Here is a 43,592-nt window from a genome sequence, read left to right as displayed (position 1 = left end):
AATCCCGTACGGTTTTTTTATTGTCCGAACTTTGACGACGTTAAAAGCCAAGGATATCAGTCCACTCGGACTTAAAAAGGAGGGCCTGAAATGGCAGAAGAAGTAAAAGAAGATGTATTGGAAATCGAAAAGGAAACAGTCGACAATTCTGAAACGGTTGAAGATGCACCGAAAACATTCACGCAAAGCGAAGTTGATGAGCTAATCAAAAAACGCTTAGCTAAGCAAGAAAAGTCATTCGATAAACGAATGCAAGAAAAACTTGATGAAGCCGAAAAGCTACGTGCGATGAACGAAAGCCAAAAAGCAGAGTATGAACAAGAAAAACAAAGAGCATACATTGCTGAACTTGAAGCTAAAATCAATCGTAGTGGACTAGAGCGAGAAGCCTCAAAAATGCTTTCTGGGGGCGGTATTGTTGTAGATGATAAAATCCTAGGTCTTGTTGTCAAAGATACCGCAGAGAAAACGCAAGAGGCTGTAGAGAGCTTTGTAGCCTTGGTGAATGACTTAGCCGATAAGAAAGTCGGTGAGAAACTAAAAGGTAAGACACCGAAGAAGATGGAAGACACTTCGGCTGGTGAGATTACCAAAGAACAATTCAACAAAATGGGGTATCAAAGTAGAAATGAATTACTGCAAAATAACCCCGAACTATACCATAAATTGAAAGGATAATAGATAAATGACACAAACTAAAATTGAACAATTAGTAAACCCTGAAGTTATGGCTGACATGGTTTCAGCTAAATTACCAAAAATGATTAAATTTACACCGCTTGCTTACGTTGAGCGTGAGCTTGTTGGACAACCAGGAAACACTGTTACAGTTCCAAAGTGGGTATACTCTGGAGACGCTAAAGATATTGCGGAAGGCGAAGCAATCACCCCTGACCAATTAACTACTGATAAGTCTACAATGACTATTAAAAAAGCGGGTAAAGGTATTGAATTAACAGACGAGGCGGTTCTTTCTGGTTACGGAGACCCAATCGGTCAAGCTACTCATCAAATCGCTTTAGCTATTGCGAATAAAGTAGACAATGACTTAGTTGAAGCGGTATAATAGTGTCGAACAAGCAATGTCTGAATTGAATTCCCCATTAGTATCGTATGTCAAGGAACAATTGAAACATGACTATAATTATCTTTATAGCATTAGCGATAATGCAGCTATTGCATTTTACAACAATAACATCAATGAGCTGGTTGCTGAAGTCGGGGTATTGGGAGATAAGGTTACAGACACAAATCTGTTAAATAAAGTCAAGGAGGTTCTATCATGGAAGTAATGGCTATGCCTGGTAAAGAAGTTTTGATTTTTACAAAACAAATCCGCCACTGGATTGTTGGCGATAAAACTATTTCAGGAAAGAAACAGTTTATCTTCCGTGAAGATACTCCTCCTGAAATTTTAAAACTTTATCAAGATATAAAACCAAAACTTGAATTTGCTTATTAACAATCAAAAGCACCTAGAGAAATCTAAGTGCTTTTTTAGTGCTCAAAAACTTTAAAAATAGAAACCTAACCGTTTATTTTTTTAAAAGTGTTGACAATATAGCACAAAAGTGCTATTCTATAAATTGTAAGGGAGATACCCTTAACAATAAAGAAAGGAGAAAAATATGAGATCAAAAAAGGTAAAGAAAAAACCACTCAAAAAGAAGAAAACAAAAGTAACGCTTAAAATCAACTTAGTATTCTTCACAATCGAGTGGGAAATCGAGTGGGGCGAATAGCCTCACTCCTTTACCAAAATTGTATCATATAGTAATAGAAAATGAAAGTGAATTTCAAAATAACTAAACACGCATTTGACTGGAAAGCATTTGTCGCATGGCTTATCTTTATTGGCTTAATAGTATGGTTTATATTTAAGTAGGTGATTATATGAAAGTAGATACGGATAAAATTGAATGGCTCCTTAGTAATGTCACTCAATATCGAATTAATAAAGATACTGGAGTGAATTTATCTATTTTAGGAAGACTAGTCAGAGGTGAGCGTAAAATCGAAAATCTGACTATAAAAACAGGATGCTTGTTAACCGAGTATGCTGATCAGCTTCAAAAACAGGACAATTGAAGACTAAAAAAAGCGGGCTAGTAATAGCTCGCTTTATTTGTACTCTTTTTGTACTCAATTTTATACTATTGTTCGGTTTGGTATGAAACGTAAATATTGATTTCACAACGTTTTGCAACGATAGGAAACGTCATGAAACGTTAAAAAACGTCGCCTAGGGGAGTCGAACCCCTGTTATGAGAACCGGAATCTCATGTGATATCCACTACACTAAGGCGACATTCTTTCCTAAGTGTATCTAATTTTAGAAAACTGTGCAAGTTTTGGAAAAGGTCAGAGTATAAAGGAGAAATCGTTTAACTCGTTTATTTTTAAAAGAGAGCAAAAAAGTATAAGAAGAGAGCAACATTACCATATATGGTAATTACCAAATATGGTAATGTTTAAGTGGGAGGGAAAATTATGGGAGAATTTGAAATTAGTTCAGAGTATTTTGAATTGGTAAAGATGAAGCCATATAGGGAGAAGGTAAAAATCCTTGCTGTATTAAAGTTGCTAGATAAAGAGGGGTTTTCTCCAGCAATTCTTGAAATGTGGGGGAACAAATCAAAGACTCAATTGTCAATTCCAATTGTGAGCACTAAAGAGGAGGCAATAAAAAATGGATCAGAATCTGAAGAAATTTATTATAGACTTGGAATCCCAATACGAAAACTTAGAAAAGGACATCGATACAGAGCTCGTGTTAAGGGAGGTAGGATTAAGGTTTACAGAGTTGAGACTGATTTCCGGACTCTCACGTACCGAGTTTGCAGAAAAGGTTGGGATAAAGCCGGGACATCTTTCAAGGTTGGTTACAGGTAACCATAATCCTTCAATTCTATATTTGGAAAAGATAGCTCAAAAAGTTGGAGCTCATGTAGAAATTTCTTTTGTGATGGATGATGGAGAAACTTGCCGTGAAAAGGCTAGTAAGCTAACAGGGACGGAATGGGTCCCTATAATTCGTAAATCTTAACCAATTTATAATCTGAGCACGGTTGCATTTCTGCTGTTTTATGTTAAAATATAAATGTGTTCAGAAATATGGATTCAAAGATACTGAAAACAAGCGGGACGAATTACGACCCTATCTGGAGATGATTGGAGGAAGGTTTCGATGAATTATCTTAATCTATCTCATCTATTGGTTCCAGAAAGCAGAGTCGCCCTTCAAACGCGATTCCGTATTTTACAAGCCATCGCAACGTATCAACCGATTGGACGAAGAGCTCTTGCAAAAGTGGTTCAGATGTCCGAACGCACACTTCGTAAAGAATGTGAGGATATGAAAGCATTAGACCTCATTGAAGTACAAGGTGCGGGGATGAGACTCACAGAAGTTGGTGAATTTATATTAGAACGTTCGGATGATTTAAAAAACAACTTTATCCAGATGAGTCTGGTTGAACATGAAGTGGCAAAAGCACTCGGAGTTCAATATGTGAAAGTAGTTGAGAATCCGACAAAAACATCTAAGTTGGTTCAAGAGATTATGGATATTCTTTTACCGCTTGGAACTTCCATTATCGCCATCACTGGGGGCCAAACGATGGTCCGTGTCAGCGAAGGGTTCACGAAAGAGATTTCAGTGAACCGAGACCTTACGATTGTTCCTGCAAGAGGAGGAATGTTTGGGTCGATGCTGATTCAGGCAAATAATGTCAGTGAGAAAATGGCGACGGGAATTGGCGCCCATCATGAAGCGCTCTTTGTTCCAGAACATGTCCAACAGGCGACATATGCACCGCTAATGCAAGAACCTTCAGTCGCAAAGACGATAGGTCTCATGAAAAAGGCGGAGTGTTTGTTATATAGCGTTGGAAGTGCTATTATAATGGGAGAGAGACGTGGCCTAACTGAAGAACAAATGGCTACGCTAAAAGAGAAGAAAGCAATTGGCGAAGCGTTCGGTTGTTTCTTCGATGCAGAAGGAAATGTGGTATTAAAAATCCCACGAGTAGGGCTGCATCTTAGTGATTTATCTACGATTCCACATTCAATTGCCGTTGTGGAAGGCGCAGAGAAGGCACATGCTTTAAAAGCATATGCCAAATTAGCTCCAGTGGATCGCACTTGGTTTGTGATTGACAAGGAGACATCAGAGTTGGTTTTGAACGGGGCAACCCGCAAAAAATAAAAATAAAAAATTCCTAGGAGGAAAAACTATATGACAGTTAAAGTTGGTATTAACGGTTTCGGACGTATCGGTCGTTTAGCATTCCGTCGTATTCAAGATGTGGAAGGATTAGAAGTTGTTGCAATCAATGACTTAACAGACGCTAAGCAATTAGCTCACTTGTTAAAATATGATTCAACTCAAGGACGTTTCAACGGTGAAGTTGAAGTGTTAGATGGAGCTTTCCGCGTTAACGGTAAAGAAGTTAAAGTACTTGCTAACCGTAATCCTGAAGAATTACCATGGGGTGAACTAGGCGTTGATATCGTATTAGAATGTACTGGTTTCTTCACTTCTAAAGAAAAAGCTGAATTACACTTAAAAGGTGGCGCTAAACGCGTTGTTATCTCTGCTCCTGGTGGAAATGACGTTCCTACAGTTGTATTCAACACAAACCACAACATTTTAACAGGTAAAGAAACTGTTATCTCTGGTGCTTCATGTACTACAAACTGCTTAGCTCCAATGGCTAAAGCATTAAACGATAAATTCGGTATCGTTGAAGGTTTAATGACAACAATCCACGGTTACACAGGTGACCAAAACACATTAGACGCACCTCACGCTAAAGGTGACTTACGTCGTGCTCGCGCTGCAGCAGTTAACATCGTTCCTAACACAACTGGTGCTGCTAAAGCTATCGGATTAGTAATCCCAGAATTAAACGGAAAATTAGACGGAGCTGCACAACGTGTTCCTGTTCCAACAGGTTCATTAACTGAATTAGTAACAGTTTTAGAAAAACCAGTTACTGCTGAAGAAATCAACGCAGCTATGAAAGAATTAGCTAACGAATCTTACGGATACACTGAAGATCCAATCGTATCTTCTGATATCGTAGGTATCACTTATGGTTCATTATTCGATGCAACTCAAACTAAAGTAATGACTGTAGGCGACAAACAATTAGTTAAAACTGTTGCTTGGTACGATAACGAAATGTCATACACTGCACAATTAGTTCGTACTTTACAATACTTCGCAAAACTATAATTTAAACTATAGATTTAGCTAATCGTATCTATTTTCTCAGGGCGATGGAAGCATTCGCTTCCTCGCCCTGTTTTCATAATGTGAGTAATGCACTCGCTCCAAATAAAAATGTAGGAGGCTATTTTATGGCTAAAAAAATCGTTACAGACTTACAAGTTGAAGGAAAGAAAGTTTTAGTTCGTGTGGACTTTAACGTTCCTTTGAAAGATGGCGTGATTACAGACGATAACCGTATCGTTCAAGCATTGCCAACAATCAAATACTTAATCGATCACAACGCTAAAGTGATCTTATTCTCTCACTTAGGTAAAGTGAAATCTGAAGAAGACAAAGCTAAATTGAGCTTACGTCCAGTTGCAGAACGTTTATCTGAGTTGTTAGAAAAACCAGTGACTTTCGTTCCAGAAACTCGTGGAGAAAAGTTAGAAGCTGCTATTAATGCACTTAACGAAGGCGATGTTTTATTATTCGAAAATACTCGTTTCGAAGATTTAGATGGTAAGAAAGAATCTAAAAACGACCCTGAATTAGGTAAATATTGGGCTTCTTTAGGCGACTTATTCGTTAACGATGCATTCGGTACAGCTCACCGTGCGCATGCTTCAAACGTTGGTATTGCTAGCCAATTAGAATCAGCTGCTGGATTCTTGATGGAAAAAGAAATCAAGTTCATCGGTGGTGCAGTAGATAACCCAGAACGTCCATTCGTGGCAATCTTAGGGGGAGCGAAAGTTTCAGATAAGATTGGTGTTATCAACAGCTTATTAGACAAAGCTGATAAAGTTCTTATCGGTGGAGGAATGGCTTACACGTTCTTCAAAGCAATGGGACGTGAAGTTGGTCTTTCATTATTAGAATTAGACCGCGTTGAATTAGCGAAAGAAATTATGGAAAAAGCTGGCGACAAATTAGTATTACCAATCGATAACGTTGTTGCTAAAGAATTCTCTAACGATGCTGTAGCTACAATCGTTGATTCAGATGCTATCCCAGCAGACCAAGAAGGTTTAGATATCGGACCTAAGACAGTTGAATTATTTGCAAGCTACTTAAAAGATGCAAAAACTGTTGTATGGAATGGACCAATGGGTGTATTCGAATTACCAAACTTTGCTAAAGGAACTATCGGTGTATGTGAAGCTATCGCTAACCTAGAAGGCGCAACTACAATCATCGGTGGTGGGGACTCAGCTGCTGCTGCAATCTCACTAGGCTACGCTGACAAATTCACTCACATTTCAACAGGTGGTGGAGCTTCTCTAGAATATCTAGAAGGTAAAGAACTACCAGGTGTTGCTGCTATCAGTGATAAATAATTTTAAACATTTAAAAGGAGATGTTGTGTATATGCGTAAACCAATTATTGCCGGAAACTGGAAAATGAACAAAAACCCAAAAGAAACTCAAGCTTTTGTGGAAGCTGTTGTTGGTAAATTACCTTCAGGCGAATGCGTAGAAAGTGCTATTGCTGCTCCTGCAGTTAACTTAGTAACTTTATTAGAATATGCGAAAGGATCAGAATTAAAAGTAGCTGCTGAAAACTGCTACTTTGAAGATGCTGGTGCTTTCACTGGTGAAACTTCACCTAAAGTTTTAGCTGAAATGGGCGTGCACTACGTAGTTATCGGCCACTCAGAACGTCGTGAATATTTCCACGAAACTGACGAAGATATCAACAAAAAAGCACATGCTATTTTCAGAAACGGCTTAACACCAATCATTTGTTGTGGTGAAACTTTAGAAACTTACGAAGCAGGAAAAGCTTCTGAATTCGTAGGCGGACAAGTTTCTGCAGCATTGAAAGGTTTATCAAACGAGCAAGTATCATCATTAGTGATTGCTTATGAACCAATCTGGGCTATCGGAACTGGTAAATCAGCATCTCAAGATGACGCTCAAAAAATGTGTAAAGTTGTTCGTGACGTTGTAGCAGCTGACTTCGGTCAAGAAGTTGCTGACAAAGTTCGCGTTCAATACGGTGGATCTGTAAAACCAGAAAACATTGCTGAATACATGGCTTGTCCAGATGTGGACGGAGCTCTTGTAGGTGGAGCAAGCTTACAACCAGATTCATTCTTAGCTTTATTGGAGGCAGTAAAATAATGGCAAAATCACCAGTTGCAATCATTATCTTAGATGGTTTCGGATGGAGACCAGAAGTTGAAGGTAATGCTGTTGCACAAGCAAAAAAACCAAATTTTGATCGTTATTATAACGAATTCCCTCATACAACATTAAAAGCTTCTGGATTAGATGTAGGTCTACCAGATGGCCAAATGGGGAACTCAGAAGTAGGTCATACAAACATCGGTGCTGGACGTATCGTTTACCAAAGCTTAACTCGTATCGATAAAGCGATTTTAGATGGTGAATTCGAATCAAACCCAGCATTAAACGGTGCATTTAACCACGTAAAAGAAAATGGCTCTGCATTACACTTATTCGGATTATTATCTGATGGTGGAGTACACAGCCACATCAACCATTTATTAGCATTAGTGGAAACAGCTAAAGCAAAAGGAATCGACAAAGTGTACATTCATGCATTCATGGATGGACGTGACGTAGACCCTAAAGCTGGTCCTTCTTACATCAAAACTTTAGAAGACAAATTAGCTGAAGTAGGCGTTGGAGAAATCGCAACAGTGTCAGGTCGTTACTATGCAATGGACCGTGACAAACGTTGGGAACGTGTGAAATTAGCTTATGATGCAATCGCTCATAGCGAAGGCCCTCAATTCGAAAGCGCACAAGCTGTTATCGAAGATAGCTATGCTAAAGACGTTACAGACGAATTCGTAATTCCATCAGTAATCGTTAAAGATGGCAAACCAGTGGCAAAAGTAGAAGACAACGATGCAATCATCTTCTTCAACTTCCGTCCTGACCGTGCAATCCAATTATCAAATGCGTTCACAGATAAAGAGTGGACAAGCTTTGACCGTGGTGCACGTGCTACAAACGTTAAATTTGTGACAATGACTTTATATAACCCAAGCGTGGATGCAGAAGTTGCATTCCCACCAATCCCAATGACAAACGTTCTTGGTGAAGTGTTATCTAAAGCAGGCCTTGCACAATTACGTATTGCCGAAACTGAAAAATATCCACACGTAACATTCTTCATGAATGGTGGACGTAACGAAGAATTCCCTGGCGAAAACCGTATTTTAATTCCTTCTCCAAAGGTTGCAACTTACGACTTGAAACCAGAAATGAGTGCTTACGAAGTAGGAGATGCATTATACAACTCAATCATCAATGATGAAAATGATGCCATCATCTTAAACTTCGCAAACCCAGACATGGTTGGACACTCAGGAATGTTAGAACCAACAATCAAAGCGATTGAAGCAGTGGACGAAAACTTAGGTAAAGTTGTCGACGCCATCCTTGAAAAAGGCGGTAGCGCAATTATCTTTGCTGACCACGGTAACTCAGAAACAATGATTACACCAGAAGGAACACCACATACTGCACATACAACAGTGCCAGTACCAGTGATTGTTACGAAGAAAGGTGTAACATTACGCGAGGGTGGACGTTTAGCAGACGTTGCTCCAACGATGCTTGATTTACTAAATGTTGAAAAACCAGAAGAAATGACTGGTGAATCATTAATCGAAAAATAAAGAATCCCTTTCCAAAGGTTGAAACTCTGATGATTTTCGATTAAAATAATAACGTACAAAATAAATATTAAAGGAGTTAATAAATCATGCCATTTATTACAGATGTATTAGCAAGAGAAGTACTAGACTCACGTGGGAACCCAACTATCGAAGTTGAAGTTTACACAGAAAGCGGAGCGTTCGGACGCGGTATGGTTCCTTCAGGAGCTTCAACTGGTGAATACGAAGCAGTTGAATTACGTGACGGCGACAAATCTCGTTACTCAGGAAAAGGAGTTCAAAAAGCAGTTGACAATGTTAACAACATTATCGCTGAAGCTATCTTAGGTTATGATGTTCGTGAGCAAATGGCGATCGACAAATTAATGATCGAATTAGATGGTACTCCAAACAAAGGTAAATTAGGAGCTAACGCAATCTTAGGCGTATCTATCGCTGTAGCACGCGCAGCTGCTGACTACTTAGATCAACCTTTATACCAATACTTAGGCGGATTCAACACTAAAGTATTACCAACACCAATGATGAACATCGTTAACGGTGGATCTCACTCAGATGCTCCAATCGCATTCCAAGAGTTCATGATCTTACCTGTTGGTGCTCCTTCATTCAAAGAAGCTTTACGTTGGGGTGCTGAAGTATTCCACGCATTGAAAGGTATCTTACACGACCGCGGTTTAGTAACTGCAGTAGGTGACGAAGGTGGTTTCGCTCCAACATTCGAAGGAACTGAAGATGCTGTAGAAACAATCTTAGCAGCAATCAGAAAAGTAGGTCTAGAACCTGGTAAAGATGTTTACTTAGGATTTGACTGTGCTTCATCTGAATTCTTCAAAGATGGCGTATATGACTACACAATCTTCGAAGGTGAAAAAGGTGCTAAACGTACTCCAGCTGAACAAGTTGAATACTTAGCAGAATTAGTTGAAAAATACCCAATCATCACAATCGAAGATGGCTGTGACGAAAACGACTGGGATGGATGGAAATTATTAACTGAACGCTTAGGCGGTAAAGTTCAATTAGTTGGTGACGACTTATTCGTAACTAACACAGAAATCTTATCTCGTGGTATCGAACAAGGTATTGCAAACTCAATCTTAATCAAAGTTAACCAAATCGGTACTTTAACTGAAACATTCAACGCAATCGAAATGGCTCAAAAAGCTGGTTACACTGCAGTTGTTTCACACCGTTCTGGTGAAACTGAAGATGCTACAATTGCTGACATCGCAGTTGCAACAAACGCTGGACAAATCAAGACTGGTTCATTAAGCCGTACAGACCGTATTGCTAAATACAACCAATTATTACGTATCGAAGATCAATTAGGTGACTTAGCTGTTTACCAAGGTCTATCAGCGTTCTACAACTTGAAAAACAAATAATTCCTAGGAATTAGGGAGGAGAAGCAGATTTGCTTCCCCTCCTTTTTTGTGCAAAAATTGATGATTTTCAACCGAAGGTTGAAGGGATAAGAAACAGCACTTGTTTTATATAGAGTTACTATTTAATGATGTGGTTTGAAAAATGATAACCTGATTGATAGCCGTTTGAATATAGTGGAGTTTGTGATGGGGCACCGCCTCGAGCCTTAGGTCTCTCGGTCTTCGAAGCTTCAAAGAGGGAGTAGCGAAACCATTCGCAACTCCCTCTAATTCACATTCGATGCCATTCCCCATCACTCATTCCACTATAACGGCTATCTTCGGTTATCATTTTTCACTGTGTCGTCATCATTAATTTCTCTAAAACAAGCGCTGTTTCTTATCCTTAATGATTGAACAACCAAATTTTTGCTAATGAAGGGGGAGAGGAGTGAAGAGAAAGAGAGGTGGTTAGGAAAAGAGAGCAAAATAGTTATAGTATAGAACAAGATAGGGAAAGCCAGGAAGCGATTTTCGGTGTAAACTAATTATGAAAGCGAAATCATAATGAACGGAGGGATTTTGATGAAAGTCGCGGTTGGTATTGATATTGGGGGAACGAAGGTAGCGGTTGCGTTGATTAACGAGAATGGGGAGATCGTTAGTCGTTCACAAAGCCCAAGCCAAACAGCGAGTGCCGAAAGTTTGTATCAGGGTGTGGTCCAACTGGTGGATAAAGTGCTCAATGATAATGATTTACGCATTCAAGATACGTATGGGATTGGTGTTGGATTACCAGGGAAGGTAGATGTGGAAAACGGGGTAGCGATTTTCCAAAACAATATACCTTGGGCTAATTTTCCAATTGTAGAAAGATTGAAGGAAACGTACGGAGACATACCGGTGAAAATCGATAATGACGTTAAAGTAGCGGCTTATGCGGAATATCGATTACTCAATCTAAAACCTACAGACATGTTTGGATACGTAACGGTATCAACAGGAATCGCAGCCACCAACATCGTCAATAATACAATCTTACGCGGGGAAGGTTTCTCAGGCGAAATTGGGTTTGTCAAAGTGCCTTACTTTGAATGTCTCGAAGCGTTAGAAGTGGCTTGTTCGGGTGTCGGAATCGAGCGTACAGGACGCGAAATTTACGAAGACGAGACATTAACAACGAAAGACGTCTTTGATAAATGGCGCAATGGTGAGGAAGCGGCTTGCCGTATCATCGAAGAAACAGCTATGGGATTAGCAAGTGTTCTTCATGGAATGGTCTGCTTACTAGATCCAAAAACCATTGTGTTCGGAGGTAGTGTTTCAAACTACAACCCAGACTTTATAGAACTCGTGAAAGAAGAGTTAGCAGAACTCCTTCATCACGAACAAAAACATATTCTAGAGCATATCCAAGCATCAACCATTAAGGGGGATAATGGAATCATCGGTGCCGGCCTGCTCGTAATAGAATAGCAAACGATAGAAAATGCTAGGATTGTCCTAGCGTTTTTTATTTTTGCACCTTTTCCCTTCAGCGATGGGAGATAAACAATTTTTAGCGATTCACCTTATAGATGGGTTGTTGATTATCAGAAAAAACATCAGTTTATTGAAAGAATAGCGGGGAATCACATTGAATGTGAATTAGGTAGAGTTAGGAATGAAATCCTTACTCCACCTTGGAAGCTTCAAAGGGGAGAGACGAAAGGCTCGAACCGGTGTCCCACTATGACTCTTTCAATATAAAACTGATGTTTTTCTGATAATCAAAAAAGACCCATTCTAAATGAATGGATCTCATCAATTAAAAATAGTTTATCTCACTAAGCCAACCGCTTTCTCCATCTTGCGTAGCGTCTTACTTGCCACTGCATTTGCTTTCTTAGCACCCTCATCAAGAATCTCATCTAACTTATCAGATTTTAATAACTCATAATAACGTTCTTGAATTGGTTCCATCACAGCGATAATCGCGTCAGCTAATTCTTCTTTGAATTGGCCATAACCAACACCTTTGAAGCGTTCTACGAGTGATTCAATACTTTCGCCAGAGAAAGCAGAGAAGATTGTTAATAGGTTCGATACGCCAGGTTTTTCAGCTGGATCGAATTCAATCACACCGCTAGAATCTGTCACAGCGCTCTTGATTTTCTTACGAATCACAGAAGGCTCGTCAAGCATGCTGATGTATTCTTTCACGTTGGCATCTGATTTACTCATTTTCTTTGTTGGTGTTTGTAAGCTCATAACACGTGCGCCAGCTTTTGGAATAAATGGTTCAGGCATTACAAGTAGTTGGTTGCCATTTCCGTAGCGACTGTTGAAGCGTTCAACGAAGTCACGAGTTAATTCCATATGTTGTTTTTGGTCTTCTCCAACAGGAACCACTTCAGCGTTATATAAAACGATATCGGCTACCATTAGAGGAGGGTATGTTAATAAACCTGCTGAAACAGATTGTTGTTTTTGAGATTTATCTTTGTATTGTGTCATACGTTCTAATTCACCAACGCCGACATTACATTGAACAATCCATGCAGCTTGGGCATGTGCAGGAACTTCTGATTGTACGAAGATCGTTGACTTTTCAGGGTCAAGACCAATCGCAAGGTAAAGTGCTGCGAGAGAACGTGTTTGTTCTTTTAATTTTTTTGGATCTTGTGGAACGGTAATCGCATGTTGGTTTACGATACAGTAAGTACAATCGTACTCATCTTGTAAAGCAACGAAGTTTTTCATCGCTCCAATATAGTTCCCGATAGTTGGGACGGCTGAAGGCTGTACGCCTGAGAAAATTCTTTTTTTAGACATATAAATGCTCCTTAAACTTGTTAGTTCTATTATACCTTATTTTAAAAGGATTTTCATGAAAAAATAGTTACAACTGTTTTCAACGTTTGTGAATTCAGAAAATTTCTGTTATGGAAACAATCGCGAAATGAAAGCGAGTGAAAATGTTATGAAACAATTAAATTTTCATCAAAAGTGAAAAAAGTTTGTGAAAATCTAAAAAATATCAAAAAATCATATAGATTTTTTTTTATATATCATATATAATAATACACGTAGATAAGACCGAGACTTAGAAGAGGAGGACATCGACGTATGGTTACTTTATATACATCACCTAGCTGCACATCTTGCCGTAAAGCTCGTGCGTGGTTAGAAGAACATAACATCGCGTACACAGAAAGAAATATTTTTTCAGAACCATTAACAATTGACGAAATTAAAAACATCCTACGAATGACTGAAGACGGAACGGAAGAGATTATCTCAACTCGTTCAAAAGCATTCCAAGAATTAAAAATTGATTTGGATGAAGTTCCATTAAATCAATTATTCTCATTAATCCAAAACAACCCAGGATTACTACGACGCCCAATTATGTTGGACGAAAAGAGATTCCAAGTAGGGTACAACGAAGACGAAATTCGTCGCTTCTTACCACGTGAAGTTCGTGCTTATGAATTAGACATGGCACAACGCTTAGTTAACTTTTAAAGATTAAAAGCTCTGAGAAATCAGAGCTTTTTTTGTGCACAAAATTTACTGATTTTTGGAAAAGTTTGGAAATAAATATTCATAAACGAAAAACAAGCACCTCAACTTAAGGTGCTTGTTTTCTTATAGTTCTTTATAGTAATAAACGGCTAGTTGTGTACGATCTCGTAACTCTAACTTTTCGAGTAAGGCAGATAAGTAGTTTCTTACCGTTCCTTCACTGAGATACATCTTCTCGGCAATTTCTTTATTATTGAAACCTTCTGCAACAAGATAGAGAAGTTCATTTTCACGCTCACTTAAATGAGCACTCGATTTCTTCTCGAAGGTCTTCTTCACGGGCATTTCAATCGTGGAGTCATATACGATTTGGCCATTCATCACGGCATCGATTGCTGGAAGAATCCCTTTAATATGTTGCTTCAATAAATATCCTCTGCAGCCAAGAGAGAGCGCCTTTGTGATGTACTCGTCGTCTTGGAAGGTCGTCAGGAATAAAATCTTTGCGTCAGGAAAGTCTTTTAAAATCGTTTCTGCCGCTTCGATTCCAGTAGTAGGCTCCATTCGAATATCCATCAAGACTAAGTCTGGTTGATGAGTGATATATAATTCGACAGCATCATGTCCATCGCTGCCTGTTCCAACCACTTCGATATGATCTTGGACAGACAGAATTGTCTCGAGCGCTTGAAGCACTAGAAAGTCGTCATCGACTAGAATTGTTTTAATCATGGTTGACCTCCTGTTTTGGGATACGGATAAAGATGTCATATCCGTTTTTTGTTTGTAATGTCATAACCCCTTTATGTTTCTCCACCAGTTCTTTCATCATCGTGAGACCCATTCCCGGGGTGTCGTTACTCGTCTCATTCCCATTATCTTTATATTGAATCGTATAGTAGTTGTTTTGTTCTAGTAAAAATAATTGCAGTTGATTTCCGTTTGAATACTTCATAAAGTTCGTTGCCATCTCTTTACAGATGGTCAGAATGTCGTATTTCAATCCGATTGGAATTTCATCTGAAATCGTATTTTGATAATTGACTTGCGCCTTTTCTTCAAGCGGATGAAGAATCTCGTCCATTTTTTGAGAAAGTAGGAAAGAGTCATCGTAAAGCTGATGTATCGTTGTTCTAATTTCATCCATCCCGTTTTGAAGGATACCAGAAACTTGTTCGAGCTTCTTCTCGACAACGGGTTCATTGGTAATAATTTGCAAGGCTTCTAGTTGCATAATCGAAGCACTCAGCGTATGTCCGATTTGGTCGTGCAAGGCGTGAGAGATGCGGTTACGTTCCTTAAGCGTTGCGACCTCCATCTGTTTCAACGTTTCTTCTTGGCTAAATTGTTGTCGTTGCAATAGTAGAAGTCGTTCATGCTCTAAGTCGTCTTGAATATGGTGACTCATCGTACGAAATTCTTTATCATAGCGACTACGTAAAATAACGTACGTCCCGATAACACTAAGGATTAATGTGAATAAATCTGGTCGCAGTAAAAGAATGATGCCAGCAAAAGCTCCTGGGAGCCCGAATAGTTGGGCAGCATGCATGATGAAAATGGAAAGATACAATCCCGTTTCAGGATAGAAGATGCATAAAGCACCAGATATTACTAGCGAAATGCGTTGAATCCAACTATTTTCAAACACTTCTATAGATAGAGAAAGAATAAAAATACAAAGACCTAAAAAAATCGTAAAGACTTCTGTTTGTTGTCCCATTAAATAGATACTAATCAAAATAAAGAACATTAACTTCTCTAAAAACGTGCGCACACTTCTCACCTCCAAGACTCTTTCTTTCAGTTTAGCCGAAATAGGGAGAAATATCTAGCTATTTATGACAAATGTCATATACAACTACCGACATTTGACACTAGTTTGTGACAAGCGTGGTCGATATACTAAGAGTGTAAAATCAATCAATGAGGTGAGGACATGGAAAACAGTATTCAAGTAAAAAATTTAGTCAAACGTTACAAAGACTTGATGGCATTAAATCATTTTGATATTGAAATTCGTAAAGGAGAGCTTTTAGCGCTTCTTGGGCCAAACGGATGTGGGAAGACAACCGCGATTAATAGTATGTTAGGATTCTTAACTTTTGATAGCGGTGAGGTAACCGTTCTAGGAGAGAATAAGTTCCCGTTATCCACTAAAGTACGACGTGAAATCGGGATTGTACCACAGGATTTAGCGTATTTAGAAAATTTAACAGTCGAAGAAAATATTGATTTCTTCTGCGGACTTTATATTTCAGATGCAAAACAACGAAAACAATATGTACAAGAGGCCATCGAATTTGTAGAACTACAAGAGTTTCGCAAGTTTGTTCCAAAGAAATTGAGTGGAGGGTTGAAACGCCGCTTAAATATCGCTTGCGGTATCGTGCATAAGCCAAGCTTAATTTTCTTCGATGAACCAACTGTTGCGGTAGACACACAAAGTCGTTCATTCATCTTAGAAGGGATTCGCAAACTGAATGAACAAGGAAGCACGATTATTTATACAACACACTACTTAGACGAAGTGGACGGATTAAGTGACCGCATCGTGATTATGGATAAAGGAAAGAGCATTGTTTCAGGAACTTCGCAAGAATTGAAGAAATCTATTGCGACTTCTGAAATCATTCAAGTAGAACTTTCAACAATTCCAACTGAAGAACAAGTAGCACGCTTAAAACAAATTCCACACGTTCTTGTATTAGAACATCATAAAGATCATTTGAAATTCAACTTCGAACAAGGAACAAATCACTTACTTCATGTGGCAAACATACTAGAAGAATTGAACTTAAGCTATGTTCGTTTATACAGTGAACAGCCAAGCTTAGATGATGTGTTCCTTGCATACACAGGGAAAGGACTTCGAGATTCATGAAGACATTCTTAAAGCTATTTACGTATTTATCAAAAGACGCCTTAAAAGATTTTTCATTCTCGTTTTGGGTGTTATTATATCCAATTATCTTGATTTCACTCTATTTCGTATCCTTTTCAGGAATCATGAATCAAGACATGGGAACAGTTCGAGTTGCCATGACAGCCGACAACCCATATCGCCAGGTGTTTGAACAAGCCGGAGATTACTTCGAGATTATTGATGTAGAGTCAGAAGAAGCAGGGAAGGCACTTGTCACAGAGGATAAAGCAGACGGATTTCTTGAGAAGAACTTAGACGTGGTAGTTAGTCAATCGATGGGGATTCCTCAAAGCGTGTTGAAAAATGTAGCGACACAGATTAAACAGGTTCAAAGCCTTGGACAAGGCGCAGCATCTATCGATTTTAACAAGAGCTGGGTGACGCAGGAGACAACCGATGTCAGTCAAGGGACGATGTTATTTTACACAGCGATTGCTAGTTTCGCGATGTACTCGTTGTTTAGTGGTGTCGTTTGTGCAGCTTACTTAAACGGGAACTTATCGCCGATTGGCCGACGTATTATGGGCAGTCCATTTAGCAAAGGCAAACTCATTATCAACTGCTTTATGATTGGTTTATTACTCAATATCGCTTCAAACGCAATCATGCTGGTCTATACGACACAAGTATTGAAAATTAATCTATTTGCAGATTGGGCAGGAAGTCTCCTTCTCATGTTGCTAGGAAATGTATTCGGAATTGCAGCAGGGCTTCTTATTGGAACTAATCAAAAACTAACCATTCAGGGAAGAATTATCTTCGCGTTAATTACAAACCTCGTCCTTTCAGCACTTGCTGGAATGATGGGAACGGCAATGAAAGGATTTGCCAACACCTTTATGCCAGGATTTAACCAATTTAATCCGGTCGCATTAATGGTTACAGGATTTTATCAATTAAATCGCCTTGTAGGCAGTGCAGATCTTGGTAGAACCTATTTATTACTCGGCGCATATACACTAGCACTTCTAGGATGTGCACTATGGAGATTAAGGAGAACACGTTATGATAGTCTATAAATATTTTCTAAAACTGGCTTATCGATTAAAATCATATGCGATTATTTTCCTAGTCATCTTTATGGCAATGGGCCTTTCGCAAGTGCTAGGAAACAACGAAGTCACAGGTTTCAAAGATACTCAATATAAAGTCTTGATTAAAGACGAATCAGATGGCAGTAGCGAAATTATCAATGCGCTCATTGCCGCGCTTCAAAAAGATCATAAAGTCACACTCACAACCAATAGCGATAACAGCATGAAAGAAGCTGTCTATGGAAATGATGTAGATGGTGCACTTTGGATTCCATCGGATGTTGATACAAGAATCAACAATGGGGAATCTGCTGTCAAAATGGAAATTGGAAATTCACTGAACGGAAATGTCCTTCGTGAGTACGTTAATTCCTATATTCGCTATGCGGTTGTATTGAAAAATCAAGGCAACTTTAGCGTTGAGAATATGAATAAGATTTTAAGCGAGCAAGCAACTGTGAGTGTCATTTCAAAAGACGCCACACTTAAGGATGACGATTACTATGCAAAATTTGGTGAAATCTACTTTGCGTATACACCATTCGTTTATATCTCAGTATTTATCTTCTTGCTTGGATTAATCTTTGCCTTGCTTGAAAATGATGAAGTCGCAAAAAGAATTATTATCGGTATGAAGAGTGTAAACCAAGTAATGATTGAAAAATTTCTTGGGGGTTTAACGGTCGTTGGAATAATCGTTGGGATTAACTTACTATTCGTAGCCATTGTGGCACCAAGCTTCTATATTAGTGCGGGTGCTCCAAAGGCATTAATGCTCACTTTCGCGTCAGCACTTACAGCCTATGCACTGGCATTCCTATGCTCGGTCATTATCGGGGACAACACGTATGGTTATTCTGCAGCAAGTACGGTAGTGGGGATGGGGGTATCCTTTATCTCAGGAATTTTCGTACCACTCGAAATACTGAATCCAGTAGCCATTAGCATCGCGAAATTCTTCCCAGTTTATTATGTCATCACTGCAACCGAAAACCCATCGCTAGAATTCTCAAGCTATGCCATGAACCTTGGAATGGTCCTCTTATTCGGAATCTTGTATGCAGCACTAGCCTTTAGCATCCAACATATCCGAACAAGACAATTCGGCCTCACCCTCCGCAAAGCCTAAGCCCTATTTATAAAAAGAGAAGAAGTATCGTCGTTTTGCGCCACTTCCATTATATTCACCTTCCAAAAATAAGAAATACGAGTGGGTTAGCACCTTTTGAAACAGCTTGGAGGGGCAAATTGAACGAAACTAAATAAAAAAGATTACGAAGAATCTAGCGGATTTTATAATCGCAGTAACGGGGAATCGCATTGAAGAAGAATTACGCGGAGTAGGAACTTGTTCCATACTCCGCGTTTGAAGCTTCGAAGGTGCAAGACTACAGGCTTGCGCCGGTGCCTCGTAACAGCGATTATAATCCAAATCCACAAAGATTCGCAGTAATCTTTTTTTTAGTATATTTGAACGCAAGTTCAATTTGCCCCATCCAAAGCTTTGTTTCAACAAGCACTAAGCACCAACCAATTCGTATTCCAATCGTATTTCTTTTATTTTTGTCAGGTTTGGTCTAGAATAGATGGATAAGGTAAAAAGGGGTGAATATTATGGAAATGGAACGCATTAACGACGATACATTCTTGTTGCGTATCGAGAACCAAGATCTAATCGACCGTGGTACATCAATACCTGAATTACTTGGAAATCCAGGCGAAATCGAAGGCTTTTTCCATAGTATTTTAGAGGAGATGGGTGTCTTGAATCAATTCGAAGATTCAGACGGTTTGAGCTTCCAAATCATGCCAAATCCAGACGGTCTAGAACTCTATGTCACACGTATTGTGGACATGGGAGATGAATCGACAGACGAGCGTATGGTGCGCAATATCGTGGATACGATTCAACATTCTCTAACAGACCGTATCGGGAAGAAGCGTAAAGAGGATAAAGAAGAAGGTAAAATTTCTCCAAAACCAGTCATTAATACGGAAGATAAATCTTCAACATTGAAACCAATCGATGTGACAGTCGTCTTTGAAGACTTCGAAGATTTTGTCTCAATGGCAAAAGAAGCATCAGGCGAATTCGACCAATCGGTTCTTTACCGTTACAGCGGACACTACTTCTTACACGTTTTCCATCAAGTGGAAAAACCAGAAGAAGTGGCTTCAAAAATGGCGCTTATTCGTGAGTACGCCGAGTTCTCAAGAATTTCATGGGAAGTATTAAAAGAATACGGCGAAGTGATTATGCCAGAAGCAGCCTTGGAAACAGGTAAACAATATTTCTAAAAAACAAAAAGAGTTGAGCAGTCGACTCTTTTTTTGATACAAAGGAGTAATCAAAATGAATGAAACCATCAAAACACAACTCAATCACCGTACAATTCGTGCGTTTGAAGACAGACCTTTAACAAAAGAGGAAGTGGATTTACTTGTAGAAGTAGCGCAAAGAACAGCTTCAAGTATGTACTTACAAGCCTATTCGATTATTAGTGTGACGGATCCAGCATTAAAGAAAGAGTTGGCTGCTGTGAGTGGGCAACCTTATGTGGCTAACAACGGACATCTATTTGTATTCGTGGTGGACCAACGTCGTAACACTGAAATTGCAAAAGCCTTAGGACAAGAAGTAGGCGTTCAAGGGAGCGCAGACCGTTTCGTATCAGGACTAACAGATGCGGTGATTGCAGCGCAAAATGTGGTTGTAGCAGCAGAATCTCTAGGGATGGGGACTGTTTATCTAGGAAGTTTCTTTAACGACACAGCAAAAATTGTTGAGTTACTAAATTTACCAAAATACACTTACCCAGCAATCGGATTAGCTGTGGGTTGGCCCTCCCAAGAACCACAACTAAAACCACGCCTTCCAAAAGAAGTCATTCATATGGAAAATGGATACCGTGAACTGGAGAATCCATTAGAAGAGTTGAAAGAGTATGATGCGACAGTGACAGAATATTACGATCTTCGTGATGCTAACCGACGTGTAGATGCTTTTACAAAACAAGTTTCTACGAAATATCATACGCTTGGTGCAAAACGTGCGGACATGTTCGATGTACTAAAAGCACAAGGGTTCCTAACAGAAGAATAAAAAAGAAGACAAGAAATCGTCGTTTCAACGGTTTCTTGTCTTTTTTGTTTTATTGAATGTTTAATGAATCAAGGACTGATTGTTTCATGCCTTCGATTGAAAGAACTTTTGTATGACGGATTGGCGCATCCAATACGCTTGTGACAGCTGTTGGAATGGCAATGCCGCTTTCTTGTTGAATCGCATCCATGAGTTCTGCGTCAGATTGATTCGTATCCACGTCCAGAGCTGAAAGAACGCTTTGTGGGAATTTGTATGGACTAGCAGTCGATACTACCACCGTAGGAGTTAAGTCTCCTGTTTCTTTCTTATATTTCGTATACACAGCGTCTGCGACTGCAGTGTGTGGATCTAATAAGTAGTGCTCTCTCTTAAATACATCATGAATCGTTTGAGCTGTTTCTTCTTGGCTGGCACGGTTTCCGTAAAATTGTTGGAATAGAGGTGTATCTGTATTCGGAACAGAGTAGCTTCCGTTTTCTTTTAGAGAAGTCATCAGTGCGTTTGTTTCCTTCGAGCTACGTCCTGTTAATTCGAAGACGAAACGCTCAAGGTTACTTGAAACAAGAATATCCATACTTGGAGAACTTGTTAATTGGAATTCACGTAGTCGGTTGTATGTTCCTGTTTGGAAGAAATCAACAAGCACATCATTTTCGTTTGAAGCACAGATGAGTTTATTGATTGGAACACCGATACCTTTCGCGTAGTAGGCTGCTAGAATGTTACCAAAGTTACCAGTTGGAACGACCACATTCATTGGGGAACCAATTGCTAGAGTGCCGTCTTTCACTAATTGCGCATACGCGAATACGTAGTACACGATTTGTGGGCAAAGACGTCCGATGTTAATCGAGTTTGCAGAAGAGAATTGGAATCCTTTTTCTGCAAGTGTTGCGTTTAGTTCTTTATCCGCAAATAACTCTTTGACTTTTGTTTGCGCGTCATCGAAGTTTCCTTCTACACCATAAACAAATGTGTTGTCGCCTGCTTGTGTGACCATTTGGCGTTCTTGGATGGTGCTTACGCCACCTTTTGGATAGAAGACGATGATGTTTGTGTGAGGTACATCCGCAAATCCTGCAAGGGCAGCTTTACCAGTGTCTCCTGATGTCGCTGTTAGAATCACGATTTCTTTGTCAGATTTGTTTTTCTTTGCTGCAGTTGTAAGTAAGTATGGCAAGATGGATAGCGCCATATCCTTGAAGGCGATAGTTCTTCCGTGGAAGAGTTCCATGAAATGACGGTCGCCAACTTTCTTCACTGGTGCGATTTCTTTTGTATCAAATGTTGTATCATATGCGGAATGCACGCAGTTTGTAATTTCTTCTTTTGTAAAATCTGTTAAAAATGCAGATAAAATTTCAATGGCAATTTCTTGATAGCTTTGCGTTTTTAACACTTCCCAGTCTAGAGTTACTTCTGGGAGGGCAGTTGGTACATATAAACCACCGTCTTCAGCAATTCCTTTTAAAATGGCTTGCGAAGCTGTAACGCGGTTGTTTGTGTCTCGTGTACTAATGTATTGAATTGTGGACACTTGAGTCCCTCGCTTTCTAAAATTTCGTTGCGCTCATTGTACCATAAATCGCGGTCTAAACACAAAACACAGGCACATTCGAAGTGTAAAAGTTGAAGCTAGTATTCGTTGCATAAGCAGAAAAGATTGTAAAGTAAAAATGAAAATTCAATTAAATTTTGAAGGGCAATCTATTGAAAACCAATAGAAAGATTGTTAAACTGAATATAGTAATTCGTAGCTAATTGCTTGTCTTTGAGAGGAACTCAAGGGCAGTTTTTTATTATCAAAAATCATTAAAAAGGAGTGAAAAAATGCTAAAACAGATTATTCCGTTTTTTAGTAAGTATAAAAAATATCCTTTCTTAGCGTTTTTTGCCATCTTAATCGAGGTGCTCTGTGAAGTAGCGCAACCGATTATTATGAAGCAAATTATCGACGAAGGGATTCCAAATAAAGACTTGGGCTATATTGTGCAACAAGGATTGATTATGGTTCTAGTTGCGATTGTGTCTCTTTCAGCCGGAGTTCTAGGTGCAAAATTTGCATCGATTGCCGGAACTGGAGTAGCAGCAGAGTTACGTTCTGCTGAGATGAAGAAGATTCAAGCCTTCTCATTTAAGAACATCGATCATTTCTCAAATGCTTCTTTAATTACGCGTATGACAAGTGACGTTAACAACATTCAAAATACAGCCATTATGACGATGCGTATTTTAGCGCGTGCGCCAATGATGTTTATCTTCGCCATCTTCTTTGCGGTAAGTATCAATGCGCAATTATCTCTTGTATTCATGGTAGCTGTACCAATCTTAGTCCTTTCATTAGCGTTAATCATTTCTACAGCCTTTCCTCGCTTTAGAAAATTACAACAAGCAACAGACGGCATCAACCGTACACTTCAAGAAAACTTTATCGGCATTCGCGTTGTAAAATCATTCGTACGTGAAACGTTCGAAAAGAAAAAATTCGGTAAAGAAAACTCTACCTTTAGAGAACGTGCCCTACATGCGATGTATGTCGTAATGTGGAACAACCCAATCATGCAGTTAACGATTTATGCTGTAACGATTGCAGTGATGTGGTTCGGTGGTGGTCTTGTTATCAGCGGAACGATGACAACAGGGGACCTTATTAGTTTCATTTCTTATATTACACAAATCTTGATGTCCCTTATGATGATTTCATTCGTATTTGTCATGTTGACAATGACAAAAGCGTCGATGGACCGTATCTTCGAAGTATTAGATACAAATATCGATGTAGAAGAACCAGAATATCCAATCACTGTGGACAAAGTCTATGGGGAAGTAGAATTCGACCATGTTCATTTCTCTTATGGGAAACAACAAGATGAAGAAGTGTTAAGCGATATCAGCTTTAAGATTAAACCAGGTGAGGTGTTCGGGATTATCGGGCCAACAGGTTCAGGGAAATCTTCTCTTGTGCAGTTGATTCCTCGACTCTATGACACAACTGCTGGTACGGTTCGTGTTGGTGGACATGATGTTCGCGACTATCGTTTTGCAGATTTACGTCAAAACGTATCGATGGTATTACAAAAGAACACGTTATTCTCTGGAACGATTCGTGAGAACCTCTTATGGGGAAATCCAGACGCTACAGAAGAAGAGATGATGCAAGCGGCGAAACACGCTCAAGCTCATGACTTTATTATGGAAATGCCAGATGGATATGACACTCATGTGGAACAAGGAGGGTCAAACTTTTCTGGTGGACAAAAACAACGTCTTACAATTGCTCGTGCGATGTTACGTAAGCCAGCCGTGTTAATTCTAGACGATTCAACTTCAGCAGTGGATACAGCCACTGACTCGAAAATCCGTGAAGCGTTCTTTAACCATTTACCAGATACAACGGTGATTATTATCGCGCAACGTATTTCATCTATCCAAGGGGCCGACAATATTCTTGTATTAGATGATGGTAAAGTGAATGGACTCGGAACACACGAAGAGTTAATGGAAACAAATGACTTGTATCGTGATATTTACGAAACCCAAATGAAAGGAGCCAAAGGAGATGAGTAAACATAAAGGGCCAAAACGTCCAGAAAATATGAAACAAACTTTGGCAGACTTATGGGGTTATTTATGGAAGAGTAAATGGACTCTTGCAGTCGTTGTGGTCTGCTTAATCGTTTCAAGTGCATCCGGAATTATCGGGACATATGCGATTCGTCCGTTAATCAATGATTTTATCGCTACGGGTGACTTAGCGGGGCTAGCAAAAATGCTCGGCTTTATCGCTATTGTGTATGTACTAGGAGCAACAGCCAGCTACTTCTCAGCACGTTTAATGGTAACAGTTGGACAAAATACTATCGAAAAAATGCGTGCAGATTTATTCAACCATATTCAAAGCTTGCCAATTCGTTTCTTTGATACGAATAAGCACGGGGACTTAATGTCTCGCTTTACAAACGACTTTGAAAATATTCAAAATGCGTTTAACAACAGTATGTTAATGATTATCAGCTCAACGCTTCAATTAGTATTGACATTTGTGATGATGGTGATTCTTTCGCCAGTCTTAACAGTGCTTCTAATTGCGATGGTATTCTTGATGTTCCAAATCGTGAAGAAATTAGGTGCAAAATCTGGGAAACAATTCGCTGCTCAACAAGCGATTCTTGGACAAGTGAATGGATTCGTGGAAGAGCATATTGAAGGACAAAAAGTCGTTAAAGTATTTAACCACGAACATAAAGTACTTGATGAATTCAATAAACTCAACACTGAACTTCAAGAAGCTGCAAATAACGCACAATTTTATTCAACTATCATGTTCCCAATTTTAGGAAATATCAGTTACGTGAACTATGCGATTACAGCAGCGGTTGGTGGATACTTAGTGATTATTAATTGGATGGATATCGGGGGACTTGCCTCATTCCTACAATTTTCAAGAACATTCGCGCAACCACTTGCTCAAATGTCTCAACAAATGAACGTACTGCTTAGTGCGATGGCAGGGGCTGAACGTATCTTTGCCATTCTTCGTGAAAAACCTGAAGTCGATGAAGGAACGGTTACTTTGGACCAACGCGATCCAAAACAATGGTACTGGGTGGATGGTGAGAAACGTATTCCAGTTGTTGGAAACATCCAACTACACAATGTTGACTTTGGCTATGTGCCAGGTGTGCGTATCTTAAAAGATATCAATGTTTGGGCTGAACCAGGATTGAAGGTAGCCTTTGTTGGGGCGACTGGTGCTGGTAAAACAACCATCACAAACTTAATCAACCGTTTCTACGAAATCGATTCTGGGGTCATTACATTTGATGAGATTCCAGTTACGAAGATTAAGAAAGATGACTTGCGTAAGACAATTTCGATTGTATTGCAAGATACGCATTTATTTACTGGAACGATTGCGGATAATATTCGCTACGGGAACTTGGATGCGACTGATGATGAAGTGATTAAGGCGGCGAAACTTGCGAACGCCCACAGCTTTATCAAACGTCTGCCACAAGGATACCAAACAGAAATTACAGGAGACGGCGAAGGCTTGTCTCAAGGGCAACGTCAATTACTCGCAATTGCGCGTGCTGCTGTTGCGAACCCTAAAGTATTAATTCTCGATGAAGCAACAAGTTCGATCGATAGCCATACAGAAGCGTTGATTTCACGTGGTATGGATCAATTGATGGAAGGTCGTACTTCATTTGTAATTGCCCACCGTTTGTCTACGATTCGTAATTCAGATGTGATTATGGTAATGGATCACGGTGAGATTATCGAACGCGGAGACCATGAGAGTCTTATGGACAAACGCGGAATCTACTACAAACTATACACAGGCCAAATCGAACTCGATTAGTACACAAATAATAGAAAAGAGATCCTTCGGATATTTTTATAGTAACTACAATAGCTGTACCGGAGTGAGCCTAGAGTCTCACTTCCTATCGATTCTCAAACTGACGCTAGGGACTAACATCCTTAGCGTCAGTAATTCGAATCAATTACACTCGCTATTGTTGTCACTATAAAATCCGAAGGTCTCTTTTTTCTTTTGTACAAACGAAATACGATTTGATTTTGTATAGTTGTAGTGTGAGAAAAGACTACGGACATTTTTATAATAGCTGTAATGAGGCACTGGATTGAGCCTAGAGTCTCAATCACTACCGAGCTTCAAAGAGGGAGTAGGGAATAAATTCCTTACTCCCTCTATTTCACATCGGTTGCTCTTTCCCATTTACTGCTATTATAAAGTCCGAAAGGTCGCAGTATTTTATTTTAGAAATAGATTTGTGCTGTATATAGTTTTAATGCGAATAAAGACACCTAAAAAGAGACGCTATTTGGATGCATTTCAATCCGAAGGTCTCTTTTTTGTACAAATGAAATACGATTTGGCTATGTATAGTTGTAGTGTGAGAAAAGACTACGGACGTTCTTATAATAGCTGTAATGAGGCACCGGATTGAGCCTATAGTCTCAATCACTACCGAGCTTCAAAGAGGGAGTAGGGAATAAATTCCATACTCCCTCTATTTCACATCGGTTGCTCTTTCCCATTACTGCTATTATAAAGTCCGAAAGGTCGCAGTATTTTTATTTTAGAAATAGATTTGTGCTGTATATAGTTTTTATGCGAATAAAGACACCCGTAAAGAGACATTCTTTGAATGCATTTCAATCCGAAGCTCTCTTTTTTCTTTTGTACAAATGAAATGCGATTTGCCAGTGTGTAGTTATGTTTAAATAGAAAAGTAGAAGGAGTCGCTTGTGAATTTGGTGAATTATTTTTGAAAAAATACGTTGAAAGGGCTTAATTATAGATGAATTCGACGTTTTGTAATCTATATTATACATTGTGAAAATGTAAATTTATGCTTGAGAGAGGAAATTATTTACAAATGATTTTTAGGTATGATACTATATTTCGGCAGTAAAGATAGAAAGGAAGATATGAATGAAAAAATTATCTGCAAAATTATTAGTGATTGTAACTTTATTAGGTCTAGTAGGGCTATTCTCAAATACAGTAGCGCAAGCGGCAGCTCCAGAAGTTGTTACTGTAAATATCGCTGATTTAACAAAAGAACAACGTGAGGCGATTCAACCAGGTCAACCTACTCCAGCAAAAGAAGGCGAACGTACTTTATTAGTCTATGCGTACGACAAAAACGCATGTCAATTAGCGCCGACATTACCAGAAACTGGTACAGGTTCTCAAGCAATGATGATGGTTGCTGGAATCGTAGCTTTAACAGGTGCTGCATACTTCTTAGTATCAAACAAAAATGGTAAGAAGATGGTATTAATGGCAGGTCTTGTATTATCAGGAGCAGTTGCTGCAACATCAGTTGTATCTGCAAATGAAACTTTATCGGACGATAGCTGTTATAAATATGTAGGATTCATCAATGAATCAGTTGAAACAACAATTGAGTCAACAACTTCAGCAGAATCAACTACAGAAGCTACAACGGTAGAATCAACTGAAGCAACTACAACAACAGAAGAGACTACTGAATCAACTGAAGCAACTACAACAACAGAAGAGACTACTGAATCAACAACAGAGTCTACTACAACAACAGAATCGACAACTACTACAGAGTCTACTACAACAACAGAATCTACTACAACAACAGAATCAACAACTACTACAGAATCAACAACTACTACAGAGTCAACTACGACTACTGAATCAACAACAGCTTCTACTACAGAAATTGGTAGTGCTGATGTATTTCCGTCTGATCATTTATAATTCAATATGAAACGAAACTGGTGAAGGAAACTTCGCCAGTTTTTTTGTTTGTTCCTAAAGACAGGGAAGAGTAACTTTGAAAAGTTTGTGAATTTACACGGGGATGAATTGTGTTTCGAGGAAAGTTATGTGATAATGAAGGCATATTACTAAATAGGTGAGGAAGGTGTGTATGAAGAAAATAGCTTTACGACTAGCAGCAATGATTATGTTGTTTGGGATTTTTGGATTCAATACAACTAGCATCGCTGAAGCAACACATCCAGATGTAATCACTGTTCAATATACTGATTTAACTCCACAACAGAAAGAAGCCATTCAAAAGGGCGAACCGAATTATGAATTGCTTGATGGAGAACGCATTATTCTCGTATATGATTACAATAAAGAAGTGTGTCAATTACCAAAAACAGGAACAAACTCTACGATGATTATGGTGAGTTTAGGAATCTTAGCGCTGACGGGTGCTGGGTATTTCCTAGTATCTAATAAAAACGGGAAGAAATTCATCTTAATCGTAGGATTAGTATTATCTGGAGTTGCAGCAAGCACAAGTTTAGTTTCTGCAGGGGCATCATTTGTGGAAGAAGATTGTACTATTTATATTGGTTATATTCGTGAAAATAGTACGACGACAACAACAGAAGCATCGACAACTGCGGAAGTAACTACAAGTGAAACAACTACAGAAGAACAGATAACAACGACGACAGAGACGACAACAGAAACGACAACAGAAACGACAACAGAAACGACAACAGAAACGACGACTACTGAAGAAACAACAACTGAACAAACGTATACGGTAGTACCAACTGATCATATTTAAGAGTCGTTAAAGTTGCGGAAGTTTTCGAAAATTTCCTCTTAAGTGACAAAAGTCGGGCTAAAATTCGAGCTACACTTTTGCAATCTAAAAATAGATACAGTAAAATATCTGTTATAAAAAAATAAGGGGGTATGGATTGTTTGAAAAAATCAATAAAATTAATTATAGCAACTTTAATCACTTTAACAATCGGTGTAACTGTATCTTCAACTGCTCAAGCAGCAACAGTGCACTATGTGGATTATGACAAAACAACTGAAAACGTTAGAAAAGAAATTAAACAAGGGAAACCAACTGAGGCTGATTTGAAAGATGGCTCGCATGCGGTTTATGTATATAGAAAGAATAATACTTGTGGTGTATCGATTCCAAAGCGAGGTCCAGAATTACCAAATACTGGTACAGTCGCAAACACTGTTTCAGCAGTTTTTGCAGTCGTATTAGTAGCAGGTGGTCTGTACTTAGTGAAATCAAACAAGATGCGCAACATTGCTAAAACAGTTTTAGTACTTGGTGGCTTAGGAACATTCTTTGCTTTCCAAGGAGAGGTTTTAGCAGCGGACAGCTCAATCTTAGGTCAAATCATTGAACAAATGAACTTAGACCCTGAGGAGATTGATTGTTATGACTACGTTGGATTCTATATTTCAGAAGAAACAACGACAGCAGGTTCGACGACAACTGTTGTGACAACAGAAGCAACAACAACGACTGAAACGACAACGGAAGAACCAACAACGACGACAGAAGAAACGACAACAACCCAAACTACAACGACAGAAGAGCCGACTACTCAAACGATGGCAACAACTTCGACAGAAGCTTATACAGTGGCGCCAACGGATCGTTTATAGAAATCATCAAAGATCGAAGATATATTCTTCGGTCTTTTTTTATGTAGAAACATGGAAATAAGTACAAAAAACATCGGATTACCACCGAACGAAAAACGGAAATATTTGGAAATAAACGTTCCTAAAAAGTTCCTTTTGAGGGAAAAAAGCTATAAATATGTTAAAAAGTATATAAGAAGATGGAAAATGTTTGAAATTTCTTCAAATAAACATTATAATTTAAACATAAAAATTAAGGAGGGAAAATCAGATGAAAAACAAATGGTTAAAACTATGTGCTGTAGTTATGATGTTATTTGCTTTTGTTGGAATGTCCGCTTCTAAAGTAGCGAATGCTGAGACTCCTGAAGTACAATCAGTAAATATTGCTGATTTAACAAAAGAACAACGTGAGGCAATTCAACCAGGAGAACCAACTGCGCCTGCACAAGCTGGGCAAGCGACATTATACGTTTATGAATTGGATAAAGGAAAATGCCCATTAGGCGACACTTTACCAAATACGGGGTCATCTTCGACAACAATTCTAGCGGTTTTTGGTATCGTATCATTATCAGGAGCAGCTTACTTTGTAGTATCAAATAAGAAAGATAAGAAAACAATCTTAATGATTGGATTAGTAGCAGCGGGGACAGTGGCAGCAACAACTTCAGTTTCTGCAGCAACTCCATATGAACAAAGTCTAATCGACATGAGTTGTTATCGATATGTAGGATATATTCGTGAAGATGTTTCAATGACTACTGAAGCAACAACGACTACTGAAGCAGCAACGACTACTGAAGCTACAACGACTACTGAAGCTGCGGCAAATGAAGAAGTGGTTACACCAGAAGAAGCTACAATAACTGTTGAAACAACAACGACTGTGACAACTACAACAACGACTACTGAATCAACAACTGCTGAACCAACAACAGAAACAGCAGCGACTCAATCCGTTGAGCCAATTACAGTAGCGCCAACAGACCACTTATAATATAAGAGGGAATACGAAGACTGACAAAGGTGACTTTGTCGGTCTTTTTTGATTAAGACTCTCTTAACATTTCGGTCTAGGCTCTTTCTCTTTATATTTGTTCTATGCTATAATGACGGGGAGACTAGAAAGGATGAGTTTATTTCATGATTACATTAAAATCAAAACGCGAAATTGACGCAATGGAAGAATCAGGTGCACTGTTAGCATCCATTCACGTGCAACTTCGTGATTTTATTAAACCGGGTGTCACTACTTGGGACATCGATCAATTTGTACAAAAGAAAATCGAAGAAGCGGGGGGTTCAGCACCGCAAATTGGATACGAGGGATATAAATACGCAACTTGCGAAAGTATTAATGATGAAATCTGTCACGGGTTCCCACGTCGTAAACCGTTAAAATCAGGAGATTTGGTAAAAGTGGATTTCTGTGTGGAACTTAAAGGCGCTTTATCAGACTCTTGCTGGAGCTATATTGTTGGAGAAAGTACTCCAGAAATTGACCATTTATATGAAGTAACAAAGAAAGCTTTATATTTAGGGATTCAACAAGCAAAAGTTGGCAATCGTATTGGGGACATCGGTCATGCGATTCAAACTTATGTTGAGAGTGAAGGGTTATCGGTTGTTCGTGACTTTATTGGACACGGAATTGGACCAACGATTCACGAGAGCCCAGCAGTTCCTCACTACGGCGAACCTGGAAAAGGCCTTCGCTTGAAAGAGGGGATGGTCATCACTATTGAACCGATGGTGAATACTGGTACTTGGAAAGCAGAAATGGAAAGTAATGGTTGGACAGCTCATACATTAGATGGTGGACTAAGCTGCCAATTTGAACATACATTAGCTATTACAAAAGATGGTCCGCGTATTTTAACATTACAAAAAGATCACGCGGCAGACGTGTTGAACTAAGGGAGGAAGCAAAAATGGCAATTTTAGTAACAGGTGGAGCAGGGTATATTGGTTCTCATACAGTTATCGAATTAGATAAAGCTGGATATGAGGTTGTTATCGTTGACAACTTTTCTAACAGTTCTCCTGAAGTATTGAACCGTTTAAAAACAATCACAGGAAAAGATTTCCCTCTATATGAAGGAGATATTCTTGATCGTGATTTCTTAGTAACGGTTTTTGAAAAAGAAAATATCGATTCAGTGATTCATTTCGCAGGTTTCAAGGCTGTGGGAGAGTCTGTTGAAAAACCTCTAGAATACTACCACAACAATATTACAGGAACATTAGTGTTATTAGACGTAATGCGTCAATTTAATGTAAAGGATATCGTATTCAGTTCAAGTGCAACAGTATACGGTATGAATAATGTCGTTCCTTTTAAAGAAGAAATGCCAACAAGCGCTACAAACCCTTATGGTTATACAAAAGTAATGCTTGAACAAATCTTGAATGACGTTGCTTTCTCAGATAGCGACTGGTCAGTCACAAACCTACGTTACTTCAACCCAATCGGAGCGCATGAAAGTGGTTTAATTGGAGAAGCGCCAAATGGCATTCCAAATAACTTAATGCCATATATCACTCAAGTAGCTGTTGGTAAACGTGAATTCTTAAGTGTGTTTGGAGACGACTATGATACACATGATGGTACTGGTGTGCGTGACTACATCCACGTTGTTGACTTAGCTCGTGGGCACGTGCTTGCGGTTAAAAACAACGCCGCTCAAAAAGGTGCAAAAGTCTTTAACTTAGGAACTGGTATTGGATATAGTGTATTAGATTTAGTGAAAGCATTTATCTCAGAAAACGGAGTGGATATTCCTTATAAAATTGCACCTCGTCGTGCAGGGGATATCGCAACTTGTTATGCGGATGCTTCTAAAGCAAAAGAAGTGCTAGGATGGGTAGCAGAAAAGAATTTAAACGATATGGTTCGCGACTCATGGAACTGGCAAAAGAAAAATCCAGAGGGCTATTAGAAATACTTTTTAATACCGCTGAAAAAAGAATTAAAAGAACTCCTTTGGAGTTGTTATTATGGCAGAAATGGTAGGATACCAGCTTGAGCCTAAGGTCTCAAGCTTACCAAGCTTCAAAGGGAGAGTAGCGAGTAATCGCAACTCTCCCTAATTCACATTGGTTATGATTCCCTACCATTGCCATAATAACTCCAAGGAGTTCTTTTTTGCATATTTCTAATAACCCTCTGTGGTGGGGAGAGGAATGGTGCTAAGACTTTGCTGGAGTTGTTATTGTGGCAAGAATAGTAGGATACCGGCTTGAGCCTGAGGTCTCAAGCCTACCAAGCTTCAAAGGGAGAGTAGCGAATAAATCGCAACTCTCCCTAATTCACATTGGTTATGATTTCCTACTATTGCCACAATAACCCCGAGGAGTTTTATTTGATTTGCACTATTTTTCTAGTAACCTTCTGTGGAGAGAAGGGAAATAGTGCTGAAAAAACTTTGGAGTTCTAATAACCTTCTATAGAGGGAAAAAGAAACAGCTATTACGAATTCGATCGTAATAGCTGTTTTGTCTATTTTCTTACTCGTTTTAGTGCTTCTTTGAAGAGTGGGTAAACGATTGGAACTGCGACTACTGTGAAAATAGCTGACCCAAACGTTCCTGTAATTTTATTAATGGCTTGAAGGAATGCAGGTTCTAATGCAAGGCCGCCGACAATCATTCCTCGTAAGAATGTGTATTTAAGGATATTGAGAATGATTTTTACAATGGCAGCAATAACACCGACTGTGATAATGTTCGTGATTTTGTCGTTTTTATTCATTGCTTTTTCGTATACAAGATGGATTACATAGCAGACGATTAATGATTCAAGAATCGTTAACCAAGCAACATCGGCGTAATTGTTAAGGATGTCGAAAAGCCCAAGACCGATTGAAGCGGCGATTGCTCCTTGTTTTGTTCCGAAAAGTAAGCATCCAATGACTACAAGCGCGTTTCCGAAATGAACGAACTGTGTTGTGAATGGCATTGGGATTCTAAAGACGCTAACTCCCAAATAAATTAAAGCTGCGAATAAGCTTGTTTGAACTAAATCTCTTAAATCTGTATTTTTCATAATGACACCTCAATAGTAAATTTTGTTGTAAGCATTCCAAGTTTTTTCTCGATTGGAAGGCCAAATGGAATTTGTTCAGGTTGTTGGCTACCTAATTGAAGCACTTCGTCGATAAATTGTAATGTGAATGATAGTGCGTCTTCTATAGGCAATCCTTGTAGGATGCATGCAGTCGCAAGAGCGGCGAGGGTATCGCCTGTTCCGTAAAAATGATGCGGATACTTTGTTTTATAGAAATCAAAGAATGAATCCGTCTCTTTGGTATAAAGTTGAACACCTGTTAACTCTTCGCTATCAGGGCATCCCGTAATAATGATATGTTCTGGTCCAAGTTCGGCTAGTTTCTTAGCTAACTCCCTTGTAAAGTCCATCGTGATTTTCCCGGTTGGATAGGTCATATCTGTCAAAAGACAAGCTTCTGTAATATTTGGATAAATCACTTGAGCATGTTGGATGAGTTTTCTCATCGCTTCAACGTGTTCATGTGTAAATCCGCTATACAGTTTTCCGTTATCCGCTATAATCGGATCGACAAAAACTTGTGTAGATTCAGGCAGTTTTTCAATAGTATCCATCATTAATTCAATTTGTTCCGCATTTCGAAAATATCCTGTCAAAACAGCATCTGGTTTTAATTCCAATTCTTGCCATTGTTTTAAAGATTGCTTCATAAATTCGGTTTGCTCCGAAATCGCGATATTTTTGAAGCCGCCTGTATGAGATGAAAGGAGCACCGTAGGCAGGAGCATCGTTTCAATTTGACAACAAGCAAAAATCGGGATAGCGGGAGCGAGTGCGACTTTGCCAATTCCAGGTAAGTCGTTTGCGATTAATATTTTTTTCATATCTATTCCTCGAGTTTCAATGTATCTGTATTGTAAAACGGGACAGGTGAGGATACAATAGGGATGAAAGCAAACTGTACCGGTACAGTGGAGGTGTGTCATGTATCAATATCAGCAATTAGCAAATGCATTAAAAGAGGAAATATTAAGTGGAAATCTACAAAAAGGGGATAAACTTCCTTCTGTACGTGAACTAGTCGCAACCTACGGAGTAAATAAGGATACCGTACAAAGAGCCTTGCGTAGTTTAAAAGATGAAAGTTTTATTTATTCGAGAGAAAAAAGTGGCTATTATGTACTGAAAAATACAGAGCCGAAGCCATTGGAGGAGTTCGAAGAAGACTATTCTCAACTTCCGATTGAAGATTTGCGTATCTGTTTTAATCAATCGCTTGCCAGTGCGCATGATTTAAAGTTAACAAAAGAAGAACAAGCTTCTGGGATGGATGAATTGATTCAGGCATTAATGCCTATTTTAGAAGAGTATGGGGTGTATGCTACAAAGGAACAATTGGTCATAACGACTGGAACGCAACAAGCGCTCTATATTTTATTACAACTAATTCAGGGGAAAAAAGTATTGCTGGAGCAACCAACTTATGCAAGGATGAATGAGTTGGTGAAGCACTTGAACATTCCTTACGAAACCATTGAACGTCAGATGGATGGTGAAATTGATTTAAACCGATTAGAGGAATTATTTGCGAGTGGAGAGTTTTCGCTATTTTATACGATTTCCCGCTTTCATAATCCACTTGGTGGAAGTTACAGTGAAGCTACCAAGAAAAAAATTGTGGAACTAGCGAGCAAGTACTCAGTGTATATTATCGAAGATGACTACATGGCAGATTTTGTCGAGGGTAATGCGACGCCGCTTCATTATTATGATATGGACGGACGTGTTATTTATGTTAAATCTTTCTCGTCCATTTTATTCTCAGCTTTGAAAATTGGAATTGTAGTGTTACCAAAAGAGTTAGTTGAACCTTTTGCGATGCGGAAGTTATGGATGGATTACGATTCGAATGTGATGATGCAAAAAACATTTACACTTTTTATTGAAAATGGAATGTTTTTGAAGCATCGTAAGGAAATGGTCGAAAATTATATTGAAAAAAGTAAACGCGCAAAGAAGTGGCTTCTATCATCAGGTGTCAGTGAAGGAATCCTTCATGGGACGCAATTGGTGTTTAAGAAAACGCCGACGATGGCTGACAAATTACAAGCGATGAACCTGAAAGCAAAACCACTTGATGAGTACTTTATCTCGAAAAATGCGCCATCATTGGAACGGTTGGATTTGGCTAAAATCCGCGAAATTTAGGTAAAAAGAAAGGTTAACAATTTAACTAAAAAATTTGCAAATCTCATTTTTATTTGGTATAGTAACTACAACATTAATCAATCTCTATAAGGGAGTAACTGGCAACCGAGCGTTGCGATAATATCAACAACAAGCGAATTCTCGCTGGTATTATCTTGAACAGTGAGACTTATGTTTGTTATCAATAGGATGATGGGCATAAGTCTCTCTTTTTATAGAAAAGAAAAGGAGTGTATTTTGTTGGAACAACAAACAAAACACGTATATTTGCAGTCTGTAGAAGATGTATTTAAAGAAGTACAATCAAGTCCTTCTGGTTTAAGCTCACAAGAAGCTGCATCAAGACTTGAAAAATACGGTGCAAACACGTTACAAGAAGGAAAGAAAAAAACACTATTAGAAAAATTCGTAGATCAATTTAAAGACTTCATGATTTTGGTACTTTTAGTGGCGGCAGTTGTGTCTATGTTTGCTCACCAAGGTGACCCAGACCCAACGGATGCAATTATCATCCTAGCAGTAGTATTGCTTAACGCAGTTCTAGGGGTCTTCCAAGAGTCTAAAGCCGAGGAAGCAATCGAAGCGTTGAAGAAAATGGCTTCACCTGTAGCAAGTGTTTTACGTGATGGGCACGTGGAACATATTAAAGGGGAAGACATCGTAGTCGGTGACGTTGTTATTCTTGAAGCTGGGGATGTTGTGCCAGCGGATATGCGTTTATTCGAAGTAAACACAGTGAAAATTGAAGAGTCAGCATTAACAGGGGAATCTGTTCCTGTTGATAAAGACTTAGTCATTCCTACAGGAGACGAAGTGGGAATTGGAGATCGTACTAATATGGCGTTCTCAAGTACAAACGTAACTTACGGCCGTGCTGTTGGTGTGGTTACAAGTACTGGTATGAATACAGAAGTTGGTAAAATCGCTAATATGTTAGCGAACACTGAAGAAGGTAAAACGCCACTTCAAGAAAACCAAGATGCTCTTGGTAAATGGCTAACAATCATGATTTTAGTGATTGCCGTTATTATCTTCGTGGTAGGTATGCTTAGAGGAAATGAATGGACTCATATGTTATTAACAGCGATTGCGATTGCCGTTGCTGCGATTCCAGAAGGGTTACCAGCCATTTCTACAATTATCCTAGCATTAGGAACTCAAAAAATGGCGCAACGTAACGCGATTGTTCGTAAATTGCCAGCTGTTGAAACATTAGGTGGTGTTGAAATTATCTGTTCAGATAAAACAGGTACATTAACCCTCAACCAAATGACAGTGGAAAAAATGGTTTATAACAACGAAATTCATGATGCATCAGAAGAAATTTCTAAAGACAACATCGCGCTTCGTGTAATGAACTTAGCCAACGATACTAAGATTTCTCAAGATAACTCATTATTAGGGGACCCAACTGAAACCGCAATGGTTCAATTCGGTCTTGATAAAAACTATGATGTACGTGAAGAGTTAGTAAACATTCCACGTATTGCGGAAGTTCCGTTTGACTCAACACGTAAATTAATGACTACTATTCATCAATTAGAAGACGGTAAATATTTGGTTGCCACTAAAGGTGCTCCAGATATGTTATTAGACCGTGTAACGAAAATTGAAAAACATGGTGAGGTTTCTACGTTTACAGAAGATGACCGCACAACCTTAATGAAATTAAACAAAGAAATGGCCACTCAAGCGCTTCGTGTGTTAGCGATGGCATATAAAGTGATCGATACTCTTCCTGAAACAGTAGACACAGATTCAATCGAACATGATTTAATCTTTGCTGGTTTAGTAGGGATGATTGACCCAGAACGTAAGGAAGCAGCTGCTGCGATTAAAGTAGCTCAATCAGCTGGTATCCGTACAATTATGATTACTGGGGACCACCGTGACACAGCCCAAGCGATTGCAAAACGTTTAGGTATCCTTCGTCCAGATCAAGAAGATGGAGTATTAACTGGTGGCGAATTAAACGATATCTCTGATGAAGAATTAGAACGTACTGTTGAAACTTACTCTGTATACGCTCGTGTGTCTCCAGAACATAAAGTTCGTATCGTAAAAGCTTGGCAAAAGAATGGTAAAGTTGTTTCGATGACAGGGGATGGAGTAAACGATGCTCCTTCACTGAAACAAGCCGATATCGGTGTTGGTATGGGGATTACAGGTACTGAGGTTTCTAAAGGAGCTTCAGATATGGTACTAGCCGATGACAACTTCGAAACAATCGTCGTAGCTGTTGAAGAAGGACGTAAAGTATTCGCGAATATCCAAAAAGCAGTTCAATACTTACTATCTGCCAACTTTGGTGAAGTAATGACAATGTTCGTTGCAACAATGGCTGGTTGGTCAATTCTAGAACCAATCCATATCTTATGGATCAACTTAGTAACAGACGTATTCCCAGCGATTGCTTTAGGTCTTGAAGAAGCAGAAGCGGATATCATGAGTCACCCACCACGCGGTAAGGGTTCGAACTTCTTATCAAACGGTGTGTTACCAAGTATCTTCTACCAAGGTTTCTTCGAAGGTGGAATTACATTATTTGTATTCTGGTATGCAACTCATATTGCTAATTGGGGGAACCCAGTTGGGGAAACAATGGCATTTGCAACATTAGGTTTAATCCAATTGTTCCACGCATTCAACGTGAAGTCAGTGTACAAATCACTTGGCACAGTTGGCGCGTTCAAGAACAAGTTGTTCAACTACGCAATTCTATTATCAGCAGTAATGCTTTTAAGCGTAATGGTGATTCCAGGATTAACAACTGTATTTGATGTAGCAATTCTTACAGCTGAACAATGGTTGTTCGTAGTTGGTGCAGCATTCTCAATCGTTCCAATCGTAGAAATTGCAAAAGCAATTATGCGCGCAATGGGAATGGATAAAGACTAATCTAATAAGTATAACGAAGAAAGGTTCACCTTGTGTGAGCCTTTTTTTCGTATGTATTAATAGAAGTAGGGAGTCTAGCTTTTATTCAACTGTGTATTTTGCTAAAATATTTCTATGTAGAATGGAGTGTGGGAGTATGGTCATTACAAAAATTGAGGCGCAGAAGAAAAAAGGGCGTTACAATATTTATTTGAATGATGCTTTTGCGTTTGGTGTCGACGAGGCAACGGTTGTAAAGTATGCCTTGTTTAAAGGAACCGAATTAACAAAAGAACAAATTGATGAAATTCAGCATGATGATTGTATTCAGCAAGCCTATCAAAAGGCGTTACATTTCTTGAATTTCAAGCTTCGTTCAACGAAAGAAGTCTATGAAAAATTAGAAAAATTAGAATTTGACGAAGATATTATTAATGAAGTGCTTGGAAAGCTGCATGAGCAGAATTTTATTAACGATACGTTTTATGCAGAAAGCTACTTAAATCAAGCTAAGTTTGTGACGTTTAAAGGACCGAAATCTGTTGCTTTTGATTTGCAAAAGAAAGGGATTAGCGATAAGGTCATTCAAACAGTGCTTGAAGGCTATACGCTAAAAGAGCAACTTGAAAATGCAATTCAAATTGCGCAGTCATATTTAAAAGGGCAAAAGCGGGTCACACCCAAAGTAGCTAAGCAAAAAGTAAAAGTGTTTGTGATGCAAAAAGGGTATTCGAAAGAAATCGCTGAAGAAGTGGTTCCGTTTTTATCGTTTGAAGCGCAAAGTGAAATGGAAGCAGAATTAGCAGTAAAAGAGATTGCGACGATTTACCGACGCATCGCAAAAAAATACGAAGAGAATGAATCGGCGCTCTGGTATCAAATCAAAGGGAAGTTGTATCAAAAAGGATTTACTTCTAGTGTGATTGAACAGGCCATAGCGCAGTTTGAAATGGAGAAAGCAGAATGGATTTAGCCGGTATTGGCGTAAAAATGTGGGACAAGAAGAAAATCGAGCGTTTCAGAAAGACGCTACTCGATTGGTATGACAAAGAAAAACGAGATTTACCTTGGAGAAGAACAACTGACCCTTATGCTATTTGGGTGAGTGAAATTATGCTTCAACAAACGCGAGTGGATACAGTAATTCCGTATTACGAGCGATTCTTAGCGACGTTTCCAACGGTTAAAGACTTAGCAGAGGCTCCCGAAGAGCTGCTGTTAAAATGTTGGGAAGGTCTTGGTTATTATTCGCGCGTACGCAATATGCAAAAAGCAGCGATACAAATAATGGAAGAATTTGGCGGAGTGTTCCCGAATACTTATGAAGGAATTCTCTCATTAAAAGGAATCGGACCTTATACGGCAGGTGCAATCGCCAGTATCGCTTTTGGATTACCTGAACCTGCAGTGGACGGTAATTTGATGCGTGTGATTAGTCGCTTGTTTGAGGTGAATTTAGATATTGGAAACCCAAGCAATCGTTGGGCGTTCCAAGAAATTGCAGAAATTTTAATTGACCCCGACCGGCCAGGGGACTTTAATCAGGCTTTGATGGATTTGGGTTCAGATATCGAATCGCCGGTGAATCCGCGCCCGGAAGAGAGCCCTGTGAAAGAGTTTAGTGCGGCGTATCAAAATGGAACGATGCATATTTATCCAATTAAGAAGCCGAAAAAGAAACCGACACCGATGAAATGGCGAGCGTTTGTTATTCAAGATGAAAAGGGACGTCTTTTAGTAGAGAAGAATACGCAAGCGGACCTGTTGAGTGGTTTTTGGCATTTTCCACTGATTCGTGATTTTAGTACGGTGGGAGAATCGATTGATTTATTCGAAGGAGTAGCCGAAGAAAATTCGACTTATGAAATAAACCAAAATATCCCGCTTGAAGTTCAGTTTGAAAGTCTTTATAAAATGAAGCTTCAACCAACTCGCATTTTACCGAAAACAGTGAAACATATTTTCAGTCACCAACGCTGGGATATTGAGTTGCAATGTGCAACGTTTTTGGGAACATTAGAACAGCATGCAACACGTACGTTGCAATGGGTTACTAAAGAGGAGATGGCGCAACTGCCACTCTCAAGAGTACAAGGGAAGATGTGTGAATTACTCGCTTCGCAAGAACTTTTATAAGGAGAATCACAGCTAATCTGATTTTTGTTCACAGAATGGTAGAAATATGCTATACTACTAATGATTTGAAATAACTAAGAGTTTACTCTTAAATAGATATAGAAAGTTGGATATAGTGGTGCAGAATCCCAGAGAAGGAGAATTCATCACTGTCAAGAGTTATAAACATGATGGTAGTCTTCATCGCACTTGGCGCGATAGCATGATTTTGAAGACAAGCGATCAAGCAATTATCGCTTGCAATGATCATACTCTTGTGACTGAGTCCGACGGTAGAAGATGGTTGACGAGAGAGCCAGCGTTATTGTATTACCATAAGCATTATTGGTTCAATGTCGTAACGATGATTCGTCAAAAAGGAATTTCTTACTATTGTAATCTTGCTTCACCTTATGTGTTAGATGCAGAAGCGTTGAAATATATTGATTACGATTTAGATATCAAGATTTTCCCGGATGGCGAAAAGAGATTGCTAGATGTCGATGAATATGAATTGCATCGCCGTCAAATGCATTATTCAAAAGAGATTGATCAAATCTTGAAGGCAAACGTTGAGATTCTTGTGGATTGGATCAATAACAAAAAAGGGCCGTTCTCGCCTGAATATGTCGATTTATGGTATGAAAGATATATTCAATTAACCTATCGTAAATCATAACTCATGATAGCTGAGTTGAAAGAGCAAGTAGCAAAGGCTGCTTGCTTTTTGTTTTTGTGGGGTAAATTTTGAAAACCTTCTATTAATAGACAAGAGCTTTTGGTAAAATAGGGCTAGAGTTAAGGAGGGATTCCCATGTCAAAAATCAAAGAGTTACAACTAAGTTCAGATATCCGTGGTATTGCTATTGAAACCGAAGAGTTTGATGCAACGTTAACGGTTGAAGAGAGTCGTTTAATCGCGAGTGCTTTTGTGAAATGGCTACAGAAATGTTATCCATCTAAAAATGTTACGGAATTAGTCGTTGGAATTGGGCGCGATAGTCGTATTAGTGGCCCGGACTTAACAAGAGAATTTATTCAGGTGTTATCGGCTTTTGATGTTCGCGTAATTGATTTTGAAATGGCGACAACTCCAAGTATGTTTATGGCAACGCAGTTTGAAGAATTCAACTGCGACGCAACCGTGATGTTTACTGCTAGTCATTTACCTTTCTACTATAATGGTTTGAAATTCTTCACACGTGAAGGTGGATTAGAGTCTAGTGATATTCGTGACATCATTGCTTTAGTAGACGAGAAAGAAGAAGTCCCCCAAGTACCTGTTTCTACTATAGAAGTAAAAAGTATTTTTGAACGATACAGCCGTCACTTGGTAGAGTTGATTCGTAAAGGGAGCGGTAGCGAGAAAGAAAAACCGCTCGAAGGTCTTCATATTATTGTAGACGCTGGAAATGGTGCTGGTGGTTTCTATGCGGAAAAGGTTCTTGAAGTATTAGGAGCAAACACTCAAGGATCGCAGTTCTTGGATCCTGATGGTACCTTCCCAAATCATATTCCAAACCCAGATAATAAAGAAGCGATGGAAAGTATTAAGAATCAGGTGCTTGCGGTCGGTGCCGATTATGGTGTGATTTTTGATACGGATGTAGATAGAGCGGCAGTCGTAACAGGTAACGGGGAATTACTTAATAGAAATAACTTGATTGCAGTTCTTAGCGTTATTGCTATTAGTGAGCATCCGGGAACAACAATTGTGACGAACTCGCCAACTACAGAACATTTGAAGAGATTTATTACAGAACTAGGTGGGCATCAATATCGTTATATTTCTGGGTACCGTAATGTTATCAATAAAGCAATCGAGTTAAACAAGGCTGGTACAGATTGTCAATTAGCGATTGAGACAAGTGGGCATGCAGCCTTTAAGGAAAATTACTTCCTAGATGATGGCGCGTATGTAGTGGCGAAGATTTTAATGCTTCTTCCAAGATTGCTTGAACGCGGAGAAACATTGGATTATTTAATCAAACAATTAGTACAACCAAAAGAAGTTATTGAAGTTCGCTTTAAGATTGAAACAGAAGATTTCAAAACTTATGGCAATGAAGTTATTAAAGAATTTCCGCAGTGGATTCCACAAGACTGGGTCGTAAATCCAGAAAACGAAGAGGGAGTTCGGATAGATTTCAAAGGTGAGTACGGAGATGGATGGTTATTGTTACGCATGAGTTTACATGAACCATTGCTCGTTCTTCAAATTGAAAATGATTTAGTTGGATATCAAAAGAAGATTCTAGAAACGATTCAAAAAATCATGAATCGTTATCCAAAAATCAATCAAAATAAGCTCGAAGCTTTACTAAAATAACGTTCTAAAAAAGATACAGTTTGCAGATTCTGTGAACTGTATTATTTTTTTTAGAATTCTACGTCTTTTCAGTTGCAAACCTTCTTTGGTTGTGATAAATTAATATCACTGTTGAGCGAACGTTCGCTTATAAAACAGTTTCAAAAAACTTTGAAAAAGTTCAATGAAATCTGTTGACAGTGAAAATGTCCTATGATAGGATATAGAAGTTGTTGCAAAACAACGATTGACCTTTGAAAACTGAACAAAGAAGACAAACCAAATGTGTAGGGACTTCATCTTTTGATGAAGAAACAACAATTTCTTATCTC

The 43,592-nt window shown here is 38.9% G+C and carries 38 protein-coding genes, 1 tRNA gene and 1 pseudogene; 33 read left to right on the top strand and 7 right to left on the bottom strand.

The features are described from left to right. Positions 1 to 90 precede the first annotated feature (90 nt). The 4 genes and pseudogenes from O3793_RS07490 (at position 91) to O3793_RS07475 (ending at position 2,088) form a co-directional block, all read left to right on the top strand. Entirely contained in the window at positions 91 to 678 is a 588-nt protein-coding gene (locus O3793_RS07490) for a DUF4355 domain-containing protein (protein WP_371446513.1), read from the top strand. Positions 679 to 685: 7 nt separating this feature from the next. Further along, positions 686 to 1,054, top strand: a pseudogene (locus tag O3793_RS07485) (N4-gp56 family major capsid protein); the annotation flags it as partial. Between the two features lie 228 nt (positions 1,055 to 1,282). Further along, the gene (locus O3793_RS07480) at positions 1,283 to 1,462 is read left to right on the top strand and encodes a hypothetical protein (RefSeq protein ID WP_371446511.1); all 180 of its coding nucleotides are present in this window, start codon (positions 1,283 to 1,285) and stop codon (positions 1,460 to 1,462) included. Between the two features lie 431 nt (positions 1,463 to 1,893). Next, positions 1,894 to 2,088, top strand: coding sequence for a hypothetical protein (locus O3793_RS07475; RefSeq protein WP_005607146.1), 195 nt, complete (start codon positions 1,894 to 1,896; stop codon positions 2,086 to 2,088). A 148-nt stretch (positions 2,089 to 2,236) separates the two neighbouring features. On the opposite strand, the gene O3793_RS07470 is transcribed toward O3793_RS07475, so the two are convergent. Beyond that, positions 2,237 to 2,308 (bottom strand) — tRNA-Arg (locus tag O3793_RS07470). 182 nt (positions 2,309 to 2,490) lie between these two features. Here O3793_RS07470 and O3793_RS07465 point away from each other — a divergent pair. From O3793_RS07465 to O3793_RS07425, 9 genes are all read left to right on the top strand, one after another. Next, positions 2,491 to 2,892, top strand: coding sequence for a hypothetical protein (locus O3793_RS07465; protein ID WP_285252558.1), 402 nt, complete (start codon positions 2,491 to 2,493; stop codon positions 2,890 to 2,892). After that, positions 2,804 to 3,046, top strand: a complete 243-nt coding sequence (locus tag O3793_RS07460) for a helix-turn-helix domain-containing protein (RefSeq protein WP_371446515.1) — start codon at positions 2,804 to 2,806, stop codon at positions 3,044 to 3,046. The genes O3793_RS07465 and O3793_RS07460 overlap by 89 nt, the downstream gene beginning before the upstream one ends. 141 nt (positions 3,047 to 3,187) lie before the next feature. Then, positions 3,188 to 4,207 carry a sugar-binding transcriptional regulator gene (locus tag O3793_RS07455; RefSeq protein ID WP_371446508.1) on the top strand — a complete coding sequence of 340 codons (1,020 nt, stop codon included), beginning with the start codon at positions 3,188 to 3,190 and terminating at the stop codon, positions 4,205 to 4,207. Positions 4,208 to 4,237: 30 nt separating this feature from the next. Beyond that, on the top strand, positions 4,238 to 5,239 hold the full coding sequence (gene gap / locus O3793_RS07450) for a type I glyceraldehyde-3-phosphate dehydrogenase (RefSeq protein WP_049554530.1): 1,002 nt from the start codon (positions 4,238 to 4,240) through the stop codon (positions 5,237 to 5,239). Between the two features lie 125 nt (positions 5,240 to 5,364). After that, positions 5,365 to 6,555, top strand: coding sequence for a phosphoglycerate kinase (gene pgk, locus O3793_RS07445; protein ID WP_371446505.1), 1,191 nt, complete (start codon positions 5,365 to 5,367; stop codon positions 6,553 to 6,555). Positions 6,556 to 6,586: 31 nt separating this feature from the next. Further along, positions 6,587 to 7,342: a triose-phosphate isomerase gene (tpiA, locus tag O3793_RS07440; RefSeq protein WP_371446503.1), complete on the top strand. Its 756-nt coding sequence runs from the start codon at positions 6,587 to 6,589 to the stop codon at positions 7,340 to 7,342. Further along, positions 7,342 to 8,871 carry a 2,3-bisphosphoglycerate-independent phosphoglycerate mutase gene (gene gpmI, locus O3793_RS07435; RefSeq protein WP_371446501.1) on the top strand — a complete coding sequence of 510 codons (1,530 nt, stop codon included), beginning with the start codon at positions 7,342 to 7,344 and terminating at the stop codon, positions 8,869 to 8,871. Before tpiA ends, gpmI begins: the two co-directional genes overlap by 1 nt. Before the next feature lie 86 nt (positions 8,872 to 8,957). Beyond that, positions 8,958 to 10,259 carry a phosphopyruvate hydratase gene (eno, locus tag O3793_RS07430; RefSeq protein WP_048711986.1) on the top strand — a complete coding sequence of 434 codons (1,302 nt, stop codon included), beginning with the start codon at positions 8,958 to 8,960 and terminating at the stop codon, positions 10,257 to 10,259. Positions 10,260 to 10,823: 564 nt separating this feature from the next. Continuing rightward, positions 10,824 to 11,714 (top strand): ROK family protein, encoded by an 891-nt coding sequence (locus O3793_RS07425; RefSeq protein WP_371446498.1) that lies wholly within the window; start codon positions 10,824 to 10,826, stop codon positions 11,712 to 11,714. Positions 11,715 to 12,056: 342 nt separating this feature from the next. On the opposite strand, the gene trpS is transcribed toward O3793_RS07425, so the two are convergent. After that, positions 12,057 to 13,052 carry a tryptophan--tRNA ligase gene (gene trpS, locus O3793_RS07420; protein WP_371446496.1) on the bottom strand — a complete coding sequence of 332 codons (996 nt, stop codon included), beginning with the start codon at positions 13,050 to 13,052 and terminating at the stop codon, positions 12,057 to 12,059. 294 nt (positions 13,053 to 13,346) lie between these two features. Between trpS and spxA the strand changes: the two genes are divergently transcribed. Beyond that, the gene (gene spxA, locus O3793_RS07415; protein ID WP_048710902.1) at positions 13,347 to 13,745 is read left to right on the top strand and encodes a transcriptional regulator SpxA; all 399 of its coding nucleotides are present in this window, start codon (positions 13,347 to 13,349) and stop codon (positions 13,743 to 13,745) included. Between the two features lie 123 nt (positions 13,746 to 13,868). Here the strand turns inward: spxA and O3793_RS07410 are convergent, their stop codons facing one another. After that, the gene (locus tag O3793_RS07410; protein ID WP_371446493.1) at positions 13,869 to 14,477 is read right to left on the bottom strand and encodes a response regulator transcription factor; all 609 of its coding nucleotides are present in this window, start codon (positions 14,475 to 14,477) and stop codon (positions 13,869 to 13,871) included. Next, positions 14,470 to 15,522 (bottom strand): sensor histidine kinase, encoded by a 1,053-nt coding sequence (locus tag O3793_RS07405; RefSeq protein ID WP_371446491.1) that lies wholly within the window; start codon positions 15,520 to 15,522, stop codon positions 14,470 to 14,472. The genes O3793_RS07410 and O3793_RS07405 overlap by 8 nt, the downstream gene beginning before the upstream one ends. A gap of 162 nt (positions 15,523 to 15,684) precedes the next feature. On the opposite strand from O3793_RS07405, the gene O3793_RS07400 reads away from it, so the two are divergent. The 5 genes from O3793_RS07400 to O3793_RS07380 all read left to right on the top strand — a co-directional run bounded on the left by O3793_RS07400 (position 15,685) and on the right by O3793_RS07380 (position 20,808). Next, complete coding sequence (locus tag O3793_RS07400; RefSeq protein WP_371446489.1) at positions 15,685 to 16,629, top strand: ATP-binding cassette domain-containing protein; 945 nt, start codon at positions 15,685 to 15,687, stop codon at positions 16,627 to 16,629. Beyond that, on the top strand, positions 16,626 to 17,690 hold the full coding sequence (locus tag O3793_RS07395) for an ABC transporter permease (protein ID WP_371446487.1): 1,065 nt from the start codon (positions 16,626 to 16,628) through the stop codon (positions 17,688 to 17,690). Before O3793_RS07400 ends, O3793_RS07395 begins: the two co-directional genes overlap by 4 nt. Beyond that, entirely contained in the window at positions 17,677 to 18,834 is a 1,158-nt protein-coding gene (locus tag O3793_RS07390) for an ABC transporter permease (RefSeq protein ID WP_371446485.1), read from the top strand. The genes O3793_RS07395 and O3793_RS07390 overlap by 14 nt, the downstream gene beginning before the upstream one ends. Before the next feature lie 485 nt (positions 18,835 to 19,319). After that, positions 19,320 to 20,003, top strand: a complete 684-nt coding sequence (locus tag O3793_RS07385; RefSeq protein WP_371446482.1) for an adaptor protein MecA — start codon at positions 19,320 to 19,322, stop codon at positions 20,001 to 20,003. A gap of 55 nt (positions 20,004 to 20,058) precedes the next feature. Continuing rightward, positions 20,059 to 20,808, top strand: a complete 750-nt coding sequence (locus O3793_RS07380) for an NADPH-dependent oxidoreductase (protein ID WP_371446480.1) — start codon at positions 20,059 to 20,061, stop codon at positions 20,806 to 20,808. A 49-nt stretch (positions 20,809 to 20,857) separates the two neighbouring features. Here O3793_RS07380 and thrC read toward each other — a convergent pair whose 3' ends face one another. After that, the gene (gene thrC, locus O3793_RS07375) at positions 20,858 to 22,348 is read right to left on the bottom strand and encodes a threonine synthase (RefSeq protein WP_371446478.1); all 1,491 of its coding nucleotides are present in this window, start codon (positions 22,346 to 22,348) and stop codon (positions 20,858 to 20,860) included. Positions 22,349 to 22,641: 293 nt separating this feature from the next. Here thrC and O3793_RS07370 point away from each other — a divergent pair, with 293 nt between their 5' ends. The 8 genes from O3793_RS07370 (at position 22,642) to galE (ending at position 32,685) form a co-directional block, all read left to right on the top strand. Next, complete coding sequence (locus tag O3793_RS07370; protein ID WP_371446476.1) at positions 22,642 to 24,378, top strand: ABC transporter ATP-binding protein; 1,737 nt, start codon at positions 22,642 to 22,644, stop codon at positions 24,376 to 24,378. Continuing rightward, complete coding sequence (locus tag O3793_RS07365; RefSeq protein ID WP_371446474.1) at positions 24,371 to 26,176, top strand: ABC transporter ATP-binding protein; 1,806 nt, start codon at positions 24,371 to 24,373, stop codon at positions 26,174 to 26,176. Before O3793_RS07370 ends, O3793_RS07365 begins: the two co-directional genes overlap by 8 nt. 1,101 nt (positions 26,177 to 27,277) lie before the next feature. Continuing rightward, entirely contained in the window at positions 27,278 to 28,081 is an 804-nt protein-coding gene (locus O3793_RS07360) for an LPXTG cell wall anchor domain-containing protein (RefSeq protein WP_371446472.1), read from the top strand. A gap of 172 nt (positions 28,082 to 28,253) precedes the next feature. After that, positions 28,254 to 28,910 carry an LPXTG cell wall anchor domain-containing protein gene (locus O3793_RS07355; protein ID WP_371446470.1) on the top strand — a complete coding sequence of 219 codons (657 nt, stop codon included), beginning with the start codon at positions 28,254 to 28,256 and terminating at the stop codon, positions 28,908 to 28,910. A gap of 140 nt (positions 28,911 to 29,050) precedes the next feature. Next, complete coding sequence (locus O3793_RS07350) at positions 29,051 to 29,764, top strand: LPXTG cell wall anchor domain-containing protein (RefSeq protein ID WP_371446468.1); 714 nt, start codon at positions 29,051 to 29,053, stop codon at positions 29,762 to 29,764. Positions 29,765 to 30,014: 250 nt separating this feature from the next. Beyond that, positions 30,015 to 30,743 (top strand): LPXTG cell wall anchor domain-containing protein, encoded by a 729-nt coding sequence (locus O3793_RS07345; protein WP_371446467.1) that lies wholly within the window; start codon positions 30,015 to 30,017, stop codon positions 30,741 to 30,743. Positions 30,744 to 30,889: 146 nt separating this feature from the next. Beyond that, positions 30,890 to 31,663 carry a type I methionyl aminopeptidase gene (gene map, locus O3793_RS07340; RefSeq protein ID WP_048711976.1) on the top strand — a complete coding sequence of 258 codons (774 nt, stop codon included), beginning with the start codon at positions 30,890 to 30,892 and terminating at the stop codon, positions 31,661 to 31,663. A 14-nt stretch (positions 31,664 to 31,677) separates the two neighbouring features. Continuing rightward, entirely contained in the window at positions 31,678 to 32,685 is a 1,008-nt protein-coding gene (galE, locus tag O3793_RS07335) for a UDP-glucose 4-epimerase GalE (RefSeq protein ID WP_371446465.1), read from the top strand. A 560-nt stretch (positions 32,686 to 33,245) separates the two neighbouring features. Here the strand turns inward: galE and O3793_RS07330 are convergent. Together O3793_RS07330 and O3793_RS07325 are read right to left on the bottom strand one after the other, a co-directional pair. Next, positions 33,246 to 33,791 carry an ECF transporter S component gene (locus O3793_RS07330; RefSeq protein ID WP_371446463.1) on the bottom strand — a complete coding sequence of 182 codons (546 nt, stop codon included), beginning with the start codon at positions 33,789 to 33,791 and terminating at the stop codon, positions 33,246 to 33,248. Next, positions 33,788 to 34,636, bottom strand: coding sequence for a pyridoxamine kinase (locus tag O3793_RS07325; protein WP_371446461.1), 849 nt, complete (start codon positions 34,634 to 34,636; stop codon positions 33,788 to 33,790). The genes O3793_RS07330 and O3793_RS07325 overlap by 4 nt, the downstream gene beginning before the upstream one ends. A gap of 100 nt (positions 34,637 to 34,736) precedes the next feature. On the opposite strand from O3793_RS07325, the gene O3793_RS07320 reads away from it, so the two are divergent. The 6 genes from O3793_RS07320 to O3793_RS07295 all read left to right on the top strand — a co-directional run bounded on the left by O3793_RS07320 (position 34,737) and on the right by O3793_RS07295 (position 43,281). Beyond that, the gene (locus tag O3793_RS07320; RefSeq protein WP_371446459.1) at positions 34,737 to 35,960 is read left to right on the top strand and encodes a PLP-dependent aminotransferase family protein; all 1,224 of its coding nucleotides are present in this window, start codon (positions 34,737 to 34,739) and stop codon (positions 35,958 to 35,960) included. A 192-nt stretch (positions 35,961 to 36,152) separates the two neighbouring features. Then, positions 36,153 to 38,858, top strand: coding sequence for a cation-translocating P-type ATPase (locus O3793_RS07315; RefSeq protein ID WP_371446457.1), 2,706 nt, complete (start codon positions 36,153 to 36,155; stop codon positions 38,856 to 38,858). Between the two features lie 136 nt (positions 38,859 to 38,994). Then, positions 38,995 to 39,810: a RecX family transcriptional regulator gene (locus tag O3793_RS07310; RefSeq protein ID WP_371446456.1), complete on the top strand. Its 816-nt coding sequence runs from the start codon at positions 38,995 to 38,997 to the stop codon at positions 39,808 to 39,810. After that, on the top strand, positions 39,801 to 40,973 hold the full coding sequence (gene mutY, locus O3793_RS07305) for an A/G-specific adenine glycosylase (RefSeq protein WP_371446454.1): 1,173 nt from the start codon (positions 39,801 to 39,803) through the stop codon (positions 40,971 to 40,973). The genes O3793_RS07310 and mutY overlap by 10 nt, the downstream gene beginning before the upstream one ends. Before the next feature lie 118 nt (positions 40,974 to 41,091). Continuing rightward, positions 41,092 to 41,631 carry a DUF402 domain-containing protein gene (locus O3793_RS07300; protein ID WP_048711662.1) on the top strand — a complete coding sequence of 180 codons (540 nt, stop codon included), beginning with the start codon at positions 41,092 to 41,094 and terminating at the stop codon, positions 41,629 to 41,631. Between the two features lie 135 nt (positions 41,632 to 41,766). Beyond that, entirely contained in the window at positions 41,767 to 43,281 is a 1,515-nt protein-coding gene (locus O3793_RS07295) for a phosphomannomutase/phosphoglucomutase (RefSeq protein WP_371446451.1), read from the top strand. Positions 43,282 to 43,592 lie beyond the last annotated feature (311 nt).

It is taken from the genome of Granulicatella sp. 20925_1_28 (assembly GCF_041433575.1).
In the GTDB taxonomy this organism is placed as follows: Bacteria; Bacillota; Bacilli; order Lactobacillales; family Aerococcaceae; genus Granulicatella.
The sequence above is the reverse complement of the archived record's forward strand: the minus strand, read 5'-3'. Positions and strand labels throughout refer to the sequence as shown.

What these genes read in the sequence shown, in the direction of transcription:
- O3793_RS07370 (WP_371446476.1), top strand. Translation starts at nt 22,642, where the DNA reads ATGCTAAAACAGATTATTCCGTTTTTTAGTAAGTATAAAAAATATCCT.
- O3793_RS07365 (WP_371446474.1), top strand. Translation starts at nt 24,371, where the DNA reads ATGAGTAAACATAAAGGGCCAAAACGTCCAGAAAATATGAAACAAACT.
- O3793_RS07465 (WP_285252558.1), top strand. Translation starts at nt 2,491, where the DNA reads ATGGGAGAATTTGAAATTAGTTCAGAGTATTTTGAATTGGTAAAGATG.
- spxA (WP_048710902.1), top strand. Translation starts at nt 13,347, where the DNA reads ATGGTTACTTTATATACATCACCTAGCTGCACATCTTGCCGTAAAGCT.
- O3793_RS07475 (WP_005607146.1), top strand. Translation starts at nt 1,894, where the DNA reads ATGAAAGTAGATACGGATAAAATTGAATGGCTCCTTAGTAATGTCACT.
- O3793_RS07330 (WP_371446463.1), bottom strand. Translation starts at nt 33,791, where the DNA reads ATGAAAAATACAGATTTAAGAGATTTAGTTCAAACAAGCTTATTCGCA.
- O3793_RS07360 (WP_371446472.1), top strand. Translation starts at nt 27,278, where the DNA reads ATGAAAAAATTATCTGCAAAATTATTAGTGATTGTAACTTTATTAGGT.
- O3793_RS07400 (WP_371446489.1), top strand. Translation starts at nt 15,685, where the DNA reads ATGGAAAACAGTATTCAAGTAAAAAATTTAGTCAAACGTTACAAAGAC.
- tpiA (WP_371446503.1), top strand. Translation starts at nt 6,587, where the DNA reads ATGCGTAAACCAATTATTGCCGGAAACTGGAAAATGAACAAAAACCCA.
- O3793_RS07390 (WP_371446485.1), top strand. Translation starts at nt 17,677, where the DNA reads ATGATAGTCTATAAATATTTTCTAAAACTGGCTTATCGATTAAAATCA.
- O3793_RS07425 (WP_371446498.1), top strand. Translation starts at nt 10,824, where the DNA reads ATGAAAGTCGCGGTTGGTATTGATATTGGGGGAACGAAGGTAGCGGTT.
- O3793_RS07480 (WP_371446511.1), top strand. Translation starts at nt 1,283, where the DNA reads ATGGAAGTAATGGCTATGCCTGGTAAAGAAGTTTTGATTTTTACAAAA.
- O3793_RS07345 (WP_371446467.1), top strand. Translation starts at nt 30,015, where the DNA reads ATGAAAAACAAATGGTTAAAACTATGTGCTGTAGTTATGATGTTATTT.
- O3793_RS07325 (WP_371446461.1), bottom strand. Translation starts at nt 34,636, where the DNA reads ATGAAAAAAATATTAATCGCAAACGACTTACCTGGAATTGGCAAAGTC.
- eno (WP_048711986.1), top strand. Translation starts at nt 8,958, where the DNA reads ATGCCATTTATTACAGATGTATTAGCAAGAGAAGTACTAGACTCACGT.
- O3793_RS07295 (WP_371446451.1), top strand. Translation starts at nt 41,767, where the DNA reads ATGTCAAAAATCAAAGAGTTACAACTAAGTTCAGATATCCGTGGTATT.
- O3793_RS07410 (WP_371446493.1), bottom strand. Translation starts at nt 14,477, where the DNA reads ATGATTAAAACAATTCTAGTCGATGACGACTTTCTAGTGCTTCAAGCG.
- O3793_RS07455 (WP_371446508.1), top strand. Translation starts at nt 3,188, where the DNA reads ATGAATTATCTTAATCTATCTCATCTATTGGTTCCAGAAAGCAGAGTC.
- O3793_RS07385 (WP_371446482.1), top strand. Translation starts at nt 19,320, where the DNA reads ATGGAAATGGAACGCATTAACGACGATACATTCTTGTTGCGTATCGAG.
- O3793_RS07320 (WP_371446459.1), top strand. Translation starts at nt 34,737, where the DNA reads ATGTATCAATATCAGCAATTAGCAAATGCATTAAAAGAGGAAATATTA.
- mutY (WP_371446454.1), top strand. Translation starts at nt 39,801, where the DNA reads ATGGATTTAGCCGGTATTGGCGTAAAAATGTGGGACAAGAAGAAAATC.
- O3793_RS07315 (WP_371446457.1), top strand. Translation starts at nt 36,153, where the DNA reads ATGGGCATAAGTCTCTCTTTTTATAGAAAAGAAAAGGAGTGTATTTTG.
- trpS (WP_371446496.1), bottom strand. Translation starts at nt 13,052, where the DNA reads ATGTCTAAAAAAAGAATTTTCTCAGGCGTACAGCCTTCAGCCGTCCCA.
- O3793_RS07355 (WP_371446470.1), top strand. Translation starts at nt 28,254, where the DNA reads ATGAAGAAAATAGCTTTACGACTAGCAGCAATGATTATGTTGTTTGGG.
- galE (WP_371446465.1), top strand. Translation starts at nt 31,678, where the DNA reads ATGGCAATTTTAGTAACAGGTGGAGCAGGGTATATTGGTTCTCATACA.
- gap (WP_049554530.1), top strand. Translation starts at nt 4,238, where the DNA reads ATGACAGTTAAAGTTGGTATTAACGGTTTCGGACGTATCGGTCGTTTA.
- gpmI (WP_371446501.1), top strand. Translation starts at nt 7,342, where the DNA reads ATGGCAAAATCACCAGTTGCAATCATTATCTTAGATGGTTTCGGATGG.
- map (WP_048711976.1), top strand. Translation starts at nt 30,890, where the DNA reads ATGATTACATTAAAATCAAAACGCGAAATTGACGCAATGGAAGAATCA.
- O3793_RS07395 (WP_371446487.1), top strand. Translation starts at nt 16,626, where the DNA reads ATGAAGACATTCTTAAAGCTATTTACGTATTTATCAAAAGACGCCTTA.
- O3793_RS07380 (WP_371446480.1), top strand. Translation starts at nt 20,059, where the DNA reads ATGAATGAAACCATCAAAACACAACTCAATCACCGTACAATTCGTGCG.
- O3793_RS07490 (WP_371446513.1), top strand. Translation starts at nt 91, where the DNA reads ATGGCAGAAGAAGTAAAAGAAGATGTATTGGAAATCGAAAAGGAAACA.
- pgk (WP_371446505.1), top strand. Translation starts at nt 5,365, where the DNA reads ATGGCTAAAAAAATCGTTACAGACTTACAAGTTGAAGGAAAGAAAGTT.
- O3793_RS07310 (WP_371446456.1), top strand. Translation starts at nt 38,995, where the DNA reads ATGGTCATTACAAAAATTGAGGCGCAGAAGAAAAAAGGGCGTTACAAT.